The 57,671-nt window shown below is 64.2% G+C and carries 48 protein-coding genes (1 of these 48 running past the window's edge); 25 read left to right on the top strand and 23 right to left on the bottom strand.

Annotation, left to right across the window (positions count from 1 at the left end; all coding sequences use genetic code 11):
- From IPM20_10860 to IPM20_10870, 3 genes are all read left to right on the top strand, one after another.
- The coding region (locus tag IPM20_10860) for a chromate transporter (GenBank protein ID MBK9132118.1) at positions 1-747 on the top strand (747 nt) is incomplete at its 5' end.
- A gap of 14 nt (positions 748-761) precedes the next feature.
- The gene (locus IPM20_10865; protein ID MBK9132119.1) at positions 762-1,031 is read left to right on the top strand and encodes a GIY-YIG nuclease family protein; all 270 of its coding nucleotides are present in this window, start codon (positions 762-764) and stop codon (positions 1,029-1,031) included.
- Between the two features lie 133 nt (positions 1,032-1,164).
- Positions 1,165-1,845 (top strand): hypothetical protein, encoded by a 681-nt coding sequence (locus tag IPM20_10870; protein ID MBK9132120.1) that lies wholly within the window; start codon positions 1,165-1,167, stop codon positions 1,843-1,845.
- 43 nt (positions 1,846-1,888) lie between these two features.
- Here the strand turns inward: IPM20_10870 and IPM20_10875 are convergent, their stop codons facing one another.
- Entirely contained in the window at positions 1,889-5,953 is a 4,065-nt protein-coding gene (locus IPM20_10875) for an EAL domain-containing protein (GenBank protein MBK9132121.1), read from the bottom strand.
- Between the two features lie 328 nt (positions 5,954-6,281).
- Here IPM20_10875 and IPM20_10880 point away from each other — a divergent pair, with 328 nt between their 5' ends.
- The 7 genes from IPM20_10880 (at position 6,282) to IPM20_10910 (ending at position 11,130) form a co-directional block, all read left to right on the top strand.
- On the top strand, positions 6,282-6,869 hold the full coding sequence (locus IPM20_10880) for a DNA-3-methyladenine glycosylase I (protein MBK9132122.1): 588 nt from the start codon (positions 6,282-6,284) through the stop codon (positions 6,867-6,869).
- A gap of 10 nt (positions 6,870-6,879) precedes the next feature.
- On the top strand, positions 6,880-7,269 hold the full coding sequence (locus tag IPM20_10885) for a cupin domain-containing protein (protein ID MBK9132123.1): 390 nt from the start codon (positions 6,880-6,882) through the stop codon (positions 7,267-7,269).
- A gap of 317 nt (positions 7,270-7,586) precedes the next feature.
- Positions 7,587-8,636: an aliphatic amidase gene (locus IPM20_10890; protein ID MBK9132124.1), complete on the top strand. Its 1,050-nt coding sequence runs from the start codon at positions 7,587-7,589 to the stop codon at positions 8,634-8,636.
- A 49-nt stretch (positions 8,637-8,685) separates the two neighbouring features.
- The gene (locus IPM20_10895) at positions 8,686-9,786 is read left to right on the top strand and encodes an ATP-dependent Clp protease ATP-binding subunit (protein ID MBK9132125.1); all 1,101 of its coding nucleotides are present in this window, start codon (positions 8,686-8,688) and stop codon (positions 9,784-9,786) included.
- A gap of 117 nt (positions 9,787-9,903) precedes the next feature.
- Positions 9,904-10,110, top strand: a complete 207-nt coding sequence (locus tag IPM20_10900) for a hypothetical protein (protein ID MBK9132126.1) — start codon at positions 9,904-9,906, stop codon at positions 10,108-10,110.
- 225 nt (positions 10,111-10,335) lie between these two features.
- The gene (locus IPM20_10905) at positions 10,336-10,950 is read left to right on the top strand and encodes a porin family protein (GenBank protein ID MBK9132127.1); all 615 of its coding nucleotides are present in this window, start codon (positions 10,336-10,338) and stop codon (positions 10,948-10,950) included.
- A 15-nt stretch (positions 10,951-10,965) separates the two neighbouring features.
- Positions 10,966-11,130, top strand: a complete 165-nt coding sequence (locus tag IPM20_10910) for a rubredoxin (protein MBK9132128.1) — start codon at positions 10,966-10,968, stop codon at positions 11,128-11,130.
- Positions 11,131-11,500: 370 nt separating this feature from the next.
- Here the strand turns inward: IPM20_10910 and IPM20_10915 are convergent, their stop codons facing one another.
- The 4 genes from IPM20_10915 to IPM20_10930 form a co-directional block, all read right to left on the bottom strand.
- Entirely contained in the window at positions 11,501-11,833 is a 333-nt protein-coding gene (locus IPM20_10915) for a c-type cytochrome (protein MBK9132129.1), read from the bottom strand.
- Between the two features lie 396 nt (positions 11,834-12,229).
- A complete protein-coding gene (locus IPM20_10920; protein ID MBK9132130.1) occupies positions 12,230-12,463 on the bottom strand; it encodes a hypothetical protein in 234 nt (77 codons plus the stop codon).
- A 162-nt stretch (positions 12,464-12,625) separates the two neighbouring features.
- Positions 12,626-13,306: an NrdJb gene (locus IPM20_10925; protein MBK9132131.1), complete on the bottom strand. Its 681-nt coding sequence runs from the start codon at positions 13,304-13,306 to the stop codon at positions 12,626-12,628.
- Positions 13,307-13,341: 35 nt separating this feature from the next.
- Positions 13,342-15,495: an adenosylcobalamin-dependent ribonucleoside-diphosphate reductase gene (locus tag IPM20_10930; GenBank protein ID MBK9132132.1), complete on the bottom strand. Its 2,154-nt coding sequence runs from the start codon at positions 15,493-15,495 to the stop codon at positions 13,342-13,344.
- A gap of 442 nt (positions 15,496-15,937) precedes the next feature.
- Between IPM20_10930 and IPM20_10935 the strand changes: the two genes are divergently transcribed.
- Positions 15,938-17,329 (top strand): DegQ family serine endoprotease, encoded by a 1,392-nt coding sequence (locus tag IPM20_10935; protein MBK9132133.1) that lies wholly within the window; start codon positions 15,938-15,940, stop codon positions 17,327-17,329.
- Positions 17,330-17,401: 72 nt separating this feature from the next.
- Here the strand turns inward: IPM20_10935 and sat are convergent, their stop codons facing one another.
- Positions 17,402-18,619: a sulfate adenylyltransferase gene (gene sat, locus IPM20_10940; GenBank protein ID MBK9132134.1), complete on the bottom strand. Its 1,218-nt coding sequence runs from the start codon at positions 18,617-18,619 to the stop codon at positions 17,402-17,404.
- A gap of 105 nt (positions 18,620-18,724) precedes the next feature.
- The gene (locus tag IPM20_10945; GenBank protein ID MBK9132135.1) at positions 18,725-19,663 is read right to left on the bottom strand and encodes a cation transporter; all 939 of its coding nucleotides are present in this window, start codon (positions 19,661-19,663) and stop codon (positions 18,725-18,727) included.
- Positions 19,664-19,963: 300 nt separating this feature from the next.
- On the opposite strand from IPM20_10945, the gene IPM20_10950 reads away from it, so the two are divergent.
- Entirely contained in the window at positions 19,964-21,973 is a 2,010-nt protein-coding gene (locus IPM20_10950; protein ID MBK9132136.1) for a sodium-translocating pyrophosphatase, read from the top strand.
- A gap of 42 nt (positions 21,974-22,015) precedes the next feature.
- Here IPM20_10950 and IPM20_10955 read toward each other — a convergent pair whose 3' ends face one another.
- Positions 22,016-23,281, bottom strand: coding sequence for a 6-phosphofructokinase (locus IPM20_10955; protein ID MBK9132137.1), 1,266 nt, complete (start codon positions 23,279-23,281; stop codon positions 22,016-22,018).
- A gap of 229 nt (positions 23,282-23,510) precedes the next feature.
- Between IPM20_10955 and IPM20_10960 the strand changes: the two genes are divergently transcribed.
- The 4 genes from IPM20_10960 to IPM20_10975 all read left to right on the top strand — a co-directional run bounded on the left by IPM20_10960 (position 23,511) and on the right by IPM20_10975 (position 27,583).
- Entirely contained in the window at positions 23,511-24,611 is a 1,101-nt protein-coding gene (locus IPM20_10960; protein ID MBK9132138.1) for an adenylate kinase, read from the top strand.
- Positions 24,612-24,640: 29 nt separating this feature from the next.
- The gene (gene hemB, locus IPM20_10965; protein ID MBK9132139.1) at positions 24,641-25,657 is read left to right on the top strand and encodes a porphobilinogen synthase; all 1,017 of its coding nucleotides are present in this window, start codon (positions 24,641-24,643) and stop codon (positions 25,655-25,657) included.
- A 116-nt stretch (positions 25,658-25,773) separates the two neighbouring features.
- Complete coding sequence (gene aroE, locus IPM20_10970) at positions 25,774-26,637, top strand: shikimate dehydrogenase (GenBank protein MBK9132140.1); 864 nt, start codon at positions 25,774-25,776, stop codon at positions 26,635-26,637.
- A 103-nt stretch (positions 26,638-26,740) separates the two neighbouring features.
- Positions 26,741-27,583 carry a hypothetical protein gene (locus IPM20_10975; protein MBK9132141.1) on the top strand — a complete coding sequence of 281 codons (843 nt, stop codon included), beginning with the start codon at positions 26,741-26,743 and terminating at the stop codon, positions 27,581-27,583.
- A 13-nt stretch (positions 27,584-27,596) separates the two neighbouring features.
- Here the strand turns inward: IPM20_10975 and IPM20_10980 are convergent, their stop codons facing one another.
- On the bottom strand, positions 27,597-28,139 hold the full coding sequence (locus IPM20_10980) for a gamma carbonic anhydrase family protein (GenBank protein ID MBK9132142.1): 543 nt from the start codon (positions 28,137-28,139) through the stop codon (positions 27,597-27,599).
- Between the two features lie 177 nt (positions 28,140-28,316).
- Between IPM20_10980 and prlC the strand changes: the two genes are divergently transcribed.
- Positions 28,317-30,356 carry an oligopeptidase A gene (prlC, locus tag IPM20_10985; protein ID MBK9132143.1) on the top strand — a complete coding sequence of 680 codons (2,040 nt, stop codon included), beginning with the start codon at positions 28,317-28,319 and terminating at the stop codon, positions 30,354-30,356.
- Between the two features lie 57 nt (positions 30,357-30,413).
- Here prlC and IPM20_10990 read toward each other — a convergent pair whose 3' ends face one another.
- Positions 30,414-31,517 carry a GGDEF domain-containing protein gene (locus IPM20_10990; protein MBK9132144.1) on the bottom strand — a complete coding sequence of 368 codons (1,104 nt, stop codon included), beginning with the start codon at positions 31,515-31,517 and terminating at the stop codon, positions 30,414-30,416.
- A 232-nt stretch (positions 31,518-31,749) separates the two neighbouring features.
- A complete protein-coding gene (thiC, locus tag IPM20_10995; protein ID MBK9132145.1) occupies positions 31,750-33,630 on the bottom strand; it encodes a phosphomethylpyrimidine synthase ThiC in 1,881 nt (626 codons plus the stop codon).
- Positions 33,631-34,090: 460 nt separating this feature from the next.
- On the opposite strand from thiC, the gene IPM20_11000 reads away from it, so the two are divergent.
- Together IPM20_11000 and IPM20_11005 are read left to right on the top strand one after the other, a co-directional pair.
- Positions 34,091-34,744 (top strand): protein-L-isoaspartate O-methyltransferase, encoded by a 654-nt coding sequence (locus IPM20_11000; protein MBK9132146.1) that lies wholly within the window; start codon positions 34,091-34,093, stop codon positions 34,742-34,744.
- A 55-nt stretch (positions 34,745-34,799) separates the two neighbouring features.
- Entirely contained in the window at positions 34,800-36,122 is a 1,323-nt protein-coding gene (locus IPM20_11005) for a TolC family outer membrane protein (protein MBK9132147.1), read from the top strand.
- A gap of 180 nt (positions 36,123-36,302) precedes the next feature.
- Here IPM20_11005 and waaA read toward each other — a convergent pair whose 3' ends face one another.
- Entirely contained in the window at positions 36,303-37,586 is a 1,284-nt protein-coding gene (gene waaA / locus IPM20_11010) for a lipid IV(A) 3-deoxy-D-manno-octulosonic acid transferase (GenBank protein ID MBK9132148.1), read from the bottom strand.
- 51 nt (positions 37,587-37,637) lie between these two features.
- Positions 37,638-39,092, bottom strand: coding sequence for a bifunctional D-glycero-beta-D-manno-heptose-7-phosphate kinase/D-glycero-beta-D-manno-heptose 1-phosphate adenylyltransferase HldE (gene hldE / locus IPM20_11015; protein MBK9132149.1), 1,455 nt, complete (start codon positions 39,090-39,092; stop codon positions 37,638-37,640).
- A gap of 95 nt (positions 39,093-39,187) precedes the next feature.
- On the opposite strand from hldE, the gene lpxL reads away from it, so the two are divergent.
- Positions 39,188-40,153: an LpxL/LpxP family Kdo(2)-lipid IV(A) lauroyl/palmitoleoyl acyltransferase gene (gene lpxL, locus IPM20_11020; GenBank protein MBK9132150.1), complete on the top strand. Its 966-nt coding sequence runs from the start codon at positions 39,188-39,190 to the stop codon at positions 40,151-40,153.
- Between the two features lie 77 nt (positions 40,154-40,230).
- Complete coding sequence (gene msbA, locus IPM20_11025) at positions 40,231-41,997, top strand: lipid A export permease/ATP-binding protein MsbA (GenBank protein MBK9132151.1); 1,767 nt, start codon at positions 40,231-40,233, stop codon at positions 41,995-41,997.
- 16 nt (positions 41,998-42,013) lie between these two features.
- On the opposite strand, the gene IPM20_11030 is transcribed toward msbA, so the two are convergent.
- The 4 genes from IPM20_11030 to asnB are packed head-to-tail and all read right to left on the bottom strand — an operon-like array spanning position 42,014 to position 47,039.
- Positions 42,014-43,081 (bottom strand): glycosyltransferase, encoded by a 1,068-nt coding sequence (locus IPM20_11030; protein ID MBK9132152.1) that lies wholly within the window; start codon positions 43,079-43,081, stop codon positions 42,014-42,016.
- A 12-nt stretch (positions 43,082-43,093) separates the two neighbouring features.
- Complete coding sequence (locus tag IPM20_11035; protein ID MBK9132153.1) at positions 43,094-44,188, bottom strand: glycosyltransferase; 1,095 nt, start codon at positions 44,186-44,188, stop codon at positions 43,094-43,096.
- Positions 44,185-45,237, bottom strand: a complete 1,053-nt coding sequence (locus IPM20_11040; GenBank protein MBK9132154.1) for a glycosyltransferase family 9 protein — start codon at positions 45,235-45,237, stop codon at positions 44,185-44,187. Before IPM20_11040 ends, IPM20_11035 begins: the two co-directional genes overlap by 4 nt.
- Entirely contained in the window at positions 45,234-47,039 is a 1,806-nt protein-coding gene (gene asnB, locus IPM20_11045; GenBank protein ID MBK9132155.1) for an asparagine synthase (glutamine-hydrolyzing), read from the bottom strand. Before asnB ends, IPM20_11040 begins: the two co-directional genes overlap by 4 nt.
- A 505-nt stretch (positions 47,040-47,544) precedes the next feature.
- On the opposite strand from asnB, the gene IPM20_11050 reads away from it, so the two are divergent.
- Positions 47,545-49,188 (top strand): phosphoethanolamine transferase, encoded by a 1,644-nt coding sequence (locus IPM20_11050; protein ID MBK9132156.1) that lies wholly within the window; start codon positions 47,545-47,547, stop codon positions 49,186-49,188.
- Positions 49,189-49,219: 31 nt separating this feature from the next.
- Here the strand turns inward: IPM20_11050 and IPM20_11055 are convergent, their stop codons facing one another.
- The 4 genes from IPM20_11055 to IPM20_11070 form a co-directional block, all read right to left on the bottom strand.
- On the bottom strand, positions 49,220-50,341 hold the full coding sequence (locus IPM20_11055; protein ID MBK9132157.1) for a glycosyltransferase: 1,122 nt from the start codon (positions 50,339-50,341) through the stop codon (positions 49,220-49,222).
- A gap of 59 nt (positions 50,342-50,400) precedes the next feature.
- On the bottom strand, positions 50,401-51,798 hold the full coding sequence (locus IPM20_11060; protein ID MBK9132158.1) for an O-antigen ligase family protein: 1,398 nt from the start codon (positions 51,796-51,798) through the stop codon (positions 50,401-50,403).
- A 306-nt stretch (positions 51,799-52,104) separates the two neighbouring features.
- Positions 52,105-53,037, bottom strand: a complete 933-nt coding sequence (locus IPM20_11065; GenBank protein ID MBK9132159.1) for a glycosyltransferase family 2 protein — start codon at positions 53,035-53,037, stop codon at positions 52,105-52,107.
- A gap of 4 nt (positions 53,038-53,041) precedes the next feature.
- Positions 53,042-53,923 carry a hypothetical protein gene (locus IPM20_11070; protein ID MBK9132160.1) on the bottom strand — a complete coding sequence of 294 codons (882 nt, stop codon included), beginning with the start codon at positions 53,921-53,923 and terminating at the stop codon, positions 53,042-53,044.
- A 205-nt stretch (positions 53,924-54,128) separates the two neighbouring features.
- Between IPM20_11070 and IPM20_11075 the strand changes: the two genes are divergently transcribed.
- The 3 genes from IPM20_11075 to IPM20_11085 all read left to right on the top strand — a co-directional run bounded on the left by IPM20_11075 (position 54,129) and on the right by IPM20_11085 (position 56,731).
- The gene (locus IPM20_11075) at positions 54,129-54,854 is read left to right on the top strand and encodes a methyltransferase domain-containing protein (GenBank protein MBK9132161.1); all 726 of its coding nucleotides are present in this window, start codon (positions 54,129-54,131) and stop codon (positions 54,852-54,854) included.
- Positions 54,855-54,941: 87 nt separating this feature from the next.
- A complete protein-coding gene (locus IPM20_11080) occupies positions 54,942-56,063 on the top strand; it encodes a glycosyltransferase (GenBank protein ID MBK9132162.1) in 1,122 nt (373 codons plus the stop codon).
- A 5-nt stretch (positions 56,064-56,068) separates the two neighbouring features.
- Positions 56,069-56,731, top strand: coding sequence for a sulfotransferase family 2 domain-containing protein (locus IPM20_11085; GenBank protein MBK9132163.1), 663 nt, complete (start codon positions 56,069-56,071; stop codon positions 56,729-56,731).
- A gap of 7 nt (positions 56,732-56,738) precedes the next feature.
- On the opposite strand, the gene IPM20_11090 is transcribed toward IPM20_11085, so the two are convergent.
- Both IPM20_11090 and IPM20_11095 read right to left on the bottom strand, forming a co-directional pair.
- On the bottom strand, positions 56,739-56,954 hold the full coding sequence (locus IPM20_11090) for a zinc-finger domain-containing protein (protein MBK9132164.1): 216 nt from the start codon (positions 56,952-56,954) through the stop codon (positions 56,739-56,741).
- Between the two features lie 10 nt (positions 56,955-56,964).
- Positions 56,965-57,671 carry the 3' portion of a branched-chain amino acid transaminase gene (locus tag IPM20_11095; GenBank protein ID MBK9132165.1) on the bottom strand. The gene runs 217 nt beyond the window's last position, so 707 of the gene's 924 nt are visible here — the last part of the coding sequence; its start codon lies off the right edge, out of view; its stop codon occupies positions 56,965-56,967.

Below are 57,671 nucleotides of genomic sequence, written 5' to 3' on the forward strand. Positions count from 1 at the left end.
GGCGGGCGATCGACTGCACCCGCGCTGATCGATGACGATTCCCCAGCACCGGAACATGCGCGTTTCCGCTGGAGTCGTCTGCTGTCCTTCGTCGCGATCGGGCTCGGGCTGTGGGCGGCGGTCCTGGGGTTCCTGCTGATGAGCTATGGCTGGCACGGCACCCTGACGCAGATGGGCTGGTTCTTCACCAAGGCGGCGCTCGTGACCTTCGGCGGCGCCTACGCGGTGCTGCCCTATGTGTACCAGGGCGGCGTCGAGCATTACGGCTGGCTGACCGCCGCCCAGATGATCGACGGACTCGCGCTGGGGGAGACCACCCCGGGCCCGCTCATCATGGTCGTGGCCTTCGTCGGCTTCGTCGGCGGCTGGACCCAGCAGATCTTCGGCCCGGAACTGTTGCCCTGGGCCGGCATCGCCGGGGCGTGCGTGGCGACGCTGTTCACCTTCCTGCCGTCGTTCCTGTTCATCCTGGTCGGCGGCCCCGCGGTCGAGGCCAGCCGTCATGAGGTCGCCTTCACCGCGCCGCTAGCGGGCATTACCGCCGCGGTGGTCGGGGTCATCGTCAATCTCGCCCTGTTCTTCGCCTGGCATGTGCTGTGGCCGCGGGGCGTTGAGGGCGGGTTTGATGTGTTCGCCGCCATCCTGTGCCTGGCGGCGTTTCTGGCTCTGTCGCGGTATCCGGTCGGTGTCGTGCCCGTGATCGCGGCCTGCGCGGCGGCGGGCGTATTGCGCCACCTGATCCTCTGAAGGAAATCGCGTACATGTGGCAGCTGTATATGATCCGGTGCCGGGATGATTCACTCTACACCGGGGTGACGAACGATCTGGCGCGGCGACTGCAGGAGCATTCGGCCGAAGGCGCGGCCTGCGCCAAATATCTGCGTGGCAAGGGCCCCTTCCTGCTTGTCTACACCTGTACCGTGGGCGGCCGGCCGGAGGCGCTCCGCGCGGAGCATCGCGTCAAGGCACTGAGCAAGGCGGCCAAGGAACGTCTGGTATGCGGCAAGATGGCACTGGCGGAGCTGATGTGACCCGCGCTTTCCCGAGGGTTGCGCCGCTGTGCCGGGGATACCGGGTACCGCCGGGGGAAATCGGCGCGCGGCCAGCGGCCTCACTGTGGGCCCGCCTGATCCGGCCATGACACGCTCATCCGGCATCAAGTCGCTGCTCAAGCGTGTTGTCCGCACGCGTGACTGGAACACCTCCGTACAGATCGGCCTGTCGCGCGTGCTCCAGCTGGCCATCCTGCTGGTATTCGTTGGCGCCCTGTGGGAGCGGCACTGGCTGGTGGCGTTCACGGCGCTGGTCGTGCTCGCCCTGACCTTTCTGCCGGCGCTGATCGAACATCAGTTTTCCGTCCATCTGCCCGTCGAGTTTACCCTGGCGACCTCGGTGTTTCTGTACGCCAGCTTCGGCCTCGGCGAGGTGCGCGGATTTTATCTGCGTTACTGGTGGTGGGACATCCTGTTGCACAGCGTCTCCGCGCTGGTCATGGGACTGATTGGATTCCTGATGGTGTATGTCTTTTACAGCACCCATCGCATTCGAATGGCGCCGCTCTATGTCGCGATCACGTCATTCGGTTTCGCGGTGACGGTGGGGACGCTGTGGGAGATCTTCGAGTTCCTGATGGACTGGTTCTTCGGATTCAATATGCAGAAATCCGGTCTGGTCGATACGATGACCGACCTGATGGTGGATGCCGGAGGAGCCCTGCTCGCCGCCGTTCTCGGTTACCGCTACACCCGCCATGGGGACGCGGCGCTCGCGGCCCCGCTGGTACGCCGTTTCACGGCGCATAATCCGGCCATGCTGACGGGCGAGAGGCGCGAGAAATCGCCGTGAGAACAGGCGCCCCGGGCGCCGTCCCACCGGGCGACGGGGAGGTTCAGCCGACGCGGCTGCCGCGCCGTGACCCCCCGCGCATCAGCGCGGCGAATTCCTCCGCCGGGAGGGCGGGACTGACCAGATAGCCTTGAAAGCGGTCGCATCCCTGCGTGCGGAGGAAGGCCAGTTGTTCCGGGGTCTCCACGCCCTCGGCGGTCACCTCGAAACCCAGGGTGTGGGCCATGGCGACAATCGCGGCGGTGATCGCCTTGTCGTCCTCCTGGTGGGGGATGTCATCGATGAAACGCTTGTCGATCTTGAGCACGTCGATCGGAAAGTGCTTGAGGTAGGCGAGCGAGGAGTAGCCGGTGCCGAAGTCGTCGATGGCCAGGCGCACCCCCTGTTCGCGCAGGCGCTCCAGCTTCTCGGCCGCTTCGTCCTCGCGCGCCATCAGGGCGCTCTCCGTCAACTCCAGTTCGAGCCGCTCGGGCGGGAATCCGGATTCGGACAGGGCCTGTCTAACCGTGGACTGGATGTCGTTGAAACGGAACTGGTGCGGCGAGAGATTGACCGACAAGGTGAGCGGCGGAAGGCCGAGATCGATCCATTCGCGTCCCTGGCGGCAGGTCTCCCGCAACACCCAGGCACCGATCTCCGTGATCAGGCCCGTTTCCTCGGCAACCGGGATGAACGCGCCCGGCGGCACCAGTCCGCGCTCGGGATCGTGCCAGCGCAGCAGGGCCTCGGCGCCGGAAATGCTGCCGTCGGACAGGTCGATCTGCGGCTGGTAATAGACCCGCAGCTCATTCTGTCTCAGCGCCCGGCGCAGCTTGGATTCGATTTCCAGGCGATTACGCGCCGATTCGGTCATATCATCGCTGAAGAATCTGGCGCAACCGCGGCCTTCCGATTTGGCCCGATAGAGCGAGGCGTCAGCCTGCTGCAGCAGGGCGTCGGCGCTTTGTCCGTGCTCGGGAAAGAGGCTGATGCCGATGCTGGCGCCGATACGCACCTCGATGCCGTTGGAAAGATGCCATGGCTCGCTGAGCAATTTGATGATGTCGTTCGCGATGCGCAGGGCATCTTCCTGATGCGCGGGATTGTCGAGCAGGACGGCGAATTCGTCGCCACCCAGTCGGGCCACCGTGTCCACGCCGCGCAGCCGTCCGCTCAGGCGTTTGCTGACCTGCTGGAGCAGTTCGTCGCCGGCAAGATGACCGAAACTGTCGTTCACGTCCTTGAACTGATCCAGGTCGAGCATCAACAGGGCCAGGCGGCGGCCTTCGCGCCGGGCGACCTCGACGCTGTGCTCGAGGCGGGAGTGGATCAACAGGCGATTGGGCAGCTGGGTCAGTGAATCGTGATGGGCCATGTGTTCGAGCCGGGCCTCGGTCGATTTCTGCATGGAGATGTCGGTGAACACCCCGACGGTGTGGGTAACCTGTCCCTCGTTGTCGTAGATATTGCTGACGCTGACCAGGACGGGGGATAGCTCGCCGCTGCGATGCCGGTTCCAGGCCTCTCCCTGCCAGTAACCGGTGGAGGCGAGGCTTTCCTGCATGGTGGCGTAGAACTCACCGTCATGGCGCCCGGACTGGAGCATGTCCGGTGTCTGTCCCAGCAGTTCCGGTTCCTCATAACCCTTGAGTTCGCAGAAGGCCCGGTTCACCAGCACGATGCGTTGCTGGGCATCCGTGACCATGACGCCTTCATGGCTGTTCTCGAACACAGCGGCGGCCAGCCGCAGACGCTCTTCATTCCTGCGGCGTTCGGTGATGTCCTGGATCGTGCCGAGCATCCGGCGGGGCCGGCCGTCCGGATGCAGCTCCAGGCGTCCGAGCCCGTGCAGCCAGCGCTCGGCGCCATCGCTGGGGCGCACGATCCGATATTCGCGGTTGAACGGATTCCGGCCGCCCAGGACGTTATCCTGCAGATATTTCAGCATCTCGTCCCGCTGTTCCGGATGAATGAGTCTGAGCCAGCTTTCTACATCCCTTGGATAGGACGCATCGATTCCAAAGACTTCATCCAGCATGTCCGAACTGGTCCAGGAACCGCTTTCGATATCGAAAACGTAATGTCCCAGTGCCGCGATGCGCTGGGATTGCCGGCGGATCTCCTCGCTCTCCAGCAGCTTCAGTTCGATTTCCTTGCGCTCGGTGATGTCCTGAGACGTTCCGAGACCGCCGATCAGTTGGCCGGCGGCATCGAAATTGAGCTCGGCGCGCTCCCGGATCCACTTGGTTCGTCCGGAGACAATGATCCGATGTTCGATATCGTATGCTTCACCCCGTAGCGCTTTCTGCCATGCCTGATCCACGTATCCACGATCATCGGGATGCACGAGGTCGAGAAAAAGCTCATAGGTCAGGGGTGTGCCCTCGGGCACATCGAAGATCCGGTGCGTCTCGGTCGACCATTTCAATTCATTGCGTCGCGTATCGAGCGCCCAGCTTCCAATGTGGGCGATGCGCTGGGCCTGGTTCAAGTTCGATGAGATTTCGCGCAGGGCATGTTCCATGGTCTTGCGCTTGGTCGCATCCTGAATAGTGGCGATTGTTAGCTCCGGTTCTCCGTCCGGTTTGCGGACACACTGCGAGTTGACGGTGATGTCGATGACGGCGCCATCCCTGCGGATGAGCCTGGAATCTCGCGCGTAGGTGGAGATTTCACCATTCAGCAGCCGGGCGTATTCAGCGAGATCCGCGTCACGGTGTTCCGGATGAATCAGTTCAGGCCAGGAAATCCGCAGCATTTCGTCGTGAGAATAGCCGGTGATCTTGCACAGCTCGTCGTTGACTTGAAGCGTCTGCTTGGTGACGGGAGAGGTTATCGCCATGCCGATCAGCGAAAGGTCATAGAAATGTCTCAACACGCGATCCTTCTCGGCCGCCTGGGTCTGTAATTCCAGGCTATAGGTCCGTGCCTGTTGCCGCCAAAGCATGAAGAACGCCGCACCAAGGCATGCCGTGGCGAAAATCGATACGACGGAGACCCAGAACGCCAATGCCCGCAGGGGGGCGATCACCTCATCGCGGTCGATTTTGGCAATGATGCTCCATGGGGTTCCGGGCACCGGCTGGATGGCGGCCAGTACGGTGACGCCGCGATAATCCTTTGTCTCCAGCACCTGTTCCGGATTTTCCGTGCCGGGAAGATCGATCTCGATCGGCGCCTGCTCCGGCTGGAGGACGCGTGTATGGTGAAATTCACTGAGCAGCCTGAGCCTGTTCCCGTCCCGGCGTACCAGCAGGGTCTCGGCGCTGGCGCTGGACGTCGGCCAGGTATCGATGAGCGGGTTGAGAAAGTGTTCCGCCGGGGCATGCATGACCAGATTGCCGACGGCGCGGTTACCGTCGACGGGATTACCCAGCAACAGCGGGACGACGAATTCCAGATGAATCTGGTCCTTGCCGTCGCGATAGATATCGCGGTACTGCACCCGGCCGCTGTGCAGTGCGTTTGCCAGATGGTTTTGCAGTTCCAGATCGGAAGAATCGTCGTGTATAAATGTGGAGTAGACCTTCTGGCCGGAGGAATCATAGATGTCGGTTTCATAAGCGAAGATCTGCTTGAGCCTGTCGAGCCGCGCAAGCACCCGTTCCCGGGCGACCGGGTCACTGCGCAGCATCGCGGCGACGCTTTCGATGAACCCCATGCTGGACGCCATGATTTCGGCATCGCCACGCCGCTCATGCAACCAGAAATCCATCTGTCTGGCCTTGAGTCCGGCGATGGCGCGTAGATCCTCATAGGCGGTTTGCCGCATGTGCGGGCCGTGCAGGTGGATGATTCCGAAGCTGATCAGCGGCGCCACCATGCCCAGGGCACCGAACACCAGCAACAGACGCAGAGGGCGCGGTTGAGGGCGACTCTGTTCCATCTCTATAGTGCGCGCCGACGACGGGACCTGGGTGCGCAGCAGGAGATACAGCAGGGCGGCGGTGACGGCGACGAACATGAAGCCTTTTCCCAGGTTGAGCTTCTGGGCCAGGGTGGGATCCCTGATGAGCATGCCGAGCAGGTTATCGGTGATGAGGATCCACAACCCGGCAAACGCGGCGTAAACCAGGGAGAGACCACCGGCCCCGAGACCGCTGATTTTTATTGAAGATTTGAATGGCATGCCAAAAATATCGGCAAAACATTCGATAACTTCAGCAGCTTAGGGATTACGGCGACCCGTCACGGCGACTGCACGGGATGGCGGAAATTGCGGGATCTTCCGGCGGGCACGTCCTTCAGGCTATCCACCCCGGATTCTTGGCGGCGAGGGTCACTGCGATGCGGCCCGGCAGCCGGGGATTCGGATGGACAACCCGGGTTATCCCCTGCCAGGCGCCGGTGCGTTTACCCGGGCGCGGAGCAGCTGATGGGCCTTGTTTGGCCCGCTGCACCGTCTGCTGGCCGGGTGGTACCATACTCCCTTCCAGGGCGGACGATGCCACATCCCTATGAAAGTCACTCGTTGTCAGTGGGCCTGCGATACCTTCCCCGCCTATGAGCGCTACCACGATGAGGAATGGGGCGTGCCCGTGCATGATGACCGGGTACATTTCGAGTTTCTCATCCTCGAGGGCGCACAGGCCGGCCTGAGCTGGGCCACCGTCCTCAAGCGTCGCTCCGGTTACCGCACGGCCTTTGGCGGATTCGACCCGCGCAAGGTCGCACGCTTCAGTCCGGAAAAAATCGAGCGTCTGTTGCAGTTCGATGGGATCATCCGCAATCGACTGAAGGTGGAGTCCGCCGTCAGCAATGCACGCGCATTTCTCGCCGTGCAGGAGGAATTCGGCAGCTTTGATGAATACATCTGGGGTTTCGTCGGCGGAAAATCCCGGGTCAATCGACGGCGGACGCTCAGGCAGGTTCCGGCGACCACCCGGGAATCCGATGCCCTCAGTCGCGATCTCAAGCGGCGCGGGTTCCGCTTCGTCGGCAGCACGGTCATGTATGCCCATATGCAGGCCTGCGGGCTGGTCAATGACCATACCACGGATTGTTTCCGCTACCGCGAGATCGTGCGTGAGTATCACCAGGGGTGAAGGCCGGATGATGAATGGATCGATCAGGCGCGCGACGGATGCGGAAGAGTATCTCTCGGCCGAAGGGTGCTACATCCAGGAGCTTTCGAACAGCCTCGACGATGATACGGTCTCCATCGCGCGCGCCCGGGTTGTGCCCGGCGTCACGACCCGCTGGCACCGGTTGTCCGGGACGACAGAGCGGTACGTGATCGTTTCCGGGTGTGGCAGCGTCGAACTGGGTGCGCTGCCGCCGCGGCCCGTGTGCGCGGGCGATGTGGTGATCATTCCGCCCTCGCTTGCGCAGCGAATCACCAATACCGGGACGACCGACCTGATATTCCTCGCCATTTGCAGCCCTCGTTTCGAATGGGCGGCCTATGAGGATATCGAGGCACTGCGAGTACCCCCGCCGGTTTAGCTGATTCGCTCCGGGATGCGGGCGTGGTGTTGCCCGGCTGCGCGTTCCAGGTGCGTCCAATGTTTCGCCGTGGTGCATTCCCCCGGCGCATCGAGTCTCGTACCACGCACAACCCAATGAGTTTTCAGTAATTCCTCCCTTGGCATGCATCCTGCTCCTATCCATGTGCGGTTCATTCGCCACAGGGACGTGGCGAGTGCTTTCCTCGCATGGATGATCACTCTGTCGGGTAAGCGCCGGCGTCATGGCCGTCAGCGGCGCACATCCCGTCGGCACAATTTCAGTTCAACGATTTCAGGCATGAGGAGTGGCTAGACATGAGGCATGGTGATATCTCCAGCAGCAGGGACACGGTCGGCGTCGCGGTCGTCAATTACAAGATGCCGAGACTGCACACCAAGGCCGAGGTGCTTGCCAACGCACGCAACATCGCCGACATGATCGTCGGCATGAAGGCCGGTCTGCCCGGCATGGATCTGGTGATCTTTCCCGAGTACAGCACCATGGGGATCATGTACGACGCCAAGGAGATGATGGCAACGGCGGCCACAGTGCCGGGCGAAGAGACCGAGATCTTCGCCGCGGCCTGCCGCAAGGCCAATGCCTGGGGCGTGTTCTCGCTGACCGGTGAACGGCACGAGGAGCATCCGGACAAGGCGCCTTACAACACCCTGGTGCTGATCGACAACACAGGCAGGGTCGTGCAGAAGTATCGCAAATGCCTGCCGTGGTGCCCGATCGAAGGCTGGTATCCGGGCGATCGCACCTACGTCACCGAGGGCCCCAAGGGCCTGAAGATCAGTCTCATCATCTGCGATGACGGTAACTATCCCGAGATCTGGCGCGATTGTGCGATGAAAGGCGCCGAGCTGATCGTGCGCTGTCAGGGCTATATGTACCCGGCCAAGGATCAGCAGGTCATGATGGCGAAGGCGATGGCCTGGGCGAACAACTGCTACGTGGCCGTCGCCAATGCCACCGGCTTCGACGGCGTCTATTCCTATTTCGGCCACTCGGCCATCATCGGCTTCGATGGCCGTACCCTGGGCGAGTGTGGCGAGGAAGAGATGGGGATTCAGTATGCCCAGCTCTCCGTGTCCTCGATCCGCGATGCGCGTGCGAACGATCAGGCGCAGAATCATCTCTTCAAGCTGCTCCATCGCGGCTATACCGGCATTTACAACTCCGGCGACGGCGAGAAGGGAGTTGCCGAATGCCCGTTCGAGTTTTATCGCAGCTGGGTGATGGACGCCCAAAAGGCACAGCAGAACGTCGAGAAGCTCACGCGCACCACCATCGGTGTCGCCGAATGTCCCGTCGGGGAACTGCCCTGCGAGCCGAAGGAAAAGTCCGCCGCGCTGGGCTGAGTGACAGGGCCGCGCTTGCCGGGCGGCGGGCCACCCGGCGGCTGCAGCAATGCCTTTCATCAATGACATGCTGGCGGAGTTGAATCGGGAGCGGGCGTGCGCCGCTGTCGCGCCCGAGCCGGTTCCGATCCCGCCCGCGGGTCCTGTATCTCGCTTCCAGTTCGTACCGCAGGAGGTCATGGCGCGTCTGCGCGCCCGCATCGTCGGGCAGGATGAGGCGCTGGCGATCATCGAATCGATGCTGAACCTGGTCAAGGCCGATCTCGGCGATCCGCGCCGTCCCCTGTACGTTGCACTGTTGCTGGGGCCCACCGGGGTGGGCAAGACGGAGATTATCCGCGTGCTCGCCGAGGCCATCCATGGCAGCGCTGATGCCTGCTGTCGCATCGACATGAATACACTCGCCCAGGATCATTACGCCGCCGCGATCACGGGCGCCCCTCCCGGCTATGTGGGCAGTCGCGAAGGGACGACGCTGCTCGATCTCGACCTGATCCAGGGCAGCTTCGGGCGGCCTGGTATCGTCCTCTTCGACGAGATCGAGAAGGCGGGCAAGGAGGTGATCCGGGCGCTGCTCAATGTTTTCGATCATGGGCGTCTGACCCTGACTTCAGGCGCCCGGACCATCGACTTTCGCAACACCCTGGTATTCATGACGAGCAACCTCGCTGCGCGCGCGATCCAGCGCTATGAAGATGGGTTACGGCGGGGCTGGCGCCGGTTGCTGCCTGTTTCCGGTCAGGTCCGCCGCCGTCGCCTGCAGAGAATCATGGAGGCGGCACTGCACCGTAGTTTTGATCCCGAGTTCATCAATCGTATCGATCGTGTGGTGCTGTTCAACAGCCTGGATCCGGAGACCTACGACGCGCTCATCGAGCTGGAGCTCGGCCGCCTCAACAATCGCCTGACACGTTCCGGCTGGACGGTCGCGCTCGATCCAGTCGCGCGTGCCTGGCTTGCGCGGCGGGGATACGACCGCCGTTTCGGCGCCCGTGCGGTCTCAAGGACCTTCCGGCATGAAGTAACCGCCCCGCTGGCGGAGGCCATGGTACGATCCACGCTCCAGCCTGTCGGAGGGGCCGGACGTGTCCTGGTCGGGCGGCTCGAATCGGGCTGCATCCGTTTCCATTCCGACGTCGAACCTTCTTAGCCCCCCGTCGTTCCGTGCCGGTCGCGGTGCGCCAGTCCAGCGGGTGGGCTTATGTTTGTCGGCCGAACTCCGATACAGGAACTAATCCCCTTCAGGTGCTCCTTTTGGGAGGCGAAGATGAGATTTCATCGGTATTTTTTCCCGGCGGCCTGTCTGCTGGTTTTGTCCGCCTGCTCGGGGGGTGGCGAGCCGGCGAACGACGGGTCGAGTGACCATGCCTGGAAGACACAGGAAAACGCCTACAGAAAGGCGCAGGCGGTGGCTCCGATGCTGGATGAAACGGACCGGCGCCAGCGTGAACTGATGGAGGAACAGGGCGGCTAGGGGGCCGATCTTTCATTCCATCCACAGATCGTTGTCGATACGGGTCTCGTGGATCGCGTATGATATATCCGTCGTCGATTCACGCGGAACTTCCCCTTCCGCGGTGGCGTCTTAGGGGAAAGCATAATCAGGCCGCATCCCGCGATTCAGGCGCACGGTTTCTTCTCGTTTCACGCCGGCCGTTATTACAGGGCAGTATTCATGCATTGGAAACGGTATTGTTGGATGATCCTGGGGCTGTGCGCACTGCTGCCGGCCTTTTCGCTTACCGCTCACGCCGAAGAGACTGGCTGGTATGTCGGTGCCGATGCAGGTATCGGCATGGTCGATCTGGATGAGGCCTTCTGGACCGACAGCTCGATCACTGGCGCCAGTATCGATAAATCCGGTCCGGCGTTTCACCTGTACGCGGGTTACCGCCTGCATCGGTATGTCGCCCTCGAGGTGGGTTACCTGAGTTTCGCCGATACGGTGTTCAGCGGAAATTCCAACGGCGCCGGCTCCATCTGGACCGCGGGTCCGGTCGAGGGTCGCACCGAGATCCGGGGCTTGACGATACAGGGTCTCGGGCTGCTGCCACTGGACCGTCTGAATTTGACCCTCTTTGTTAAGGGTGGTTTCTTCATGTGGGACTCGCGGATCGTGTACAGCGCCACGATCAATGACATCAATCGTTTCAACGATGACGGTGGGTCACTGATCGGGGGCGCAGGGGCCGAGTTGAAGGTGTGGCGGGACTGGCGCCTCCGGGGCGGGGTGGAACTTACCGCGGCCGGGCTGGCGAACCGCGAGATCGTTACTGCGGCGACCGCGACGATCGGCGTGATGCATCCGCTTTAATCGAGCCGGCTGAGCATGAAGAAATACATGTGCGTCATCTGCGGTTTTATCTATGACGAGGCGTTGGGGCTGCCCGAACACGGGATCAGCCCCGGCACGCTTTGGAAGGATGTGCCTCTGACCTGGCGCTGCCCCGACTGTGGTGCGGGCAAGGAGGATTTTGAGATGATCGAGATCTGAACGCGCTATAAAGTCCAGTCGCACACGCTTTCCCCACCCACTCTGTTTTTACTGCGTCGTTCCATACCGTCGGTCGCAAGCGTCACAAATAAAAAAGGGAGCGCATTCGCGCTCCCGAGACACGCGCTGTGAGGAGGGTCATACGCGTGGTTGGTTGAGATGTTGGCCGGGCGCCGGGACCCATGTCCGACCGCATGGAAGGCAGTATATCCAGCACAGGCCATAAATGCAAATAATTCTCATTTATTAAAATCCCGCCCCTGTTCGGGGTGGCCGGGCAGCGGGATTTAACGTGTCGGCAGTGGGCGGGGAAAAAAGAAAAGCCGGCCCGTCAGGGCCGGCTTTTACAGGTACAACGATGGCCGAATGATTACAGGCCGAGGATGAAGTCCACCAGCGTGCCGATATCGGCATCAGAGACGCGGGGCGAGTAGGGGGGCATCGGAACGCCGCCTGTGACCTCGGTCCAGTTGCCCTTGCCGCCGGCCTTCACCTTGTCGACCAGGTGGCCCTTCGCACTAGCGTCGCCCTTGTATTTCTTGGCGACATCCGCCCAAGCCGGACCCACGACCTTCTTGTCGATCGCGTGGCAAGCGGTGCAGCCACTCGAAGCGGCCAGCGGCGGCATATCAGCAGCCATGACTTGGCTTGCACCCAGGGTCAAGGCGGCGGCAGCCGTCAGATTCAACCAACGTGATTTCATGATAATACTCCCTCCTTACGGACGTGTCTTCGTTGTAGTGATCTTACAAGGAGCCCGCAGTGCATTGTTCACGGCTGCGATGCGATTCGGAATTCAGTCGAATATGCTGGCCGAACTCGAATATTATTGTTTGCCTTAAAATTGGCGGTTAATTATGCCGATGTTCTTTTTTGCCTGTCAAGCCGCAGGATGAAGAGAATCGGGAAATTGAATCAGCGAGTTAAGTGATGGCAAGCCTTGGGGTGAACCTGGGCGGGAAGGAAGCCCGCCGCCAGCGATCTTGGCGGGGGCAGAATCGATGACAAAGAAAAAACCGCCACCGTCTGCTGCTCCGGTGTTACGGTCCCCGCCGAGATGATCAGCGGGGGGGATGATGGCGGACGTGCTGCGGATATTTCAGCGGTGCAGCTCTTCGTTACCGCCCTGGCGGCGCGCGGCCCTGTACAGGTGGATCTCCAGATCGAGCGAGCACCAGTCGCTGTATCCGATGATCTTGCGCTTCCCGTTCAGGTACTCGATCACCACTCTGGCAGGACGGCCGGAAGAGTAGCCGACGGCCCACACCTTGATCAGTTGGCCCGTCATGTTCATATACCAGTTGCCGACCACCGCTTTCTGCTTCACTGACATATATATTTCCTCTCTCGGGTACATATATTTATGTTATGTACGGATACGGAGTATAACACAGTCAGGAAATTGCCAAATGGAACATAAGCTTAATACCGTAGAAACAATTGCTTACCGCGCCGTGTGATCAGGCGGGGCCGGAATGATGCCCGGCCGCCCCGGTCAACCGCATTTGGAGTCACCGCAATTCAGGCAGGTCAGGCACCCGTCCATCTGGATCATTGCCTTGGTATGGCACTTGGCACAGAGCTGTGCCCCCTCGGGGAAGGCGCCGGCGGACTCGTCGGCCTTCTGACCCGGTGCCTGATCGTATTCACGCCGTTTTGCCTCGACGAACTGCTTCTGATGCTCGTCCAGCCGCTCACCCTTGATCAATCCGATGAAGCGCAGGTGGTTCTCGATGACGTCGCCGATCTCGGCGACCAGCGAGGGCATGAATTTCCCGCCGCGCTTGAAATAGCCGCCCCGCGGATCGAACACGGAATGCAGTTCCTCCACCAGGAAAGTGACATCACCGCCCTTGCGGAAAACGGCGGAAATGATGCGGGTAAGCGCCACGATCCACTGGAAGTGGTCCATGTTCTTCGAGTTGATGAAGATCTCGAACGGACGCCGCAGTTCATGCTCCGTGTCCGGGTTCAGCACGATGTCGTTGATCGTCACATAAAGCGCATGCTCGGTAAGCGGCGTCTTGACCTTGTAGGTCGAGCCGAGCAGCATGTCCGGCCGCTCGAGCTTCTCGTGCATGTGAATGATGTTCGAGGTCTTGGTGTTCTCCTCCGACTCCGCCTCGTCCTTGGCCACCTCGTAGCCGATGATCTTGTTTTCAATCTTTATTGCCATGTCCGGGGTTTCTCCGTGCAGAATGTCGTCATCCGTCAATACTTGCCGTAGTAGCCTTCCTTGAGGGCATCGTACAGATTTGCGGCGGAATGGGTTTCGCCGTCGTACTCGATCTCCTCGTTGCCTTTCGCCTCTACAGTCGTGCCGTCCTGCAGCTTGAAGCGGTAGAGGGTGTTCGCGAGATCCTTTTCCTTGACCAGCACGCCCTGGAACGCCTCCGGGTTGAAGCGGAAGGTGGTGCAGCCCTTGAGTCCCTGTTCATAGGCGTAGAAATAGATGTCCTTGAATTTCTCGTAGTCGTAGTCGCTCGGGACGTTGGCCGTCTTCGAGATCGAGGAGTCGACCCATTTCTGCGCGGCGGCCTGAACGTCGACGTGTTCCTTAGGCGTGATATTGTCGGCTGAAACGAAATATTCCGGCAGGCGCTCCCCTTCCTTCTCGGAGTCCGGTACGGCCTTGGGGTTGATCAGCTCGCGGTAGGCGAGCAGCTCGAAGGAGTAGACGTCGACTTTCTCCTTCGTCTTCCGTCCCTCGCGGATGACGTTGCGGAAGTAATGGTGGGCGAAGCTGGGCTCGATGCCGTTGCTCGCGTTGTTGGCCAGCGACAGCGAGATCGTGCCGGTGGGCGCGATCGAGGTATGGTGGGTGAAGCGCGCGCCGATGTCGGCCAGACGGTCGACCAGTTCGGGCGCGACCTCGGCGATGCGCTGCATGTAGCGGCTGTAGCGGGCGTGCAGGATCTTGCCCTTGACGCGGTCACCGAGCTTATAGCCGTCGCGCGCCATTTCGGGCCGTTTGCGCAGCATTTCCGCGGTGATCGAGAATTCCTGCTCCAGGATCGGGGCCGGTCCCTTCTCGATGGCGAGGTCCAGCGCGGTTTCCCAGCCCACCAGCGCCATCTCGCGCGTCACGCGCTCGGTGAATTCGAGCGCGTCCCTGGCGCCGTACTTCATGCGCAGCATGGTGAGGGTGGAACCCAGCCCGAGATAGCCCATGCCGTGACGGCGCTTGTTCCGGATCTCGTCACGCTGTTGTTCGAGCGGCAGGCCGTTGATCTCGACTACGTTGTCGAGCATGCGGGTGAAGATCGCGACCGCCTTGCGATAGTTGTCCCAGTCGAAGTAGGCACGATCGGAAAAGGGGTTGTGCACGAACTTGGTCAGATTGATCGATCCCAGCAGGCAGGAGCCGTAGGGCGGCAATGGCTGTTCGCCACAGGGATTGGTGGCGCGGATGTTCTCGCAGAACCAGTTGTTGTTCATCTCGTTGACCTTGTCGATCAGGATGAAGCCGGGTTCGGCGTAGTCGTAGGTGGAGGTCATGATCAGATTCCACAGGTGCCGCGCCTTGATCGTGCGCTCGATCTTGCACGCCACCAGCCCCGACTCGTTGGTGATGTAGCCTTCCCTGGTCGGCCACTCGCGCCATACCACCTGTTCCGGGTTGGCGAGATCGAGCTCACCGTGCTCGATCATCGCGGGCGAGGCCGGGAATGCGAGCTGCCAGGCGCGGTCATGCCTGACCGCGTCCATGAATTCCTGGGTGATCAGCAGCGAGAGATTGAACTGGCGCAGACGGCCATCTTCGCGCTTGGCGCGGATGAAATTGATGACGTCCGGATGGCCGATGTCGAAGGTGCCCATCTGGGCGCCACGGCGACCGCCCGCCGAGGAGACCGTGAAGCACATCTTGTCGTAGATATCCATGAACGACAGCGGGCCGGAGGTGTAGGCACCGGCTCCGGAGACGTAGCCCCCGCGTGGCCGCAGGGTGGAAAATTCATAACCGATGCCGCAGCCGGCCTTCAGCGTGAGTCCGGCCTCATGCACCTTGCCGAGGATATTGTCCATCGAGTCCTGGATGGTGCCGGATACCGTGCAGTTGATGGTCGAGGTCGCCGGCTTGTGATCCAGCGCGCCGGCGTTGGAGACGATGCGCCCGGCCGGGATCGCGCCGTTACGCAGGGCCCACAGGAACTCTTCGTTCCACTGGTCGCGCTTTTCCTGCGTCTCTTCCGCGTCCGCCAGCGCGCGGGCGATGCGTTTATAGGTGTCATCGATGGTTTGGTCGAGCACGCGACCGCTTTTGCTCTTCAGGCGGTATTTTTTGTCCCAGATGTCGCGGGAAGCGGCTTGCAGCGGAATGTCGGAGGCGTCGGATGCGACCACGCGCAGGTGTACAGATTCCATCGTTGGTAATTCTCCTTATTGATCGTTATCGTTTTTTATGCGACCCCATAAGCATCGACACAATATATTGTGTCGATGCTTATGGGACGGGATGTTTTAGTAAGCGGGATCAATAATCTCCATAAAAAAATATGGAAATAAAATAATTTATATATAAAACAAAATGATGATGCTTTATATCGGACATCAATTCGACCGAGATCCCGGTCTCGACGAATGAGGGTGAATGATGCTCCTTTCAGATTAGAAACACAATATATTGTGTTTCCTGTGTATAAGCTTGGGAATGTCGGGGCAAAATGATCGAGCAAGCTGTGGATAAGCTGTGAATCTTGGAATATCGCGGTATGGCGGCCCGGAATGCGGGAAGATAGGAACAAATCGCTTTGAGGCTCGGTCGAATGCGGTTAGTCGCAGTCATTCAGAGGAATTTGGAGAGGTCATGAAAGGAAAACGCCGTGTTTTTTTGACGACGGTCTGTATTCTCGCCCTGTGTACCGGCGCCACGATTACCGCCGGTGCGTCCGCGTCGCTGCCCGCCGTCGATGCGCAGGGCGAGCAATTGCCGAGCCTCGCCCCGATGCTGGAGCGGGTGATGCCGGCGGTGGTGAATATTTCCACCCTCAGCCGGGTGCCGGTACAGAACAATCCGCTGCTGAGCGATCCGTTTTTCCGCCGGTTCTTCAATCTGCCGGAGCGCCCGCTGGAACGCCAGGCGCAGAGCCTGGGATCGGGTGTGATCATCGACGCCGAGAAAGGCTATGTCCTCACCAACAATCACGTGGTGGACAAGGCGACGGAGATCCGCGTCACGCTGATGGACGGCCGCCAACTGACCGCCAAGCTCATTGGCGCCGATCCGGAGGCGGATGTCGCGGTCATCCAGATCCCTGCCGAAGGCCTCACCGCGCTGGCGCTGGCGGATTCGTCCCGCCTGCGCGTCGGTGATTTCGTGGTCGCCATCGGCAATCCCTTCGGGTTGGGCCAGACGGTGACTTCCGGGATCGTCAGCGCGCTGGGGCGCAGCGGTCTCGGGATCGAGGGCTATGAGGACTTCATCCAGACCGATGCCTCGATCAACCCCGGAAATTCCGGCGGCGCCCTGGTGAATCTGCGCGGGGAGCTGGTCGGCGTGAACACGGCGATCATCGCGCCCGGCGGCGGTAATGTCGGCATCGGCTTCGCCATTCCGGCCAACATGGCCTCGCAGATCATGGCGCAGCTCGTCGAGTACGGCGAGGTTCGGCGCGGACAGTTGGGCATCGCGGCGCAGGATCTCACGCCGGAACTTGCCCAGGCCTTCGGGGTACACGATCTGAGCCAGGGCGTGGTGGTGGTTCAGGTGGGTGACAACACGCCCGCGGCCAAGGCGGGGGTCAAGAGCGGGGATATCATCGTCAACATCAACGGCCGCGAGATCCGAACCCGTTCCGAGTTGCGCACGGCGATCGGTCTGCTGCGGATCGGCGAAAGAATCAAGGTCGAGATCGTGCGCGACGGCAAGCGCCGTACGCTGACCGCGGAGATCACCGCGCCGGTGCAGGAGCAGATCGCGGGCGAGACGCTGAATCCGCGCCTGGCCGGCGCCCTGTTCGGTGACCTCGACGAAAGTTCGCCGCTGTACGGCCGCATCGAAGGAGTGGTCGTCGTCGACATCAAGGCGAGCAGCGCGGCGCAACGCAGCGGACTGCGTCCGGGCGATGTCGTGGTGGCGGTCAACCGGCAAGCGGTGACATCGATCGAGGAAATGCGGCGGGCGATCAATCCTGGCGACAACCGTCTCCTGCTCAACGTTCAGCGTGGAGAACTGGCGCTGTTCATCGCGCTGCAGTAGCGCAACGGACATCCGTCCATAAAAGGAAACGCCGCCCGCGGGCGGCGTTTCCTTCGGAGCCGCGGCGCCGGCTTATTTGGCGGAGTGTCCGCTCAGTTTCACCTCGACACGGTCTTCGTCCTTCAGGTTGGCGTAGTATTCCCGCAGGACCTCCAGCACTTCCGGTCGGCTGAACTCGGGCGGGACATGGTCGTTCTCCGACAGTGCCTTGCGCAGCTTGGTGCCGGAAAGGAGCAGGCGATCCGATCCCTCATGCGGGCAGGTGCGCATGGAGGCCATGCCGTTGCACTTGAAGCACCAGAAGGTCCAGTCGATCTTGAGCGGCTTGGTTTCCAGCGCATCGGCCGGGATCTCGTCGAAGATGTGCTGCGCATCGAAGGGGCCGTAGTATTCGCCGACGCCGGCGTGGTCGCGGCCCACGATCAGGTGTGAGCAGCCGTAATTCTGGCGGAACAGGGCATGCAGCAGCGCCTCGCGCGGACCCGCGTAGCGCATGTCGAGCGGATAGCCCGACTGCACCACGGTGTCCTTCACGAAATAGTTTTCCACCAGGGCGTTGATGGCCTTGACGCGGACATCGGAGGGGATGTCGCCCGGCTTGAGCTTGCCGAGCAGGGAGTGGATCATCACGCCGTCGCAGATCTCGATGGCGATCTTCACCAGATATTCGTGCGAACGGTGCAGCGGGTTGCGGGTCTGGAACGCCACCACCGTGCTCCAGCCCTTGGCCTCGAACAGTTTGCGCGTCTCGGCCGGTGTCATGTAGACATCGGCGAAGTCGATCGGGAAACGGCCCTGCGACAGTACCTTCACCGGGCCCGCCAGATTCACGTCGCCCTGTTCCATCACCATCTTCACCCCCGGATGGGCGGGGTCGGTGGTCTTGAACACCATGGCGCATTCGTGTGCCTTGTCGATGGCGTATTTCTCGGTCACCCGCATGGTCGCCATGATCTCGCCGCTCTCGCGGTCCACCAGCGCGACCTCGCCGCCGGTCTTGATGCCCTCGGCTGTCGCCTTGTCGGTGGAGAGCGTGATCGGGATGGGCCAGAACAGGCCATTGGCCAGCTTCATGCCGTCGCATACCCCCTGCCAGTCGGCGCGGGTCATGAAACCATCGAGCGGGGTGAAGCCGCCGATGCCGAGCATGATGAGGTCGCCGGTTTCGCGCGAACTGATGTGTACCTTGGGCAGATTCGCGGCGCGCGCCCGTTCGGCGGTCAGCGCCGTGCCTTCCAGCAGCAGGGGCTTGAGGGCGGCGCTGCCATGGGGTCTGACGAGATTGGACATGGTTCAACTCCTGAAGAATGGGATACCCGATGCTGGGGGATATTCTAGCAGAACAGCCCGAAACTGCGCGGAGGCTATTCCCCGGTCAGTGATCGGCGCGGCGCCCTAACCACTCTGATTCGCCCGCTTTGACTGGGCGTCCATGCGGTGGAGGCGGGTCGTGCGCATGGCCGGCTCCGGCTGCAGGGTGACATGCTCGATGTCGAATCGCTCGTGAAGCAGGTGCTGCAGCTCGGCCAACTGGTTGTCCCATTGAGACATATCGTGGATCACGACATGCGCCGAGAGCGCCACCCGCCCGCTTGCCAGCGTCCAGATGTGCAGATCGTGCACCTCCTTCACGCCCGACAGGCCCGCCATGGCGGCGCCGACCTGGCGCAGATCGAGGTAGTGGGGCACGCCCTCCATGATGACGTGCAATACCTCACGCAGAAGCCGCAGACTGGACATCAGGATCAGCGCGCAGATCAGGAAGGACAGGATCGGATCGATGGCGTTCCATCCCGTGAAATAGATAACGATACCGGAGGCCAGCGCCGCCGCCGAACCGAGCAGATCGCCCAGGACGTGGAGCAGTGCCGCACGGACATTGAGGGATTTTTCGCTGGCATGCAGCAGGCGGAATACGATCAGATTGATGGCCAGGCCTGCGGCGGCGATCACGATGACGATGCCGCTGTCGACCGGGGTGGGCGCCTGCAGGCGCTGCACGGCGTGCCAGCAGATGCCGATCACCACGGCGACCATCAGTGAGCCGTTGAACAGGGCGGCGACGGCCTCGGCGCGCGCCAATCCATACGAGTGGCGCGGGGAGGGCGGCTGGCGCGAGACCCAGGCGGCCAGGGCGGCGAGACCGAGCGCCGTCATGTCCGAAAACATGTGCCCGGCATCCCCGAGCAGGGCCAGCGAATCCGCCAGCCAGCCGCCTACCGCCTCGATCAGTGCAAAGCTCAGCGTGAGCAGAAAGGCCCACAGCAGGGAACGGTCAACCGTACCGCTCCGGTCCGCCATATGGGCATGATGGTGGTGGCTGTGTTCGGGCATGGTGATGGAATGGCGGGATCGTCCCGCTCGTCGTGTCCGTGGAGTTACCTTAGCACGACTCTCGCGTGATCCCGTAGCCCCCGGTGGTGCCGCGGGCGTATTCGTTGCGCGGAGAGAACCTTTTACCTATGCTTGGTACCGCTCAGTCTCGGAACACAAGCCAAACTACGTCGCTGGCGCGCATCGCAGCGCCGCATGAACCGGAGGGGTAGCACCGCCGCGATAGTTCAGATCCTGCCGTCAGCCGTTTGGCCAGCCACGAACGCCGCCGTTCTTTACAACAAAAGAGAGGGGGAAATCATGGTCAGTCTGCAAATGGTACCACCGGTATTGGGAGTGTTGGGTCTCTTGGTCGCCTTCCTGCTGTATGTCGCGATCCGGCGGTATCCCGCCGCGGAGGGCCGTATCGCCGAGATCGCCGAGGCCATCCAGCTCGGCGCGATGGTCTTTCTGCGGCGCGAGTACAGCATCCTCGCCATCTTCATCCTGGTGGTCGGCCTCCTCATCCTGATGTCCCCGCTGGGGGTCAATACCGCCTTTGCCTTCGTGCTGGGCGCGCTGGCCTCGGCCGCGGCCGGGTATATCGGCATGTACGCCGCCACCCGCGCCAATGTGCGCACTACCATGGCGGCGCACAATGCCGGCGCTCCGACCGCGCTCACCATCGCCTTTTTCGGCGGCTCGATCATGGGTCTCACCGTGGCCTCCATTGGCCTGATGGGGCTCGGGATTTTGTACCTGCTCTTCGGGGGTGACCCGCAGAGTTCGTTCGCCATCCACGGCTTCGGGATGGGGGCTTCCAGCGTCGCGCTGTTCTCGCGCGTCGGCGGCGGCATCTACACCAAGAGCGCGGACGTCGGCGCCGATCTGGTCGGGAAGGTCGAGGCCGGGATTCCGGAGGACGATCCGCGCAATCCGGGCGTGATCGCGGACAACGTCGGCGACAACGTGGGCGATGTGGCCGGCATGGGTTCGGACATCTTCGAATCCTATTGTGGCGCGATGATCGCGACCATCGCGATGGCCTCCACCATGGCGCTGGACAAGCTGGCGCAGCTCGGCGAACGCCAGGACCTGATGTTCCTGCCATTGGCGCTCGCATCGGCCGGCCTGGTCTGCTCGGTGCTGGGGATCCTGCTGGTGCGACAGTTCTCTTCCAGGTCGCCCGAGGTGGCGTTGCGCACCGGCACCATCAGCGCCTCGGTCCTGTTCATCGTGGCCGCCTACTTCGTCGTGCAGGCCGTCGGTATCACAGCCTCGGTATGGGGGGCGGTGCTGGTCGGATCCGCTGGCGGCATCATCATCGGCCTGGTAACGGAGTACTTCACCGGAGGCAAGCCGGTGCGGCGGCTGGCGCAGTCGGGCGAGACCGGGCCGGCCACGGTGATGATCACCGGGATCGCGACCGGGATGTACTCCGTCGTGATTCCGGTACTGACGATCTGCGCCATCATCTTCATCTCCACCCAGCTGTGCGGGCTATATGGTGTCGGCATCGCCGCCGTCGGCATGCTGGCCACCGTCGGTATCACGATGGCGATCGACGCCTACGGACCGGTGGCGGACAATGCGGGTGGCATCGCCGAGATGGGCGGGCTCGGCGCCGAGACGCGCAAGATCACCGATTCGCTGGATGAGCTCGGCAATACCACCGCGGCGATCGGCAAGGGATTCGCGATCGGCGCCGCGGCGCTGGCGGCCCTGGCCATCATCACCGCCTTCGTCCAGGACGTCTCGCTGCATGTGCCCGATTTCAGTCTCGATCTGGGCGATCCGGAGGTGTTGACCGGGCTGTTCCTCGGCGGCATCTTCCCGTTCCTGGTGGCGTCCCTGACCATGACCGCGGTCGGCGATGCCGCCTTCGACATGATCAAGGAGATCCGCCGTCAGTTCCGCGAGATCCCCGGCCTGCTCGAAGGCACCGCCCGGCCGGATAATGCCCGCTGCGTCGACATCGCGACCCAGGCCGCGCTCAAGCGCATGGTGCTGCCGGGGGTGCTGGCCGTGGTGGCGCCGGTGGTGGTCGGCTTCGGCATCGGGCCGCAGGCCCTGGGCGGCATGCTGGGCGGCGCGCTGTTGGGCGGCGTGTTGCTGGCCCTGACCATGTCGAATGCCGGCGGGGCGTGGGACAACGCCAAAAAATACGTCGAAAAGGGCAACCTGGGCGGCAAGGGTTCCGATGTCCACAAGGCCTGTGTCGTCGGCGATACGGTCGGGGATCCGTTCAAGGACACCTCCGGTCCCTCGATGAACATCCTGATCAACGTGCTCGCCATCGTCAGCCTGGTGATCGCGCCGCTGTTGCGATGACGGTGGAATCGCGCGGGCGGCACTTGCCGCCCGCGCAGACCCTTACTTCAGTTCGAATCCCGCCGTGAGCCGTTTCGGAACCGGCACGTTCTTCGTCCGTACGTACGCCGGCAGGCCGTTCTTGTAGGGCGGATAGTCCTCTCCCCGGATGAGCGGCAGCAGATAGGCGCGGCACGCCGCGGTGATGCCGAAGCCGTCCTTCGTGATGAAATTCTTCGGCATCATCTTTTCCACGTTGGCGACCTTGTCGAGTGGGGCCAGCCCGATCTTCCAGCGATACGGGCGATTGGAGAGGCGCTCGATGGTCGGCATGACGGCGTTGTGACCCTTGAGCGCGAGCTGCACCGCGGCCTTGCCGACGGCGTAGGCCTGATCCACATCCGTCTTCGAGGCAATGTGGCGCGCGGCCCGTTGCAGATAGTCCGCCACGCCCCAGTGGTATTTGAGACCAAGTCGTTGCCTGATCAGAGCGGCGATCACGGGGGCGACGCCACCGAGCTGCGCGTGACCGAAGGCGTCGCGCAGGCCCTGATCGGACAGGAACTTGCCGTCGCTTCCCCGCACACCTTCGGAGACCACGACCGAGCAGTAGCCATATTGACGCACCATGGCGTCGACCCGGGCCAGAAACCGGTCCGCCTCGAACGGGATCTCCGGGAACAGGATGACGACCGGCAGGTCGAGGTCCGCGTCGGCGGCGAGTCCTCCGGCGGCGGCGATCCAGCCGGCATGGCGGCCCATGACCTCGAGCACGAAGACCTTGGTGGAGGTCTTGGCCATCGATGCGACGTCGAAGCTGGCCTCGCGCGTCGAGACCGCGACGTACTTGGCCACCGAACCGAAGCCCGGGCAGTTGTCGGTGATCGGCAGATCGTTATCGACGGTCTTCGGGATGTGGATGGCCTGGACCGGGTAGCCGAGACTGGCGGATAGCTGTGAGATCTTGAGACAGGTATCCGCGGAATCGCCGCCGCCGTTGTAAAAGAAATAACCGATGTCGTGCGCCGCGAATACCTCGATCAGGCGCTCGTATTCACGCCGGTTCTGTTCCAGTCCCTTGAGCTTGTAGCGGCAGGAACCGAACGCCCCGGACGGTGTGTGGCGCAGCCCGGCGATGGCGCGGCGGGTTTCCCTGCCGGTATCGATCAGGTCTTCGGTCAGGGCGCCGATGATGCCGTTACGGCCGGCATATACCCGGCCGATCCTGTCCCGGTGCTGGCGCGCGGTCTCGATCACGCCGCAGGCGGAGGCATTGATGACGGCGGTGACGCCGCCGGACTGTGCGTAAAAGGCATTGCGTCGGGTCATTGCGGATCCCCTCCCTAGTCATGACATGGCCGAACAGAACGCGAACGCTTCGACTCCATAAAATACGCTTTGCAGGGAAGAGAAAAAACGGTATAAGCATACGTCATGTCATTTGTCTGCCTGATGAGCGCCGTCATGGATGCGGCCGCTCCGCTCCTTGAGTTGACAAGATATTGAAATCGTTGATCTTTATGAAAAAAGACCAATAATTTAGGACGGGGTAAACGATATGAGAATCGTATTGCTGGGGGCGCCAGGCTCGGGGAAGGGGACACAGGCCAAGTTGCTGACGGAGCAATACCGGGTGCCGCAGATCTCGACCGGGGACCTGCTGCGCGCCGCGGTCAAGTCGGGGACGCCGCTCGGCCTGCAGGCCAAGGCGGCAATGGATGCCGGCCGGCTGGTATCGGACGATCTGGTGCTGGCGATGATCCGCGAGCGTCTGTCGCAGCCGGATGCCCGCAACGGATTCATTCTTGATGGATTTCCCCGCAATCTGGCGCAGGCGCAGACCCTGGATGCGATGCTCGATCGCATGGAACAGCCGCTTGATGCCGCCCTCCTGATCGATGTCGACCTCGATATCCTGATGCAGCGCATGACCGGGCGCCGCACCTGCGAGTCCTGCGGCCAGACCTACAACATCTACAGTTCGCCGTCCAAGCTGGAAGACCGCTGCGACAAGTGCGGGGGCAATCTGCGTCACCGGGCGGACGACAACGAGGAGACCATCGGCAACCGGTTGCGGGTCTACGAGGCGCAGACGTCACCGCTCATTGAATACTATCGCGCGCAGAACCGGCTCAAGACCGTGCAGGGTGTGGGCGAGATCGCGCATATCTTCGCCGCCATCAAGCAGGTCGTGCAGGAGGCCCAGCGCGCCACGCAGGTGGCCAAGGCGGCCATGGCCGCGCCCGCCGTCCCGGCTACGCCGGCAGTGACCGCAAAAGCCGCCGGCGGCAAGCCGGCGGTGAAGAAGACGGCGGCGGCCAAGGCGAAGCCCGCCGCAGTGACCAAGAAGGCGGCGCCGAAGAAGAAACCCGCTGCGAAGAAGAAGCCCGCCACCAAGAAGAAGCCGTCAAGACCAACGGGCAAGAAGACGGCCGTGGCCAGGAAGAGGCCCGTTGCGAAGAAGAAACCCGCTGCCGGCAAGAAGGCGACCGTCAAGAAGAAAACGCTCGCCCGTGCGAAGCCCGCGCTGAAGAAGAAGGGCGCGACGAAAAAGAAGGTCGTTACGAAGAAGACCGCCGCGAAGAAAAAGCCGGTGCCGAAGAAAAAGGCCGTGATAAAGAAGAAGGTCAAAGCGAAACGCCCGGCACGCCGCAAGTGACGGCTTGGGCCGTGCGCGGCTGCTGAGATATGACTTCATCATCCAGAGATTTTTCGGGCCGCTATCCGGGTCGGCGCCTGCGTCGCATGCGGCGCAGTGATTTCAGCCGCCGCCTGATGCGCGAGACCCGCCTCAGTGCTGACGATCTCATTTACCCCGTTTTCGTGCTGGAAGGCGAACGCCGCCGCGAGGCGGTGCCGTCCATGCCGGGCGTGGAGCGGCTCAGCATCGACGAACTGCTGGGCGAGGCCGCAACGGTCGCCGCGCTGGGCATCCCGGCGCTGGCGCTGTTTCCGGTCACCCCGCCCGAGCGCAAGTCGCTCGACGCGCGCGAGGCCTACAATCCGGACGGCTTGGCGCAGCGCGCGGTGCGCGCGCTAAAGCAGGCGCTGCCCGGTCTCGGCGTCATCACCGATGTCGCGCTCGACCCGTTCACCACCCACGGACAGGACGGGCTGATCGACGACACCGGTTATGTGGTGAACGACGCGACAGTCGAGGTGCTGGTGCGCCAGGCCTTGTCGCATGCCGAGGCGGGCGCCGATATCGTCGCGCCCTCGGACATGATGGATGGCCGCATTGGCGCGATCCGCCGGGCGCTGGAGGAGGCCGGCCACGTCAACACCCGCATCCTCGCCTACGCGGCGAAGTATGCCTCCAATTTTTACGGTCCCTTCCGCGACGCCGTCGGTTCGGCGGCCAATCTCGGCGGCGGCGACAAGTACAGCTACCAGATGGATCCCGCCAATTCCGATGAGGCCTTGTGGGAGGTGGCGCTCGATCTGGAGGAAGGCGCCGACATGGTCATGATCAAGCCGGGCCTGCCTTACCTCGACATCGTGCGTCGCATCAAGGACGAATTCGGGGCGCCCACGTTCGTCTATCAGGTCAGCGGCGAATACGCCATGCTGAAGGCGGCGGCGGAGCGCGGCTGGCTGAACGAGCGCGCCGTGGTCATGGAAAGCCTGCTGGCGATGAAGCGCGCCGGCGCGGACGCCATCCTGACCTATTTCGCCCGCGAGGCGGCCGCCTGGCTGAAGACCTAGCGCGGGAAAAGTGTGGAATCCGGGGGTCGCGCACCGTTCCCGGACTTCCGGCGCCCCGCGTCCGCACCATGACCCGGATTCTTGTATCTTTCCGCCTGACTCTTTAACCTCGATTCATGTCTTCGCTGTTTGATTTCGACGCCCCCCCGGACCGCTACGCGGTGATGGGCAATCCGGTCTCGCACAGCCTGTCGCCCGCCATCCACGCCGAGTTTGCGCGCCAGACCGGCCAGCGTCTGGTCTACGAGGCGATCCAGGTGGACGAGGGCGGGTTCGAGCAGGCGGCCGGGAATTTCAGCGCCGCCGGCGGCAAGGGGCTCAATGTCACCGTGCCCTTCAAGCGCGTTGCCTGGGACTGGGTCGAGCGGCGCAGCGCGCGCGCCGAGCGCGCCGGTGCGGTCAATACCATCCGCTTCGATGCAGATGCCACCTTCGGTGACAACACCGACGGCGTGGGTCTGGTGCGCGACATCACGCTCAATCTGGACGCCGCCATCACCGGCCGGCGCGTGCTGATCGCGGGCGCGGGCGGCGCGGTGCGCGGGGTGCTGGCTCCCATTCTCGAACAGGGTCCGCGCGAACTGGTGATTACCAACCGCAGCGTCGACAAGGCCCTGGAACTGGCGGAGCAATTCTCCGACGCGGTGTCGCGGGTGAGCGCTTGTTCATTCGAGGCCCTGGCCGGACGCGAATTCGATCTGATCATCAACGGGACGGCGGCGAGTCTGCACGGCGCGGAACTGCCCCTGCCGCCGTCGGTGCTGGCGCCGGGCTGTGTGTGCTACGACATGATGTACGCGGCGCGGCCCACGCCGTTCCTGCGGTGGGCGCAGGCGCACGGCGCGGCGCGCGCCGTGGACGGTCTGGGCATGCTGGTCGAGCAGGCGGCGGAATCCTTTTTCCTCTGGCGCGGCGTGCGGCCGGAGACCGCGCCGGTGATCGTGAAGATGCGCGCGCTGCTGTCTTCCCGGGCGGGCTGAGCACGGCGCGGCGGATTCTGCGCGAAATTTCTGTGACCTGCGTCTAAAGTTCTCCCGGATTTCATCCGACACAGGGCCGTATCCCTGTCCACGGAAGCGATCGATGAATCTTGCCAATGTCAGCGCCTGGGGTGCGAGTCGGCACCCGGCGGCGCATTCGCACCGAGACGGATCGGCAGCGACGCGATCCGGTGCGGTGCGCGGCGCCGACGCCGCGCACCGTTGCCGCGGGGCGCATGCCAAGGCGCCGACGACGCTGTCGACCGAGCGCGCATTGGCCGTGGATATGAGCCAGTCGCGCAGCCTGCAGCTCGATATCACGACCGCGGAAGGGGACCGGGTCACGCTCACCTTGTCCGATGCCCGTTCGCTGCGCCTGGCGGCGAGCCAGGCATTGGATGGTGCCTCATCGGCGTTTGCCCTGGACGCCTCCGTGTCGATGCGCGGGAATATCGCCTACAGCGTCGAGGGTGAACTGAGCGCGGAGGAATCCGCTGCCATCGACGGGCTGCTCGCCCGCGTCGACGAACTCGCCGGCCGCTTCTTCAGCGGGGATATCGCGGGATTGCTCACGCAGGCGGGCGAATCCGCCTTCGACATGGAGGGCTTGGCCTCGTTCTCCCTACAGATGGACATGAGCCGCGATATGCAGGCTACGGCCGCCTACCGTTCGGTGCAGGCCATGGCGGGCGGAGCCGCGATCGAGACCCTGACCGGTTTCATCAGCGCCCTCGACGTAGCGCGCGAGTCCAGCGCCGGATACAAGGATCTGTTCGATGGCTTGCTGAAGGCCGCCACGGAATTACTGGGTTCGGCATCGGGCGCCGGACCGGCGGACGCGGTTGCGAGCGGGAATTCCGCCCTCAGTCTGCTCGATCGCATGCTGTCCGCGCTGGATACGGCGCAACCCGCAGCCACGGAAACGCCGGCCACTGCGGCGGCATGATTGCTCGCCGGATTCAGCTCGCGGGCGACTCCTGCAGATGGCGGTCCTTGAGTTGGACGTAATGCCGCGCCGAAAATTCCAGGTACTCCAGTTCCTTTTCCGTCAGGGCCCGCGCCCGTTTCACCGGGCTGCCGAGGTATAGAAACCCGCTCTCCAGCACCTTGTTCGGCGGCACCAGGCTGCCGGCGCCGATCATGACGCGGCTTTGGATGACCGCGCCATCGAGCACGGTGGAGCCCATGCCGACCAGGACCAGATCCTCCACCGTGCAGGCGTGCAGGATGACGCCATGGCCGACGGTGACGTCAGCGCCGATGATCAGCGCCCGTCCGCCGGGGTTGAAGCGGTTGTCCTGCGTGACGTGCAATACGGAGCCATCCTGGATGTTGGTGCGCGCGCCGATGCGGATCGCCTGCACATCGCCGCGCGCGACCGCCATCGGCCACAGCGAGACATCGTCGCCGAGGACCACATCACCGAGCACCAGCGCGGACGCATCGACGAAGGCGCGCGCGCCTAGGAGCGGTGTCTTGCCGGAAAAATTTCGTATTGCCATGATATGCCTCGGCCGATTCGGGTGCGAAGCTCAAGGGCCGCATGTGTTTGGCATCCGGTCCTGAGTTGACCACGGCCATGCGCCATGGCCATGATGTCCCCATGGTACATTACCGGGACGGACCGGTGAACGGTAGGGAGCAGGGCGCGGCGCATGGATACGAATACAGGGGCTCAGATGGACAATCCGCTGCTGGCGGCCGAGGGACTGCCGGCTTTCCACGCGATCCGGGCCGCGCACGTCGTGCCCGCCATCGAGCGCGTGCTGGCGGATAATCGCGCCCGCATCGACCGGCTGCTCGAGGCAGGCGGGGAGTGTGACTGGGACACGCTGGTCCGTCCGCTGGAGCATCTCGCCTACCGCCTGAACCGGGTGTGGTCGCCCGTGGGCCACCTGAATGCGGTGGTCAACACGCCCGAGCTGCGCGAGGCCTACAATACCTGCCTTCCCCTGCTGAGCGCCTATGCGAGCGAGCTGGGCCAGAACGAGGGACTCTATCGCGCGTACCAGGCCGTCGAGCGCCGCGCGGATTTCGGCCGCCTGCAGCCGGCGCAGAGGAAGATCGTCGAGAACGCGCTGCGCGACTTCCGCCTTTCCGGCATCGCCCTCGATGAGCGCGACAAGGCGCGCTACCGCGAGCTGATGCAGGAGCTCTCCCTGCTGACCGCCCGCTTCGAGCAGAACCTGCTCGACGCCACCCAGGCCTGGAGTCGTCACGTCGAGGATGAATCCCTGCTCGCCGGATTGCCGGAGCTGGCGCGCGCCATGGCGCGGCAGACGGCGCAGCAGCGCGGACAGGAGGGCTGGCTGTTCACCCTGGAATATCCCTCCTACAGCGCGCTGATGACCTACGCTGATGATCGCGGGCTGCGGCGTGAGATGTACGAGGCCTTTGTCACGCGCGCGTCCGATCAGGGGCCGCACGCCGGGCGTTGGGACAACGGGCCGGTGATGGAGCGGATCCTGGCGCTGCGCCACGAGGAGGCGCGCCTGCTCGGTTTCGCCAACTATGCCGAGCGTTCGCTCGCGACTAAGATGGCGCGCGATACGCGCCAGGTGGTCGAATTCCTACGCGATCTGGCCGCCCGGTCCCTGCCGGGCGCACGGCGCGAACTGGAGGAGTTGCGTGCCTTCGCCCGCGCGCAGCTCGGACTGGAGGAGCTTGAGGCCTGGGATGTGATGTACTGTTCAGAGCGCCTGCGCCAGCATACCTACGCGGTCTCGCAGGAGGAATTGCGGGCCTATTTCCCCGCGCCGCGCGTGCTGGCCGGGCTGTTCGAGATCGCGCGCCGGCTCTACGGGATGTCCATCGCCGAGATTCCAGGCGTCGAGACCTGGCACCCGGACGTGCATTTCTACGAGATCCGCGACGCGCACGGCGAGGCGCGCGGACAGTTCTATTTCGATCTCTACGCGCGTCCGCACAAACGCGGCGGCGCCTGGATGGACGAGTGTCTCGGACGGCGGCGCCTGGACGGGGAGACCCAGATCCCGGTGGCCTACCTGGTCTGCAACTTCACGCCCCCGGTCGGCGCCGAGCCGGCCTGTCTGACCCATGACGAGGTGCTGACCCTGTTCCATGAGTTCGGGCATGGCCTGCACCACATGCTGACACAGGTGGACTATCCCAGCGTGGCCGGGATCCAGGGCGTGGCCTGGGACGCGGTGGAACTGCCCAGCCAGTTTATGGAGAACTGGTGCTGGCAGTCCGAGGCGCTGGGCCTGATCTCGGGCCATCGCCATACCGGCGCGCCGCTGCCGGCGGAATTGTTCGAACGCCTGCTGGCGGCGCGCAATTTCCAGTCGGGCATGAAGATGCTGCGCCAGCTCGAATTCGCGCTGTTCGACTTCCGCCTGCATCTCGACTACGATCCGGCCCGTGGCGGGCGCGTGTACGAGATCCTGCAACAGGTGCGCGACGAGGCGGCGGTGCTCAAGCCGCCTTCGTTCAACCGCTTCCCGCACAGCTTTTCCCATATCTTCGCCGGCGGTTACGCGGCCGGCTATTACAGCTACAAATGGGCGGAGGTCCTGTCCAGCGATGCCTTCTCGCTGTTCGAGGAGCGGGGGGTGTTTGATATGGAGACGGGGATCCGTTTTCTCTCCACCGTGCTGGAACAAGGCGGATCGCGCGATCCGCTCGAGTTGTTCGTGGAGTTCCGCGGGCGCGAGCCCCAGATCGACGCCCTATTGCGTCATCACGGCCTGGTGGCCTGAAGAAACACGGGACTCTGCAGAGGGGACGGATTTCAGATCTGTCCCCGGCCGATCATCTCAGGCGGCCGATGCCGGGCGGGCGGGAGATTGCGGTGGTGGCGGTTTGCGCCAGGCCGTGGTGCGGTTGCGGCCTCCGTTCTTGCTCTGGTAGAGCGCCGCATCCGCCTTGTCCATCAGTTCCTGGCTGTTGATGGCGTCGTCGGGACAGGTGGCGATGCCGATGCTGACGGTGGTCGAGACGCGCGCGCCGCTTTCATCGAATGAGCAGTTTTCCACCGCCATGCGGATGCGTTCCGCGACTTCGAGCACCTGGCTGGTCGAGGTTTCCGGCAGCAGCAGGACGAACTCGTCGCCGCCGTAGCGCGCGAGCGTGTCGGCGTCGCGCATGCGTTCGCGTATGGTATTCGCCACCATGATGATCAGGCGGTTGCCGGCCTCGTGTCCGTAGCGGTCGTTGACCTCCTTCAGGCCGTCGGTGTCGATCATCATCAGCGAAAAGGGATGGCCATAGCGACCGTAGCGCTTCATCTCCCGCTCGTGCAGGGTTTTGAACGCGCGCATATTGGGCAGTCCGGTCAGCTCGTCGGTTTCGGAAATCGACACGATGCGCCGCTTCGCATGATGGATGTCCGCCGACAGCATGGTGGTCAGGTAGGCGACGAGCAGGAAGGGGCCGAAGGTCGACATCAGTTCGCTGAAGGTCTGCAGCGAGAATACCTCGGTGCCGTAGGCCGAATACCCCATGAGCAGATACCAGCAGGAGATCAGCGCCACTTCCATCAGGGTGACCAGTTTGCCCAGCGTGAGCGCACAGGCGATGATGACGAGCAGGTAGAGATTGAACAGCGGGCTTTCGACCTTGCCGGTATGCCACAGCAGCACGCTGATGAAGGCGATCATCGCCCAGGTTTCAAGCGCCAGTTTCCAGCGTGATTCGGAGCGGTAGAAATTGATGTAGCGGAAGGCGATGACGAAGGCGGCGAAGCCGACCATGGCGCCGACGACATGGCCGCGATCCGTGATGACCGCGGTCGGCACGAAGAGATACAGCAGTCCGAGGATCAGCAGCAGCCATTCGATCTCGGCGATGCTGCGCGAGAATCCGCGCAGTTCTTCCTGTTCGACGTCCGGCTGGCGGGCGGCCGTGTTCGTTTTTTTCATTGTGCGTCGATCCGTCTTCCCGGTCCGTCTGGCGCCGGAGCGGCCGCAATCCCGGAAGCTTCCGTGATCCCGGCTCGTCCAGGGCCGGGCCGGCGGCGGGCGCAAGGCTCCGCGGCGCAGCCGGCTTGCGAAGCATAACGGCGCGCGGCGGAATATCTTGAATGAAGCCGGGGCGTCCTCCAGCGCTGGAACGTCTCCAGCCGGAGGTGCTTATAAGACGGATTCGGAAGGCTCAGACCTGCTTGTACAGCAGGGCGCCTTCGCGGGTGAATTCCGCGGCCTTCTCCGACAGACCCTCGTCCAGGGCGGCCACGGCATCGCCGATGCCCTTGTCGCGGGCATAATCACGCACTTCCTGCGTGATCTTCATGGAGCAGAACTGCGGACCGCACATGGAGCAAAAATGCGCGACCTTGTGGCCATCCTTGGGCAGGGTTTCGTCATGGAAGTCGCGCGCCCGTTCCGGATCGAGGCCGAGGTTGAACTGGTCTTCCCAGCGAAACTCGAAGCGTGCCTTGGACAGGGCGTTGTCACGGATCTGGGCGCCGGGGTGGCCCTTGGCCAGGTCCGCCGCGTGGGCGGCTATCTTGTAGGTGATGATGCCCGCGCGCACGTCCTCGCGATCGGGCAGGCCGAGATGTTCCTTCGGCGTGACATAGCACAGCATCGCGGTGCCGTACCAGCCGATCATGGCCGCGCCAATGGCGGAGGTGATGTGGTCGTAGCCGGGGGCGATGTCGGTGGTGAGCGGCCCCAGAGTATAAAAGGGCGCCTCGCCGCATTCGCGCAGCTGCTTGTCCATGTTCTCCTTGATCATGTGCATCGGGACATGGCCCGGGCCCTCGATCATGGTCTGCACCTCGTGTTCCCAGGCGATGCGGGTGAGCTCGCCCAAAGTCTCCAGCTCGGCGAACTGGGCCGCGTCATTGGCGTCGGCCACGGAACCCGGCCGCAGGCCGTCACCCAGCGAGAACGAGACGTCATAGGCCTGCATGATCTCGCAGATTTCCTCGAAGTGGGTGTAGAGGAAATTCTCCTTGTGATGCGCCAGACACCATTTCGCCAGAATCGAGCCGCCGCGCGAGACGATGCCGGTGAGGCGGCGGGCGGTGAGCGGAACATATGCCAGCCGCACGCCGGCGTGGATGGTGAAATAGTCCACGCCTTGCTCGGCCTGCTCGACCAGGGTGTCGCGGAAGATCTCCCAGCTCAGTTCCTCGGCGCGGCCGTCGACCTTCTCCAGCGCCTGGTAGATCGGCACGGTGCCGACCGGCACCGGTGAGTTGCGGATGATCCACTCGCGCGTCTCGTGGATGTGCTTGCCGGTCGACAGATCCATCGCCGTGTCGGCGCCCCAGCGAATGCCCCACACCAGCTTCTCGACCTCCTCGGCAATGGAGGAGGTGACGGCGGAATTGCCGATGTTGGCGTTGATCTTGACCAGGAAGTTCCGTCCGATGATCATCGGCTCGACTTCCGGGTGGTTGATGTTGGCCGGGATGATCGCGCGTCCGCGCGCCACCTCCGCGCGCACGAACTCGGGGGTGATGTCACGCGGGATGGCGGCGCCGAAGGATTCCCCCGCGTGTTGCTGCGTCAGGACCTGCTCACGCAGCTCGGCGCGGCGCAGGTTTTCCCGGATGGCGACGAATTCCATCTCCGGGGTGATGATGCCGCGCCGCGCATAATGCATCTGCGTGACGTTGCGCCCGGCGCGCGCGCGGCGGGGTGGGCGGATGTGCGCGAAGCGCAGCGGCGCGAGGGCGCCGTCGCCGGCGCGCAGCCGGCCGTACTCCGACGTCGGAGCGGACAGCAGTTCGGTGTCCGCGCGCGCCTCGATCCACGGCGCGCGGATGGCGACCAGGCCCAGGCGCAGGTCGATTCCGACGGCGGGATCGGTATAGGGACCGGAGGTGTCATAGACGGTGATCGCCGGATTAGGTTCACCACCGGCCTGTGTCCGCGTCTCGGCCTGGCGGATCCGTCGCATCGGCACCCTCAGGTCGGCGCGGCTACCGCTGACGTAGACCTTTTCCGAGTTCGGGTATGGCCGGATGACCGTTTCGTTGAGACGAATGGCGTCGTCGAGAATGGTTTCAGGGATCGCGCTCATTGTATCTACCTCCGGCGTGTTGCGCCGCCTCCGGATCGGTGTCTGCGGATGGACGGCGGGGCGGCGGCGCGTGACCGCGCGTGAATTCGTGGCAAGCCTTCGCGGGATGGTCCGGCCCGGGTCTCCGGGAGGCCTCGGGCCGGGCTTCAGCGCCGGGCTATTCCTTAAATGTAATACAGAACACTACAGGGCAACGCCCGCCGGACACGCTGACCATTCGTTCGCCTCCCCGCGTCCGCGCACCACGGGACGGTGCCGCGCACAATGCGCTTGAATCTAGCCGATATGGTAATCCGATGCAAGCAAGCTGCCGGTAAAATCCTTGTGTATCAGACGGTAATAACCGTGTGCGGACCCGGTTCCCGGCGCGGATTCTTGCGCGCCCGTGGCAAAACGAATACCCTTGACGAGCACTTGGGGACGCGACAGGCAACGGTTAAGAAGCAGGAGAGATGGACCGATGGAACTGAAAGCGGCACGGTTCAACATGATCGAACAGCAGATCCGTCCATGGGACGTCCTCGACCAGGGGGTGCTGGATCTCATCGGGGAAATTCCCCGCGAGGATTTCGTTCCCGAGCCCTATCGCAGCCTTGCCTACGCCGACACCGCCATCCCGCTGGGCCATGGCCAGGTGATGATGCATCCCAAGGTCGAGGCGCGGCTGTTGCAGGCGCTGGACCTCCATGCCACCGATACCGCGCTCGAGGTCGGCACCGGCAGTGGTTATCTGACCGCCTTGCTCGCCAGTTCGACGCACCATGTCTACAGCGTCGATATCCTGCCTCATTTCAAGGAACAGGCCGAGGAGAGGCTCGCCGTGCATGGCATTGATAATGTCACCCTGGAAGTCGGAGACGCCGCGCGGGGCTGGCCCAGACATGGCCTGTATGATGTCATCGCGATCACCGGTTCCTTGCCGGAGCTGCCGTCCGCCTTTCTGCAGTCACTGAATCGCGGTGGGCGCCTCTTCGCCGTGGTGGGGACGGCTCCCATCATGGAGGCGGTGCTGATCCGCCGGGTCGGCGACGCCGAATGGAGCCGCGAAAGCCTGTTCGAGACCGATCTGCCGATGCTGATCAACGCCCCGGCCACCGCCCGTTTCGTCTTTTGACAGGCCATCGCGTTGAGCCGGGTCGGTCGCGCAGTGTTCCCCAATGAGGAAATCCATGCGTAATAAATTGGTGTCTTGCGTGAGCGCCGTCGTTCTCTCGTTCGGCAGCTTCACGGCCATTGCCGAAAACCTGGGGGATGTGTACCAGCTCGCGCTGCGGAACGATCCGGTGCTGAAGTCCGCCGCCGCCGCGCGCGACGCGGCGCTGGAGGCCAGGCCGCAGAGCCGCGCCCTGCTGTACCCGGCCCTCTCGTTCAGTGCCGGCTACGATCGTACGCGCGAGGACGTCAAGGAGATCGGCGTCGGCACGCCAGGCGTTTCGACCTTCGACAGCAGGGTCTATGCATTGTCCCTGAACCAGCCGCTGTTCAATCGCGACTATTTCGTGCGCCTGCGGCAGGCGGATGCGACGGTGGCGCAGGCGGACGCCGTCTACCACGCGTCGGAACAGGACCTGATCGTGCGCGTCGCGGCGGCCTATTTCGGCCTCCTCGCCGCCGACGATAACCTCGAATTCGCCCGCGCGGAGAAGAACGCCATCGAGCAGCAGCTCGAACAGGCGAAGCAGCGCTTCGACGTCGGCTTGATCGCAATCACCGACGTGCATGAGGCGCAGGCCGCGTTCGACCTCGCCAAGGCGCGCGAGATCGTTGCCACCAACCAGCTCGCGAGCAGCCGCGAGGCGCTCTACGAGATCACCGCCCAGGCGATCGATACGGTGGCGCCGCTCGGGGCCAGGATCCCGCTCGCCAGTCCCGATCCGGCCGATATCGAACACTGGGGCCAGGTCGCGCTGGAACAGAATTTCGCCCTGCTCGCCGCGCAGTTCGCCGAGGAGTCGGCGCGCCAGGAGGTCAGCCGCCAGCGTGCGGGCCATTATCCGACCCTGGATCTTACGGCGAGCCTCAGCCGTGCCAATGACGACGGCGGCGTGACGGGAGAGACCGATGTGGAAGACCGCACCATCGGTCTGCAGTTCACCCTGCCGCTGTATCTCGGCGGGGCGGTGAACTCGCGCACGCGCGAGGCCGCCTACCGGCTGACGCAGGCGCGCGAGGACGTGGTGAGCCAGCGCCGCGCGATCCTGCGCCAGACCCGCGATGCCTATCTCGCGGTGGTCGCCGGCATTAACAGCGTGAACGCCTTCGAACAGGCCAGGGTATCCGCGCAGAGCGCCCTGGACGCCACCCAGGCCGGGTTCGACGTCGGCACCCGCACCACGGTCGATGTGCTGGCCGCGCAGCGCGATCTGTTCGCGGCGCAGCGCGAATACGCCCAGTCGCGCTACGACTACATCCTGAACCTGCTGCGCCTGAAGCAGGCCTCCGGCCTGCTGGTGCCGCCGGATGTCGAAGAGATCAACCGCTGGCTGCAGTAAAATGCAGGGCTGAGTCCTCAGGACTGAGGACCAAGGAGAAACCCTTAAAAAACTGCGGTGCGGACGGGTGTCAATGTAGCCCGGATGAAGGCGCGTGGCGCCGGAATCCGGGGAGACCGAATTCCCGGATTCCGCTGCGCTCCATCCGGGCTACGATTTGATCTTTCACTCAGTCCTTAGTTAGTCCTTGGCACTAAGTCCTGTAGTTAGCATTTCCCCGATCATCCCCAACAGGCGTTCCAGCGCCCCGCGATTTCGCAGGACGACGCCGTGCGCCCGTTTGCCCATGTCGGCGGCCTGTTCCGGATGGCGCAGCAGATCGATCACCGCCCCGGCAAGTTCGCCCGCATCGTTCACTTCGCGTGAACCGCCGGCCTCCCGCAGCAGCCGGCAGATCTCCGAAAAATTGAAAACATGCGGTCCGTGCAGTACCGGACGGGCGAGGGCGGCGGGCTCGAGCGGGTTGTGCCCGCCACTGGGCACCAGGCTGCCGCCGACGAAGGCGACGTCGGCCGCGGCGTAGAGCAACATCAGTTCGCCCATGCTGTCGCCGAGGTAGACCGCCGTATCTGGCGCGCAGGGCCGTTGTTCACTGCGGCGGACGACGGGCATGCCATGTGTCCGGCACAGTTCCGCGACGCGGTCGAAGCGTTCCGGATGTCGCGGCACGAGCAGCAGAAGGAGGTCGGGTATTTGCCCGCGCGCGCGCGCATGGGCCTCGAGCGCGAGCGCTTCCTCTCCATCATGGGTGCTCGCCGCGATCCAGACCGGACGGCGTTCCCCCCACCCGTCACGCAGGGCCTGCCCGCGTTCCCCCAGGTCCGGCGCGACGGCGAGATCGAATTTCAGATTGCCGGTCACGCGCACGCGGTCGCGCGATGCGCCCAGGGCGAGGAAACGCTCCGCATCGGCCTCGCCCTGGGCGGCGACGAGCGTGACCTGTTCCAGTGTGGCGCGCGCGAGCCGCGCGACACGGCGGTAACCGGCGGCGGAACGCGCGGACAGGCGCGCGTTGGCGACGATGAGCGGGATGCCGCGCGCGGAACAGGCGGCGTACATGTTCGGCCACAGTTCGGTCTCCAGGATGACGGCGAGCGCCGGACGGGTGCGCGCGAGAAAACGCGCGACGGCGCCCGGCAGATCGTAGGGCAGATAACCATGGAGCACCCCGGCGCCGAATTCCCGGGTGACACGTTCCGAGCCGGTCGGCGTCGTCGTGGTGAAGATGATCGGCCGCTGCGGATGGCGCTGCTGCAGTGCGCGCACCAGCGGGAAGGCGGCGATGGTCTCGCCCACCGAGACCGCGTGGATCCAGATGGCGCCGGGAGGCGGCGTGCGCGGAAAACGGCCGAAGCGCTCGGGCCAGCGCCGCAGATAGGCCGGTGCGCGCAGGCCGCGCCGCAGCAGGCGCAGCAGGACGAACGGCAACAGCAGGTAAAGCGACAGGGTGTACAACAGCCTCATGGGCATGGCGCCGGACGTCTCATGTCCCCGGCCGGCGCCCGCCCGGGCGGCTCATTTCCCGGTGTCTCCGCCTCTCGGCGCGACGCCGTGGCGGATCGCCTCGATGATGCGGCTGGTGGAGCAGTTCTCGACATAGTCGAGGATGACGACGCGGCCGCCGCGCGCGCGGACACAGTCGCCGCCGGCGACATCGGCGGCATTGTAGTCCCCCCCTTTGACCAGCACGTCGGGCTGCACGTGGCAGATGAGCTGTTCCGGCGTGTCCTCGGAGAACGGCACCACCCAGTCCACGCTCTGCAGCGCGGCGAGGACGGCCGCGCGCTGCGCCAGCGCGTTGACCGGCCGGTCGGCGCCCTTCAGGCGTTTCACCGAGGCGTCGTCGTTGACCGCCACGACCAGGCGGTCGCCGAGACGGCGCGCCTGATCGAGATAGCTGACATGGCCGGCGTGCAGGATGTCGAAGCAGCCGTTCGTCATGACGACGGTCTCCCCGCGCGCACGGGCGCGCGCGACGCGGCGCAGGAGTTCGTCCGCCTCGGTCACCCCGGATTCGATCTTGTCCTGGTCGTACAGGGCGTGATCGAGCTCCTGCAGGCTGACGGTCGCGGTCCCGAGCTTGCCGACCACCACCCCCGCCGCGATATTGGCGAGCGCGGTCGCCTCGGCGAGGTCGGTGCCTACGGCGCAGGCGGCGGCGAGCACCGCGATCGCGGTATCGCCCGCGCCGGTGACATCATAGACCTCGCGCGCGCGCGCGGGCAGGTGCAGGGGCGGGTGGTTTTCGCGCAGCAGGGTCATGCCGCGCTGGCTGCGCGTGATCAGGAGTGCTTCCAGCTGAAGCTCGCGCCGCAGCGCCTCTCCCCTGGCGACCAGATCCTCGTCGCCGGTGCAGTGACCGACGATGGCCTCGAATTCGGCCAGGTTCGGCGTGAGCACGGTCGCCCCGCGGTAGCGGGAAAAGTCGCTGCCCTTGGGATCGACCAGCACCGGCTTGCCCAGCGCGCGCGCGGCGGCGATCAGCGCCTGCACCTCATGCAGCGTACCCTTGCCGTAGTCGGACAGCAGGACGACGTCGGCCTCCCGCGCCAGTGCGGGGAAGGAGTCGCGCACCTCCTTGAGGTCTCCGCGCGCGAAGTTGTCCTCGAAGTCGAGACGGATGAGCTGCTGGTGCCGGCTCAGTACGCGGAGCTTGGTCACGGTGGCGAACTCGGGACGGCGGATCAGGCGGCAATCCACTCCGGCCTGGGCGAGCCGCTGCGCGAGGACATCGGCCGCCTCATCCGCGCCGGTCAGGCCCATGACGGTGACCCGGGTGCGCAGGGCGGCGATGTTGAGCGCGACGTTCCCGGCGCCGCCCGGTCGTTCCTCGGCATCGCGAACCGCGACCACGGGGACCGGGGCCTCGGGTGAGATGCGCGAGGTCTCCCCATGCCAGTAGCGGTCGAGCATCAGGTCGCCGACCACGAGTACGCGTCCCTGCTCGAAGGGGGGAATTCCGATCTTCATCGTCGCAATCTCCGCCGGCACGTCAAAAAAGCTGCCGGAATGATACCACAGGGACCGGACCCGGACGTTTGCCGGGGTGGTGCCAGCATACTAGAATGCGCGGACGAATTGATCCCGCGCGCATGCCGATGACCGCCCCGCCGTTTCCATTCCGACTGCTCTCGCCCCGCCATTGGCCGGCCTGGCTGCTGCTTGGTCTCGCCTGGATTACGGTGCAGCTGCCGTATCGCGCCGTGCTGGCCGCGGGTGGTCTGCTGGGGGCGCTGTTCCGGCACCTTTCGCCGCGCCGCCGCCGGGTCGCCGACACCAATCTGCGGCTGTGTTATCCGGGGCTGGATCCCGAGGCGCGCGCGCGCCTGTTGCGCGATCACTTCCGGGCGCTCGGCATCGGCCTGCTCGAGACCGCCATGGCGTGGTGGCTGCCGCAACGGCGCCTGCGGCCCCTGATCGCCGAGGTGGAGGGGCTGCGACATCTGCAGGAATCGCTCGCCGGCGGGCACGGCGTGATCCTGCTGAGCAGTCATTTCACCACCACCGAGCTGGGGGTACGGCTGCTGGATTTGCTGGTGCCGATCAATCCGATGTACCGCCGCCACGAGAATGCCGTCGTCGACGATATCATGCACCGCAGCTTCGGTGCCTACTTCGAAACGGTCATCCCGCGCGATGACGTGCGCGGGATGCTGCGCTGTCTGCGCCAGGGCCGTGCCGTGTGGTATGCGCCGGACCAGAACTACGGCCGCCGCGGCCATGTCTTCGCGCCCTTCTTCGGGATTCCGGCGGCGAGCAATCCGGCGACGGGCCGCTTCGCGCAGATGGGCAAGGCAGCGGTGATCCCCTATTTCGCCAGTCGTCTGCCCGGCGCGCGTGGCTACCGGCTCACGCTGCTGCCGCCGCTGAGCGGATTCCCCAGCGGTGACGAGGTCGCCGACACCGCGCGCGTCAACGCCATTGTCGAGGCCGAGGTGCGCACGATACCGGAGCAATACCTGTGGGTGCATCGCCGTTTCAAGACCCGCCCGCCGGGTGAGCCTGGTTTCTACGATACGCCCGCCCGTTGAGAGCGATCGGCGGCGGCGCGATTCCGCGGCGGCAAATGGGGTAATATGGTAGGCCATTTCCCGTAACCGGTCGCAGCATGAACAGCCGAGCGCTTTATTTCCGTTTGTTGGGATATGTGCGGCCGTACCGCCGTCTGTTCGCCTTCGCCCTGCTGGCGATGGTGGTCGCCGCCCTCACCGAGCCGATGATGCCGGCGCTGATGAAACCCCTGCTCGACGAGACCTTCGTCAACCGGGATCCGGCGGCGATCCGCCTGATGCCGCTGCTGCTCGTCGTCCTGTTCGTCGCCCGCGGCGTGGCCTCCTATGTCAGCACGGTGGCGCTGGCCTGGGTCGCGAACAAGGTGATACTCGACCTGCGCGAACTGATGTTCGCCCGCCTGATCGAACTGCCCGAGAACTACTTCGCCGGACATTCCACCGGCGAGATGATCTCGAAGGTGACCTACAACGTGAACCAGGTCGCGACCGCGGCCACCAACGTGCTGGTGGTACTGGTGCGCGACAGCCTCGCCGTGCTCGGACTGTTCGGCTGGATGGTCTACCTGGACTGGAAGCTTGCGCTGATGTTCCTGCTGGCGGCGCCGGTCATCGCATTGGTGGTGAAGACCATCAGCTTCCGCCTGCGCCGCCTGAGCCGGGCCCAGCAACAGACCATGGGCGGGATGACGCAGGTGCTGGAAGAGGCCGTCAAGGGCAGCCGTGTGATCAAGGTCTACGGCGGCCAGCGGCATGAGGCGGGACGCTTCCACGACGTGGCCAACTGGGTGCGCCGCTACAGCATGAAGATCACCACCGCCGCATCGGCGAGCGTGCCCCTGGTACAGTTGATCACCGTCGGCGCGCTCGCCATGGTGATCTATATCACCGCACAGAATCCCGCCATGACGGTGGGCGGTTTCGTCTCGTTTTTCGGCGCCGCGGCCATGCTGTTGCCGCCAATCAAGCGCCTGACCGGCGTGAACGAGCAGCTGCAGCGCGGCCTCGCCGCCGCGGAGAGCGTGTTCCAGCTGTTCGACGAGCCGCCGGAGACGGATGCCGGAACGCGCAGCCTGGGCCGCGTGGCCGGCCGCGTCGAATTCGACGGCATCGGTCTTGCGTACGAGTCGGCGGCCGGCGCGGCGCTGCAGGACATCACCCTGGCCATCGAGCCCGGAGAGACAGTCGCCCTGGTCGGAACCTCCGGCGCGGGCAAGTCCTCGCTCGTCAATCTGGTGCCGCGTTTCTACACGCCCTCGGCGGGCCGCATCCTGATCGATGGCATCGACATCCAGCAGATCCGGCTCGCCGACCTGCGCGCGAACATCTCGCTTGTGACCCAGGACGTGGTGCTGTTCAACGATTCGGTCGCGGCGAACATCGCCTACGGGGCGGCACGCGGCTCTTCCCGCGAGGCGATCGTCGCGGCGGCCGAAGCGGCCAACGTGATGGAGTTCGTGGCCGGATTGCCGGAGGGGCTCGATACCGCGATCGGCGAGAACGGCCTGCGCCTTTCGGGCGGCCAGCGCCAGCGCCTGGCGATCGCACGCGCGCTGCTGAAGAACGCGCCGATACTGATCATGGATGAGGCGACCTCGGCGCTGGATTCGCGCACTGAGCGCCAGGTGCAGGCGGCACTCGACAACCTGCGCCGCGGCCGCACCACCATCATCATCGCGCACCGTCTTTCCACGGTGGAGAACGCTGATCGTATCGTGGTGCTGGAGCGCGGGCGCATCGTCGAGACGGGCACGCACCGGCAGTTGCTGGCGGCGGACGGGGCGTATGCCCGTCTCTATCGGGCGCAGTTCGCCGGGGAGGACGCGGGCGCACCGTCGGCGGTCCCGCCCGCCGCGGAAGCCTGAGCACCGGCCGCCGCGCTCAGGCGCGCAGCAGCGTCCGGTAGAGGTCGAGGTAGGCCGCGATGACCGCCGTCTGGCTGAACTGCATGCCGACCTTGGCGTGTCCCGCCTGTGCGAGCCCCGCGCGCAGCGCGTCGTCTTCCAGGAGGATCCCGATGGCGCGCGCCAGCGGCGATGCCTCGCCGCAGGGCACCAGCATCCCGTCGATGCCGTCGTCGATCAGTTCGAGCGCGCCCTCGTTCGCGCTCGACAGTACGGGTCTGGCATGCGACCAGCTTTCCAGGATTACGTTGCCGAGCGGTTCGTGTCGTGAGGGACAGACGAACAGGTCGGCCAGCGCGTAATAGGGCCCCGGTTCCGTTTGCCATCCGGCCCAGCGCAGCCGATGCTCCAGGCCGAGCTGCGCGGCCTGCCGTTGCAGCCCGGGGCGCTGCGGTCCGTCGCCGACCAGCACGGTGAATACCGGTCGGCCGCTGATCCGCTCCGGCAGCTGTGCCAGCGCCGCGAGCAGCAGATCGAATCCCTTCTTGGTCTTGTGGCGCCCGACGGCAAGTACCACCCAGGCGTCATCGGGCAGCGCGAGCTGTCGGCGCAACGCCGCGCGCGCGCCGTCCGGCAGCGGGGCCGGGTCGCCGACGAAGTTGCCGATGTAATACACCCGTTCCGCCGGCAGACCGCCGCGGATCAGGTAGTCGCACAGTCCCCGGGTATTGCCGATCCAGGCGTGGGCATGGCGGAAGTGGTCGATCTTGTAGTAACCGCCCAGGCGCGCAATATGGACCGGTCGCCGGCCGGCCGGCAACCGTGTCAGCAGCGTCGCGCGCGTCATATAGGTTTGCACGAGATCCGGTTGCCGGCGCCGGATCGCTCGTCCCAGCAGCCAGCGCGAGATGGGGTCGCGCTGATTGAACATCGGTACGCGGACCTGCGCGACCCGTCCCTCCAGTTCGTCACCGACCCGGCTGCCGGGCCGGCTGACGGCGATGACCTCCTCACCCGCCGCCTGGAGACCGAGCACCAGACGCATGAAGAAACTCTCCGCTCCGCCCAGTTCCCGACTGCCTATCACGTGCATGGAACGCATGATCCGGGTTCTCTCTCAGCTGCTCGTCTCGCCCAGGACCTCCGCGTAGACGCGCAGGTTGCCTTCCACCATCCGGTCGATGGAGAATTCCTCCCGTACCAGCTCTCGGCCACGCCGGCCGAATCCTGCCGCGCGTTGCGGATCCGCCAGCAGGTCTTCCAGCGCGCGTGCGAGCGCATCCGCATCGCCCGGCGGGACGAGAAGCCCATTGACGCCGTCGCGCACCGCCTCTGGAATACCGCCGGCGCGGCTCGCCACGACGGGTACGCCCGCGGCGGCGGCCTGCAGCAGCGACACTCCCAGGCCCTCCATCTCGGCCGGATGCACGACGCCGTACAGGCAGGGCAGGAGGCGCGCGAGGTCGGTGCGAAATCCCGCCAGACGCACGCGCCCGCGCCAGGAGGCTGCCGCGATCGCAGCCTCCAGTTCGGCGTATAGCGGCCCCTGGCCGAAGCAGATGACATGCAGATCGGGGTGGCGGCGCAGCAGATCGGGCAGCGCGGCGAACAGGTGGCGATGGCCCTTGCGCGGGATCAGCTGGGCGATCACGCCGAGCACGCGCGCCTCGGCCGGAAGATCGAACTCGGCCAGAAACCAGCCCCGTTCACAGGCGTGCGCGTAGGGCGCGGCATCGACCGCGCTGGGGACGCAGACCACTCGCTGCGGTTCCACGCCCTCGGCGAGCAGGACGCGGCGAATGCCGTCCGAGATCGTGATGACGCGACCGTAAAGACGGTATTTCATGCGCGCCCACGCCGCCGCTTCGGGGTTGTCCACGCGGCGCGACAGCACGCAGCGTATGCCCGCGAGGCGCGCGGCGATACCCCCCAGCAGATCGGCGCCGCGCCGGCTGTGGAGATGGACCAGGTCGGGGCGTTCCCGCCGCAGGAGCCGGCGCAGCCGGGGTACGAATCCGAGGTCGGCGTCGCCGCGCAGCGCCAGTTCCGTCACGCGCAGGCCATGCGCGCGCGCGGCCTGCGCGATCGCGCTGCCGGGCGGGCAGACCAGCAGATTGTCGCAGCCCCGGTCGCGCAAGCCCTCGAGCAGGTACAGCACCTGCTGCGCGCCGCCGTAGAGGTGCATGCCGGCCTCGACGTGGACGATCTTCATGCGCGCGTCTCCCCGTTCATCAGGAGCGCCAGGGTATCCGCCACCTCATCCACTTCGATCAGGCGCATGCAGGTATAGGCGCCGCCGCAGGTGGGGTGGCGCCGGCACGGCGAGCACTCGAGCCGGTGATACAGCACGCGCGCGTTCGCGCGCGTGGTATCGAGGTAGGGGCGGGTCGAGCCGAACAGGGCAACCGTCGGTACCTTGAAGGCGATGCCCATGTGGGTGAGGCCGGTATCCACGCCGACCAGGCAATGGGCGTATTTGATCAGCGCCGCGCTCTGCGCCAGCGTCGTGTTTCCGACCTGGCTGCGCAGGGCCGGGCTGTTATACTGCAGGCGCGCCGCCGCATCCCGGGCATCCGGGCCACCGAGCAGCACCGGCGTGAGTCCGAAGCGTGTGTGGATCCGTTGCGCCAGTTGCGCCCAGCGGTCTTCGAACCAGTGTTTCTGCGGCCGGGTCGTGAACGGACAGAGAATGGCGTAGGGCCCGGTCTCGGCGGCATAGGTGCGTGCGTATGCCTCATCCTCCGCGCCGAGCGCAATGTCCATCGCGAAGTCACTGCTGTCGAGGCCGAGCTCACGGGCGAGGTGGAGATATTCGGAGCCGATGCGCGCGTCGGCACGGGGGCGTGCAATGACCTGCGTCATCAGCAGGGCGCCGCCCTCACGCGAACCCAGTCCGATGCGCACGGGCGCTCCACTCAGCCGCGCCCAGGCGGCGCTTTTCAGCAGGCCCTGCACATCGAGCACGAGATCGAAGCGCCGGTTCCGCAGTGTCCGGACGAAATCGCGCAGGGAGGTCCACCAGGCATGGTAGCGTCGCGCGTCCCACAGGGCACGCCATTCCGCGCGCGGCCAGACGATGACCTCGTCCAGGTCCGGGTTGTCGCGCAGCAGTCCGGCGGCGGCGGGCTCGACCAGCCAGCTGAGCCGGGCGTCCGGATGACGGCGACGCAAGGCCTTGATCAGCGGCGAGGCCATGACGACGTCGCCGATGGCGCTCAGGCGGATGATCAGGATGCGGCGCGGCGACTGGGACGATGTCATGCGAGATAGGTCAGCGGGTCCTGTAACGGAGGGCGAGCGCCATCTCCCTCGACGAAGATGCGGTGCCAAAGGGCCAATTGTAGCAAGGCGCCGAGGTTACGGGTGACGCCGCGACCGCGCCGCTGTTTCTCCACCAGCAGGCGCACCGCCCCGGGCTGGAACCATTCCCGGATGGCGGGCGAGGCGGACAGGATCTTTTCCAGCCGATCCAGGGTCGCACCCCGCAGCCACGCGTCCATCGGCACGGTAAAGCCGCGCTTGGGTGCGCGCAGATGCTCCGGCGGGAGATAACGCCGCGCCCAGCGGCGCAGGAACGCCTTGCCGTGCCCCGGCGCGATCTTGAGCGTGTCGGGGAGGGCAAGGCCGAATTCGACCACGCGGTGATCGAGCAGGGGCACGCGGCCCTCGACCCCGAAGGCCATCAGCAGGCGGTCGGCCTTGACCAGCAGGTTATCGGGCAGCGCCGTCGTGATATCCACCAGCTGCATGCGCTGCAGGTCGCTCCATGCCGACGGCGCCGACCGCCAGGCGGCGATGAAGTCATCGCGCCAGCCGCGGGCGGCGTCCCGCAGGGCGGTGCCGAACACGGCGCGTTCGAGCCCGCGGAAATTGCCGGTGGTGCGGAAGCCGCCGCTGCCGGGATAGACCAGGTTCTTGAGCCAGCGCTCGAGTCGCGCGCTGCGATAGCGGTGATAACCGCCGAACACCTCGTCACCGCCCTCTCCGCTGAACACCACCTTGAGTTCGGCGCCTGCCGTCTCCGCCAGCATCAGGGTGGGCAGGTTGGCGAAGTCGCGCATCAGGTCGTCCGCGGCCCAGACACTGAGCGCGAGCCGGTCGAGCATGTCCCGGCCGGTGGGGCGCAGCACGGTGTGCCGGCTGCCGCAGTGCGCCGCGAGCTGTTCCGCCAGCTCCAGCTCGGTGCCGCGCGGCGAGTCGGCGAAACCGACCGAGAAGGTGCGGATCGGCTCCCCCTTGAGCCGACTCAGCAGCGCAAGCAGCAGCGAGGAATCGAGCCCGCCCGACAGGAACAGGCCAAAGGGGACGTCGGATCGCATATGCTCGATCATGACGCTGTGCATCAATTCGTCGAACTGCGTCGCCGCGTCCTCGAAACGCGTCGTCACGGGCGCAATGTCCTGCGGTGACCAGTAGCGCCGGCGTGACGGTGTGCCGCCGGCCTCGAGAGTAACGACCTCACCCGGCAGCACGCGCTCGACTCCGGCCCACAGGGCCCGGCGCCCGGTGCTGAACTGACATTGCAGGTACTGGGCGAGCGCGTGCGGGTCGACGACCGGCTTGCCGATGACCGGCAGCAGGGCCTTCAGTTCCGAGGCAAAGGCCCAGCCATCCGGGATGCGGGCGAGGAACAGGGGTTTGATGCCGAGACGGTCGCGCGCGAGGATCAGTCGGTCCCGCGCGCGGTCGTGCAGGGCGAAGGCGAACATCCCGTGCAGTCGGTCGAGGAAGCCGTCGCCGTATTCGGCGTAGGCGTGCAGGATGGTCTCGCAGTCCGAGCCGGTCGCGAAGCGGCGACCGCGACCCTCCAGTTCGGCGCGCAGTTCGACGTAGTTATAAATTTCACCGTTCGCGATCAGGGAAAGTCGGCCGTCATCGGCGTGCAAGGGCTGATCGCCGCCGCCGAGATCGATGATTGACAGCCGGGTATGGGCCAGGCCGGCGCCGGCCTCGATCTCGATCCCGCGGTGATCCGGTCCGCGATGCGCGAGACGGTCCGCCATGGCGGACAGCAGGGCCGGGTCCACCCTCCTGTTTACGAAGACGCCGGCGATTCCGCACATGACGTCAGAGCGGCCGCATGGATTGCCCGCCGCAAGGCGTCTGCGCTGTGGTCCGTCCGCGTGAGAAAGGCAAGTTGATACTCCTGGTTTTCCGGGCTCACCGGCCGTTGCCAGTCACTATGCCGCTGACGGTGCGCTTGCTCCAAGGGCGCAGGGTAGGCCCGCACCAATGGGCGGGGCCAGTACGCCGCCGCGCGTTAAATCGGAGAGAAGAGGGGAGACCTGCGGCGGTAAATGGCTGTTGAATCCTTTGGCAGAGAGCCCACGGACCCTGTCCGGCCACCACAGCCGAGTCGCAGGTTCGGACGGACCGCTTCCCTCCTCCGCGCACCGAGCTCCGGGCGGTGTGGCAGGATAGTAACACAGGCGCCATTTCCCTGCCTGAGCCGGCCGCTGGGCCCCGCGCGATCTCCTGATGGGTAGGAGACCCGGCATGTGCGCGAGGTGCTTGACGGTATACTCGTCCGGCGGGATCATTCGCCGGCAAGTCAGCTTCAGGGGGTGCATGGGTATTTATCTGTTGATCCGTCTGGGGGCATTTCTGCTCATCCCTTTCGCCTACTGGTCGACGGATCTGCTCAACTACAGCCAGGCGGGAAAGTCGGCGCTGCTCGGAGGATTGGCGGTGCTCGCCGTTTCCTCCTGGTCCGCCACCCGCGCGGTTTCCCGGGGCAATGCCGGTATCTGGTGGGTGATCGGCGTGGCGGCGCCGTTCGTATTCATCCTCGCCATGGAAGCCTTTCTGCGCGACTTCTTCGGCGTATCGCACGACGACGCAATCGTCATCGAGGCGCTCTTCAACAGCAACAGCGGTGAGGCGGCGGAGTTCGCCCTCGCCAACAGCCGCGGTCTGTTGAAGCATCTGATATTTTTTATCTCGGCGCTCACGCTGTTCGGATTCGCCACCAGAGTGAGCAGCCGCTATCACCCGCCCGTGATCGGCGGGAGCCTGGGCGCAGGCGGCGGGAGGCGGCGGAGTTATTGGCCGGTGTTGACCTTCGGTGGCCTGTTCTTGCTTGTCCACCTGAACCCGACGATGCGCAAGGCGGATCCGTTTCTATACTTTCCACTCCGCTATGCCAAATGGGAATACGAAATCGAGAAGACCCGCCAATTGCAGGAACTGCTGCGCTCGACACAAAACGATCCCCGTTTGCAGTCGATGCGCTATGCCGGAGAGGGGGGGCGGACGGTGGTCTTTCTGCTGGGGGAGAGCACCACGCGGTTGAACTGGTCCCTGTATGGGTACCCGCGCGAGACGACGCCGCAGCTACAGGCCGTCGCGGACGAACTCCTCGTCTTCCGGGACGTGATCACCGGATTTCCCGGTACCGACGGATCTATCAAGCAGATCTTCACCCCCGCCACGTTGCGGGAGCCGAATCTCTGGGCGAAGCAACCCGATCTCCTGACGATGGCCGGCCGTGCCGGCTACAAGACCTTCTGGCTGTCGAATCACAGCACGGATCGTCATGGCGCCGTATCCATCATTGCTTCTCACGCCGATGTGATTGCGCTCACCAACCAGGGCGGGTCGCGCGGCGAGGGATCTTATGACGAGGTCCTGCTGCCGGAATTTCAGCGGGCTCTCGCCGATCCCGCGCCGCGAAAATTCATCGTTCTGCACATGCTGGGGGCGCATCCCGCGTATCATTTTCGCTATCCGGAGTCATTCGCGGTATTCGATGATGCGGATGACGAGGTCGCCCGACAGTTGAGCGGGCAGGGTCGTGCGCCCTGGGCCGTCATGATGCGGAACGAATACGACAACGCCATGGTGTATATGGATCACCTGTTACGCGAGACGCTCGAAATGGCGCGCGCGCATGCCGCGTACACCCCGACGGCCTGGCTGTTTGCGCCCGACCACGGAGAGGATGTGGCCCATTACACCAATTTCGTCGGGCACAATTCCCGCGTACGGTCGATGTACGAGATCCCCCTGGTCTTCTGGTCTTCCGATGGGCTCGGTGGCGGGTCAAGCAAGCGCGATATTCTGTGCGCACGCCCCTATCAGCTTGATGTACTGGACAACACCTTGCTGGGGCTCCTCGCGGTCCGGGGCGACTACTACGACGCGACCGGTGATCTGTTTTCACCGGAGTTTCGCCCGGCGGCGCGAGTCGCCAACGGTTTGCCCTATCCATAAATGGCCGCCCGTTGATCCGTGCGGATGGCGTTCACTTGGGGACGGCGCCTTCGTCCGGGGACATCCCGCCTGAAAGCACGTGCAGGTAGCGCCGCGCCACGACATCGGATCGGTAGCGCTGCGCCGCTTCCCGCAGGACGGCGGGGGCAAGCGGCTGTTCCAGGCACTGCCTGATGCCGGTGGCCAGGGCGGCCGCATCGTTGGGTGGTATGAGCGGACCCCAGCGGCCGCTTTCCAGGATTTCGGCGGGACCGCTTGGACAATCGGTCGAAACCACGGGGACCCCCAGGGCCATGGCTTCGACCAGCACGTTGCCGAAACCCTCCCAGTTTGACGAGAGCGCCAGCACCGCGGATCTGCGGATAAAGCCGTAGGGATTCTTCTGATGTCCAAGAAAGGCGATGGCATCACTGTAGGGCGAGGTGCGGGCACGCTCGATGAGTCTGGGCTGTTCCGATCCCGTACCCACGAAAGCGAGCCGGCATTCCGTCGTAGTGCGCAACTGATCGAAGGCTTCGACCAGCAAGTCGGCGTTTTTCTGCGCTTCCATCCGTCCGACCCAAATGATGATCGGCATGCTTGGCGCATCAAACCACGGATGGCCGGGTGGGGTTTCCGCACGTGCGACCAGTGCCGGGGTCACGACGGGGTTCGGGATCACCGTGAGCCGGTGTTCCGGGATGTCAACGAGCTGGGAGAATGACCGGGCGACTCCTTGCGAGACCGCCACGATGGCGTCGCAGCGGGGATAATACCGCCGTAGCGCGGCAATGCGGCTGTGGCGTTTGCCGGGGCGCAGTGCCTGCAGCGTCATCCGGTAATCATTGTGAACATTCGCCACGACGGCCAGTGGAACGCGGCTGCAGGTCCGGGCGCGCAGGGCCCAGACCGTATGCCGCGCCACGGGTGTCAGGATGCCGACCGGGCGGCGGCGGCGCAGGTAACGAACGAGCCAGGGCAGTCTGGCGATCGGATGCGAACCGCCGCTTTCAATCACCGCGACCCCCGCGGGGATGTCGGGCGGTTCCGTCGGGCAGCGGTGATCGACGATAATATCGACCTCGATGCCCATGTCTCGCCAGCATGAGGCCAGATTGACGAGGTTGCGGCCGATCCCGCCGTCGAGCGCCGGGGCCGTCAGCGCGATACGCATGGATCACGCCGAATTACTGGACGGTTTGCCGGATCGGCGATCCGCGAATTCAATTTCATTTATCCGTTATCCGTCGTCCGTACGGGGCGTGCTGCCGAGCGCGCCGCCCGCCGGGCGGGGATGGCGATACTGTAGAGCGCCCCGCCGACGACTAGCATCAGATAGGCGCCCGTACGGTAGCTCACATACGATTCGAAAAAGTTGGCGACGGCGAAAAACACCAGCCATGCCACGCCGAACACGGCGAAATCCATGGCGACATGGCCGCTGCGGTAAGCGCGCACGAGACGCCTGCCGAGCACTATCAGCATGGAGCCGAATACCAGGGGGCCGGCGATACCGTAGCTGAGCCAGAGTTCGAGATAACTGTTATGAAAGTGGCCATATTGGCTAAGAGGTGCGGGCAGGTCAGCAGAGTCCAGGACGATCCTGCGCGCGGCACCGCCATAGCCCAGCAACGGTCGCTTCGAGATGGCGTCGAATGCGGTTTTCCACAAGATCAGTCGGATAGTGGAGCTGTTGAATTGGGCATTGTTGATGGCGTCCAGGCGCAGATGTTCGATGGCCTCGAGTTCGACGGTCACGCGCTTGGTCATGCGCTCGAAGGAATTCATCGACAGGCCGGCGGCAATGACCAGGCCAAACGCGACCGTGATCCAGCTCAACCGTTTGATGAGGGCGCGGCCGGACAGGCGGCTGCTCAGCAGGAAGACAATGGAGGCGATGATCGCGAACGCGAACCCCAGCCAGGTCTGCCGGGTCTGGGCGCCGAGCACGACCGTTATCGTGCCTGCGAACAGCAGTATCCACAGCGCCCCCCAGCCCACGCGCACAGCGGGCGGGCGCCGGGCATCGAAGAAGCGGAACATGAAGCTCAGCAATCCGATCAGGACCGAGCCGAACAGGAGGCCGATATGTTCCGCATTATGGACGTTGAAATCCACCCGATGCCCCTTGAACAATTGCTCCCAGGATACAAGGCCACCCTCGGTTTGAATGGTGATGAACAGGGCCGCGATGGCGATGGCAAAAACGATAAAGATGTTGCGTTCTTTGCCCCCAAGCCACCATCCTGCCATCAGAAACCAGAAGAACCTCAGATAATCCCGGCTATAGGAAAAGTGATCATACCCCCCGCCCCACGCACTGGCGGCCCACCAGTTCATTGCCAGCATCAGGCCCAGAAACAGGAACATCACAAGATAGAGCCAGGCATCCGGGTCCTCGCGACGTATCTGCCCGCCGGCGAGCAGCGTGACGACGAGCAGGAGCCATTCGGTCTTGCGCGCCAGGGTCGGCTCAATGAAGTTGGAGAGTGAAAACAGCGCAATCGCGAACAGCGCGATCCAGACCAGGACGGGCGAGTGGGCCCTTGGGTAGGCGCCGGGGAAGCAGCGGTCGAGGCGGGGGGAGGCCGCCTCTGCGTCCCCGGTCGATTTATGCCCCCAGACCCTCATTTCAGGCTTCCCTGCGGCGTGACATCGCTCAATGTTAGCATGAAGGCGCGGGAGGATTTGTCGGGAGTAACAGCTCAGCGCGGTTTACTATGCTGGCCCCGAGGCTGTGGGAAGCTTCGGGGCCGGAGCGGAAATATCGATGATTGCCCATCCTGCCGGCGGGTTCCGATCGCGACGGTGCTTTTGCGGCGGATCATAGCATGATTCAAACCGCCGGTGAGCGCCTCGCGGCGGGGTATCGGCCCGATCCCGCATCCCTTGTACCGCGCATCCGGAACGTATCGCCCGGCCGCGGGCCGATATTCACTATCGCGGCGAGTTTGAGCGATGGCGCGATCTCGCCAGGCTGAGCCGGTCTGCCAGACTGCCGAGGTAGGCCTCGGGGGCGGACAGAAGCAGCAGCAGCTTGTCGGGCACTTCCCTGTACTGTTGGAAGATGCCGATACGGGCATTGAAGGAAGAGCGGGAAAAGCGCTTGTAATAGCTGCGCAGATTACGCCGGGTGTGGTACCGGCCGTGATCCACGATCTCCTCGAGAAAATATTGCCGATAGGCGCGGGGCGCGCTGGCAATGACGCGCCTCCGGTTCGCGCCGATGCCATCGGGGAGATGCCCGGCATCGATGGCGATGATATTGGAAAAACGGGTTTTATACCGCTTTGCAATACGGATATCGATAAGACCGGGCCGGCAATAGCGTTCGCCTGTGAATACCGGATAGGGATATTCCCGCAGCACGTCCACGCGGTATGCACTCCTTTTTTCGCCCCGGGAGCGGCAGATCAGCCGTCGTTCGACATAGGTGGAATCCAGATACGGTTCCGGATAGGCGGAGGATGCGACACCGTTCTCCAGGCAGCGGAACTCGATGCTGGCGAAGGCCTCGTGTTCCTGCGCGGACATCGACTGCCAGAGCCGCGATATCCTTTCGAGGGCGTCTTCCAGCAGGGTGTCATCCGAATCCAGGGTGAGGAACAGCGTGCCCCGGGCCAGGCTGACCGCATGGTTGAAGGCGACATGTTTCCCCTGGTTCTTCTGGTAGATATATCGGAGATCGTGATAGGTCTCGTCTTTCAGGCGGTTGATCAGCGCGCGCGTGTCATCGGTCGAGCCGTCGTCGATGACGATCAGCTCGAAGTCACGAAAGGTCGACCGGTAACAGCTGGCGATGGCGTCGCCAAGGCAGTAGGCGCGATTGTACGTCGGGAGAAATATCGTGAAAAACGGCGCACCGGTCATTGCGTCAATATTCCTTGCCGGGGCGGGATGACGAAAGCAGGAACTCGAGATTCGAACCTTGAGCGGCAGCCCCCTTGTCCTGTCGCCAATTGAGTTTGTGGACGGGTGTGGCGTGGCCGGCGATAAACGTCTTCGCGGCGTCGTTGACCGCTGCGTTCATGCCGAGACGGTTCTGCAGGTACTCGGCAGGCGTATCGTACAGATGCGTCCTGTTCTTCCAGAGGGCCTTCAGCGGCGGGTTCCGGTCCAGCATGCGTTCGAACAGATACATGTTGATGGGGTAGGGAAACAGCCGCAATATTTTCAGCACGAACCGAGAGAACCAGATATCGTTCGACACGATATGTCGCTTTCTGAGGCTCATGAGTTTCCGGATGAGCTGCCTGCCCCAATAGGTGTTTCCCCGGAATCGGTTCGCATGCCAGAAGCCGATCATATCGGCCGTCCATTGCCGCAGGAGCGGGCTTTCCGCGTTGCCGGCCAGAAACCAGGTGGTCATGACGCGATCGCGCCTTTCACTGGCGAATGCGAAGAAGTGATCCTGATAATGGCGGGGCAGCCAGGCATCCAGGGGGTGCGCGCAGTACAGGCTGGCATCGGCCCATACACCGCCATGTACCGTCAGCAGTTTTACCCTGATGATATCGGAGAGCGCCTGCAAGGGAATATCCCGCCGCTTCTCCAGGCCTTCCAGGTCGATGACCTGTCGCAGCGAGGCCTGGTCGAGCACCCGGATATCCCAGCCGGGATTGAGTATGCGCCAGGAAGAAATGCATTGTTTTACCAAGAAAGGCGCGTGGTCCTCGCCCTGTGCCCAGAAGATCCACAGGGTTCTGGCCAACCTCGTATAGTCGGTGCGTTCGCTGGTGTCCGGGGTTGTGATCATTTATGCCGGTCTTTGCGCAGGGACTCGTATCCGTCGGTCATGGCTGAATGTCGGTTGGGCGACATGTGGGGGGCGGTCATTCCATCATTATGATAGGCTGATGCGCTGCGCCGCGCAGAGGAGCCTGCGTGCGCCAACTTGCCGTCCGATCGCCCGGCGGGAGTGCGCAAGTTGATGGCAAACGAATATAAATTGATTCGGTGGAATGATCAACGAAGCGAAATGGAGGCCGAGCAAATACGTCTTCCGGGGCGACAGGCTGGTTGCGTCCCGAGACCCCGACGTCGTTGGCAAGAGTTCCAGACTGATCGCGGATATCACCGCGCGTTTGTACCAGACCCATATTCCGGGATTCGTGCGGGGGCGTCTGCTGGACCTCGGCTGCGGGCAGGTCCCGCTCTTCGGGGTCTATCGAAACTATGCGAGTGAGGTGATTTGTATCGACTGGGAGAATACCCCGCACCGGAGCGAGCACCTGGATCATGTGTGCGACCTCGGCGGGCGCTTGCCGCTATCCGACGGAGAGTTCAACACCATCATACTTTCCGATGTGCTCGAGCATATCCCCCAGCCCGAAAACCTGTGGCGGGAAATGGCGCGAATCTCGGCCGACAAGGCCATCGTGATGATGAATACCCCATTCTTTTACCGCCTGCACGAGGTGCCGCATGACTATTACCGATATACCGAGTTCGCGCTCAGGCGGTTCGCCAGCCTTGCCGGGTTCAGGATACTCCTGCTGCAGCCCGTAGGCGGAATACCGGAGATCTTTGCTGATCTTCTGGCCAAACGATTCAAGTCCCTTGCCATACCGATACAGTACCTGACGGGCCTCTTCCTGAAGACGGCGGCGGGGCGCAGGCTGTCCGAGAAGACGGGCGGACAATACCCGCTGGGATATTTTCTGGTGGCTGAAAAAGGCGATGCCTGACACCGCGCAAACGGGAAGATTCGGCAGGGATGCGGGCCGGTGGCGTATGCGCCGGTGTTTTGTGTCGGCCGGCGCATCGGTATCAAGATGAACGGGGAGCCGCGGCGACTGGCCGTGCTGGTGTCGTTTTCGGGCGATGGCGGCGTCGAACGCATGATGATCAATCTGCTGTGCGGGATGGCCGCTCACGGTACGGAGATCGACCTCCTGCTGATCAAGGCGGCAAGCACCCGCCTTGACCAGTTGCCGTCCACGGTCAGGATCATCAGGCTCGGCAGCCGCCATACCTTTGCGAATCTTCCCGCCCTGGTACGTTACCTGCGCGCGGCGCGCCCCTCGGCGCTGCTCGCCGCCAAGCACCGTGCATTGCTGCTCGCCTTGTGGGCGCGCCGCCTGAGCGGAATTCCCGTCCGGGTGGTCGGCAGGATCGGCACCACGGTGTCCGCCGCGCTCGAAGGCAAGAGCCGGTTCCGTTATGCCCTCTGGGCATGGTCAGTACGCCGGTTCTACCCCCGGGCCGATGTCGTCGTGGCGGTGTCGGAGGGCGTGGCGGACGACATTCGTGCAATGGGCGCGACAGCGGCGCGGCTGCAGGTGATCCGCAATCCGGTGGTGACGCCCGGACTCGAGGCACTGGCGCGGGAGACGCCGCCGCACCCGTGGCTGACAGAACCCGCCGGGCCGCCGGTGATCCTCGGCATGGGACGCTTCACCGAGCAGAAGGATTTCGCCACGCTGATCCGCGCGTTTGCCCGCGTGCGCGCCAGTCGCGCATGTCGCCTGATACTGCTGGGGCGCGGACGACTGCAGTCAGTGTATGAGATGTTGGCAACACAACTCGGCGTTGCTGAAGACATAGCCTTTCCCGGTTTCGCCGAGAATCCGTACAGTTTCCTGGCGTGCGCGCGCCTGTTCGTGTTGTCCTCGGCCTGGGAGGGCTCGCCCAATGCCCTGACCGAGGCGCTCGCGCTGGGTGTACCGGTGGTTTCCACCGACTGTCCAAGCGGGCCGCGCGAACTGCTCGACGCAGGCCGCTACGGCGCCCTGGTACCCGTCGGCGATGACGTGGCGCTGGCGCGCGCGATGGCCGCGACCCTGGACGATCCCTTGCCCGCGGCCGAGTTGCGCCCGGCGGCGGCGGAATATACCGTGGAAAGCAGCGCGCGTGCCTATCTGGCGGCGCTGGGCATGATCGATCGAGGAGCCTGATCCGGATGTTGCTGTCGCACCGTTACCGCTTTCTTTTCGTACACATCGCCAAGACCGGGGGGACGAGCGTTCGCGCGGCGTTGCAGCGCCGCATGTGGGCCGATCCCTGGCGCATCCCGATGTTCCTCTGCAGCCGCTTGAGTCACCTCAGCGGCCACCGTCTGGCCTGCAAATTGCCGCGTCACGCCAAGGCCATCGCGGCACGCGAGATGTTGCCGCACGAGTTCTATCAATCCCTGTTCAAGTTCTGTTTCGTGCGTAATCCCTGGGATCTGCAGGTGAGTTCCTTTCATCACATCCGGCGCGAGCGGCCGCATCTGCTGGAAGGCATCGATGACTTCGCGAGCTTCATCCGTTACAAGCTCGATCCCGAGCGTCCCTATCAGTATCACATGGATATTTCCGTCGAGCGCCAGAGCGATTATGTGACCGACCAGCACGGCAATACGATCATCGATTTCATCGGGCGGTTCGAGCGGCTGGAGGAAGATTATGCCTATATCCTGCGGCGCATCGGTTTCGAGGTGGCATCGCTGCCGCAACGCCGCACGGCGACCGACCGGCGCGACTACCGGGGTTATTACACGGACGACCTCGCGGAGCGGGTGGGCGCACATTACCGCGAGGATATCGAGCGGTTCGGTTACCGCTTCGATGACGCTGGATAGGACTGTTTCAGCGGTCGTCGACGAGGGTGTAGCGGGCGCCGCAGTACGGACATACGGCTTCGCCCGTTTCCTCGATCGGGAGGAACACCCGCGGGTGTGAATTCCACAGGCTGGTACCCGGCAGCGGGCAGTGCAGCGGCAGTTCGGCGCGGCTGACGCGGTAATAGCCGCGCGCGTCTGTCAGAGGCTCGGTTTTGTCACCGCTTTGGCCGGCAGTCGGCATGGGCGTCTCCTTATACGTAGGTCAGCCACTCGCCGTATTCGGCGCGGCGGCCGTGCACGTGGTCGAAATAGAGGCTCTGCAGCTTTTCGGTGACCGGTCCGCGCGTGCCGCGGCCGATCGCACGGCCGTCGAGTTCACGGATCGGTGTTACCTCGGCGGCGGTACCGGTGAAGAAGGCCTCGTCCGCGACGTAGACTTCATCGCGCGTGATGCGCTTTTCACGCACGCCGATGCCGAGGTCCTGCGCCAGCTGGATGATGGTGGCGCGCGTGATGCCGTCGAGCGCCGAGGTCAGCTCCGGGGTGTAGAGCACGCCGTCGCGTACCAGGAAGAAATTCTCCCCGCTGCCTTCCGTGACGTAACCCTCGTTGTCGAGCAGCAGCGCCTCGTGGCAACCACAGGCCAGCGCCTCGTTCAGGGCGAGGATCGAATTGAGGTAGTTCGCGTTCGCCTTGGCCTTGCACATGGTGATGTTGACATGGTGGCGCGTGTATGAGGAGGTGCGCACCTTGATACCTTTCTGCATGTTCTCCTCGCCCATGTACGAACCCCAGGCCCAGGCGGCGACCATGACGTGGGTCCGGAGGTTGTCGGCGCGCAGGCCCATGCCTTCCGCGCCGTAGAAGCACATCGGGCGGATGTAGCCGGATTCGAGTTTGCATTCGCGCACGGCGGAGACGATGGCCTGGTTGATCGTGGCCTTGTCGTAGGGCATTG

Source organism: Gammaproteobacteria bacterium (assembly GCA_016716465.1).
Taxonomy (GTDB): domain Bacteria; phylum Pseudomonadota; class Gammaproteobacteria; order SZUA-140; family SZUA-140; genus JADJWH01.

Bases quoted from the DNA above. Each gene is read 5' to 3' on its own strand.
- IPM20_11070 (MBK9132160.1), bottom strand. From the start codon at position 53,923: ATGATCACAACCCCGGACACCAGCGAACGCACCGACTATACGAGGTTG.
- IPM20_11050 (MBK9132156.1), top strand. From the start codon at position 47,545: ATGGGTATTTATCTGTTGATCCGTCTGGGGGCATTTCTGCTCATCCCT.
- IPM20_10990 (MBK9132144.1), bottom strand. From the start codon at position 31,517: ATGAAAAAAACGAACACGGCCGCCCGCCAGCCGGACGTCGAACAGGAA.
- IPM20_10880 (MBK9132122.1), top strand. From the start codon at position 6,282: ATGAAAGTCACTCGTTGTCAGTGGGCCTGCGATACCTTCCCCGCCTAT.
- IPM20_11090 (MBK9132164.1), bottom strand. From the start codon at position 56,954: ATGCCGACTGCCGGCCAAAGCGGTGACAAAACCGAGCCTCTGACAGAC.
- IPM20_10960 (MBK9132138.1), top strand. From the start codon at position 23,511: ATGAGAATCGTATTGCTGGGGGCGCCAGGCTCGGGGAAGGGGACACAG.
- IPM20_10925 (MBK9132131.1), bottom strand. From the start codon at position 13,306: ATGGCAATAAAGATTGAAAACAAGATCATCGGCTACGAGGTGGCCAAG.
- asnB (MBK9132155.1), bottom strand. From the start codon at position 47,039: ATGTGCGGAATCGCCGGCGTCTTCGTAAACAGGAGGGTGGACCCGGCC.
- IPM20_10975 (MBK9132141.1), top strand. From the start codon at position 26,741: ATGAATCTTGCCAATGTCAGCGCCTGGGGTGCGAGTCGGCACCCGGCG.
- IPM20_11005 (MBK9132147.1), top strand. From the start codon at position 34,800: ATGCGTAATAAATTGGTGTCTTGCGTGAGCGCCGTCGTTCTCTCGTTC.
- sat (MBK9132134.1), bottom strand. From the start codon at position 18,619: ATGTCCAATCTCGTCAGACCCCATGGCAGCGCCGCCCTCAAGCCCCTG.
- waaA (MBK9132148.1), bottom strand. From the start codon at position 37,586: ATGAGGCTGTTGTACACCCTGTCGCTTTACCTGCTGTTGCCGTTCGTC.
- lpxL (MBK9132150.1), top strand. From the start codon at position 39,188: ATGCGCGGACGAATTGATCCCGCGCGCATGCCGATGACCGCCCCGCCG.
- IPM20_10950 (MBK9132136.1), top strand. From the start codon at position 19,964: ATGGTCAGTCTGCAAATGGTACCACCGGTATTGGGAGTGTTGGGTCTC.
- IPM20_10915 (MBK9132129.1), bottom strand. From the start codon at position 11,833: ATGAAATCACGTTGGTTGAATCTGACGGCTGCCGCCGCCTTGACCCTG.
- IPM20_10945 (MBK9132135.1), bottom strand. From the start codon at position 19,663: ATGCCCGAACACAGCCACCACCATCATGCCCATATGGCGGACCGGAGC.
- IPM20_10895 (MBK9132125.1), top strand. From the start codon at position 8,686: ATGCCTTTCATCAATGACATGCTGGCGGAGTTGAATCGGGAGCGGGCG.
- hldE (MBK9132149.1), bottom strand. From the start codon at position 39,092: ATGAAGATCGGAATTCCCCCCTTCGAGCAGGGACGCGTACTCGTGGTC.
- IPM20_10905 (MBK9132127.1), top strand. From the start codon at position 10,336: ATGATCCTGGGGCTGTGCGCACTGCTGCCGGCCTTTTCGCTTACCGCT.
- IPM20_11000 (MBK9132146.1), top strand. From the start codon at position 34,091: ATGGAACTGAAAGCGGCACGGTTCAACATGATCGAACAGCAGATCCGT.
- IPM20_11055 (MBK9132157.1), bottom strand. From the start codon at position 50,341: ATGCGTATCGCGCTGACGGCCCCGGCGCTCGACGGCGGGATCGGCCGC.
- IPM20_10865 (MBK9132119.1), top strand. From the start codon at position 762: ATGTGGCAGCTGTATATGATCCGGTGCCGGGATGATTCACTCTACACC.
- IPM20_10955 (MBK9132137.1), bottom strand. From the start codon at position 23,281: ATGACCCGACGCAATGCCTTTTACGCACAGTCCGGCGGCGTCACCGCC.
- aroE (MBK9132140.1), top strand. From the start codon at position 25,774: ATGTCTTCGCTGTTTGATTTCGACGCCCCCCCGGACCGCTACGCGGTG.
- msbA (MBK9132151.1), top strand. From the start codon at position 40,231: ATGAACAGCCGAGCGCTTTATTTCCGTTTGTTGGGATATGTGCGGCCG.
- IPM20_10910 (MBK9132128.1), top strand. From the start codon at position 10,966: ATGAAGAAATACATGTGCGTCATCTGCGGTTTTATCTATGACGAGGCG.
- IPM20_10900 (MBK9132126.1), top strand. From the start codon at position 9,904: ATGAGATTTCATCGGTATTTTTTCCCGGCGGCCTGTCTGCTGGTTTTG.
- IPM20_10980 (MBK9132142.1), bottom strand. From the start codon at position 28,139: ATGGCAATACGAAATTTTTCCGGCAAGACACCGCTCCTAGGCGCGCGC.
- IPM20_11040 (MBK9132154.1), bottom strand. From the start codon at position 45,237: ATGACATCGTCCCAGTCGCCGCGCCGCATCCTGATCATCCGCCTGAGC.
- IPM20_10920 (MBK9132130.1), bottom strand. From the start codon at position 12,463: ATGTCAGTGAAGCAGAAAGCGGTGGTCGGCAACTGGTATATGAACATG.
- IPM20_10935 (MBK9132133.1), top strand. From the start codon at position 15,938: ATGAAAGGAAAACGCCGTGTTTTTTTGACGACGGTCTGTATTCTCGCC.
- IPM20_10875 (MBK9132121.1), bottom strand. From the start codon at position 5,953: ATGCCATTCAAATCTTCAATAAAAATCAGCGGTCTCGGGGCCGGTGGT.
- IPM20_11035 (MBK9132153.1), bottom strand. From the start codon at position 44,188: ATGAAGATCGTCCACGTCGAGGCCGGCATGCACCTCTACGGCGGCGCG.
- thiC (MBK9132145.1), bottom strand. From the start codon at position 33,630: ATGAGCGCGATCCCTGAAACCATTCTCGACGACGCCATTCGTCTCAAC.
- IPM20_10885 (MBK9132123.1), top strand. From the start codon at position 6,880: ATGAATGGATCGATCAGGCGCGCGACGGATGCGGAAGAGTATCTCTCG.
- IPM20_11085 (MBK9132163.1), top strand. From the start codon at position 56,069: ATGTTGCTGTCGCACCGTTACCGCTTTCTTTTCGTACACATCGCCAAG.
- IPM20_11080 (MBK9132162.1), top strand. From the start codon at position 54,942: ATGAACGGGGAGCCGCGGCGACTGGCCGTGCTGGTGTCGTTTTCGGGC.
- IPM20_10890 (MBK9132124.1), top strand. From the start codon at position 7,587: ATGAGGCATGGTGATATCTCCAGCAGCAGGGACACGGTCGGCGTCGCG.
- IPM20_11060 (MBK9132158.1), bottom strand. From the start codon at position 51,798: ATGAGGGTCTGGGGGCATAAATCGACCGGGGACGCAGAGGCGGCCTCC.
- prlC (MBK9132143.1), top strand. From the start codon at position 28,317: ATGGACAATCCGCTGCTGGCGGCCGAGGGACTGCCGGCTTTCCACGCG.
- IPM20_10930 (MBK9132132.1), bottom strand. From the start codon at position 15,495: ATGGAATCTGTACACCTGCGCGTGGTCGCATCCGACGCCTCCGACATT.
- IPM20_11065 (MBK9132159.1), bottom strand. From the start codon at position 53,037: ATGACCGGTGCGCCGTTTTTCACGATATTTCTCCCGACGTACAATCGC.
- hemB (MBK9132139.1), top strand. From the start codon at position 24,641: ATGACTTCATCATCCAGAGATTTTTCGGGCCGCTATCCGGGTCGGCGC.
- IPM20_11075 (MBK9132161.1), top strand. From the start codon at position 54,129: ATGATCAACGAAGCGAAATGGAGGCCGAGCAAATACGTCTTCCGGGGC.